This window comes from Hyphobacterium lacteum (genome assembly GCF_036330345.1).
In the GTDB taxonomy this organism is placed as follows: Bacteria; Pseudomonadota; Alphaproteobacteria; order Caulobacterales; family Maricaulaceae; genus Hyphobacterium; species Hyphobacterium lacteum.
Map to the genome: position 1 here is coordinate 1 of NZ_JAZDRP010000006.1, position 56,540 is coordinate 56,540.

The 56,540-nt window shown below is 62.4% G+C and carries 51 protein-coding genes (1 of these 51 running past the window's edge); 23 read left to right on the forward strand and 28 right to left on the reverse strand.

Translation table 11 applies throughout. The features are described from left to right. Positions 1-45: 45 nt before the first annotated feature. The 9 genes from katG to V0U79_RS10415 form a co-directional block, all read right to left on the reverse strand. Complete coding sequence (gene katG, locus V0U79_RS10375; protein WP_330199440.1) at positions 46-2,253, reverse strand: catalase/peroxidase HPI; 2,208 nt, start codon at positions 2,251-2,253, stop codon at positions 46-48. Between the two features lie 232 nt (positions 2,254-2,485). Next, positions 2,486-4,741, reverse strand: coding sequence for a DVUA0089 family protein (locus V0U79_RS10380; protein ID WP_330199441.1), 2,256 nt, complete (start codon positions 4,739-4,741; stop codon positions 2,486-2,488). 130 nt (positions 4,742-4,871) lie between these two features. Beyond that, positions 4,872-5,996 (reverse strand): acyl-CoA dehydrogenase family protein, encoded by a 1,125-nt coding sequence (locus V0U79_RS10385; protein WP_330199442.1) that lies wholly within the window; start codon positions 5,994-5,996, stop codon positions 4,872-4,874. A 9-nt stretch (positions 5,997-6,005) separates the two neighbouring features. Further along, the gene (locus V0U79_RS10390) at positions 6,006-7,214 is read right to left on the reverse strand and encodes an acyl-CoA dehydrogenase family protein (protein WP_330199443.1); all 1,209 of its coding nucleotides are present in this window, start codon (positions 7,212-7,214) and stop codon (positions 6,006-6,008) included. Positions 7,215-7,223: 9 nt separating this feature from the next. Then, positions 7,224-8,018 carry a TIGR03084 family metal-binding protein gene (locus tag V0U79_RS10395; protein WP_330199444.1) on the reverse strand — a complete coding sequence of 265 codons (795 nt, stop codon included), beginning with the start codon at positions 8,016-8,018 and terminating at the stop codon, positions 7,224-7,226. Beyond that, complete coding sequence (locus V0U79_RS10400; protein ID WP_330199445.1) at positions 8,005-9,999, reverse strand: acetyl/propionyl/methylcrotonyl-CoA carboxylase subunit alpha; 1,995 nt, start codon at positions 9,997-9,999, stop codon at positions 8,005-8,007. The genes V0U79_RS10395 and V0U79_RS10400 overlap by 14 nt, the downstream gene beginning before the upstream one ends. A 2-nt stretch (positions 10,000-10,001) precedes the next feature. Next, a complete protein-coding gene (locus V0U79_RS10405) occupies positions 10,002-10,817 on the reverse strand; it encodes an enoyl-CoA hydratase/isomerase family protein (RefSeq protein ID WP_330199446.1) in 816 nt (271 codons plus the stop codon). Between the two features lie 9 nt (positions 10,818-10,826). Further along, on the reverse strand, positions 10,827-12,449 hold the full coding sequence (locus V0U79_RS10410; protein ID WP_330199447.1) for an acyl-CoA carboxylase subunit beta: 1,623 nt from the start codon (positions 12,447-12,449) through the stop codon (positions 10,827-10,829). Further along, complete coding sequence (locus V0U79_RS10415) at positions 12,446-14,260, reverse strand: acyclic terpene utilization AtuA family protein (RefSeq protein ID WP_330199448.1); 1,815 nt, start codon at positions 14,258-14,260, stop codon at positions 12,446-12,448. The genes V0U79_RS10410 and V0U79_RS10415 overlap by 4 nt, the downstream gene beginning before the upstream one ends. A 68-nt stretch (positions 14,261-14,328) precedes the next feature. Here V0U79_RS10415 and V0U79_RS10420 point away from each other — a divergent pair, with 68 nt between their 5' ends. Together V0U79_RS10420 and V0U79_RS10425 are read left to right on the forward strand one after the other, a co-directional pair. Next, positions 14,329-15,471, forward strand: coding sequence for an acyl-CoA dehydrogenase family protein (locus V0U79_RS10420; RefSeq protein ID WP_330199449.1), 1,143 nt, complete (start codon positions 14,329-14,331; stop codon positions 15,469-15,471). 2 nt (positions 15,472-15,473) lie between these two features. After that, positions 15,474-16,133 (forward strand): TetR/AcrR family transcriptional regulator, encoded by a 660-nt coding sequence (locus V0U79_RS10425; RefSeq protein ID WP_330199450.1) that lies wholly within the window; start codon positions 15,474-15,476, stop codon positions 16,131-16,133. A gap of 5 nt (positions 16,134-16,138) precedes the next feature. Here V0U79_RS10425 and V0U79_RS10430 read toward each other — a convergent pair whose 3' ends face one another. Then, complete coding sequence (locus tag V0U79_RS10430) at positions 16,139-16,606, reverse strand: Lrp/AsnC family transcriptional regulator (RefSeq protein WP_330199451.1); 468 nt, start codon at positions 16,604-16,606, stop codon at positions 16,139-16,141. 114 nt (positions 16,607-16,720) lie between these two features. Here V0U79_RS10430 and V0U79_RS10435 point away from each other — a divergent pair, with 114 nt between their 5' ends. Beyond that, entirely contained in the window at positions 16,721-18,382 is a 1,662-nt protein-coding gene (locus tag V0U79_RS10435; protein ID WP_330199452.1) for an aminotransferase class V-fold PLP-dependent enzyme, read from the forward strand. Here V0U79_RS10435 and V0U79_RS10440 read toward each other — a convergent pair. After that, positions 18,379-19,248 (reverse strand): alpha/beta fold hydrolase, encoded by an 870-nt coding sequence (locus V0U79_RS10440; protein ID WP_330199453.1) that lies wholly within the window; start codon positions 19,246-19,248, stop codon positions 18,379-18,381. The genes V0U79_RS10435 and V0U79_RS10440 overlap by 4 nt on opposite strands. A 143-nt stretch (positions 19,249-19,391) precedes the next feature. Between V0U79_RS10440 and V0U79_RS10445 the strand changes: the two genes are divergently transcribed. Then, entirely contained in the window at positions 19,392-21,020 is a 1,629-nt protein-coding gene (locus V0U79_RS10445; RefSeq protein WP_330199454.1) for an amidohydrolase family protein, read from the forward strand. Between the two features lie 13 nt (positions 21,021-21,033). On the opposite strand, the gene V0U79_RS10450 is transcribed toward V0U79_RS10445, so the two are convergent. The 5 genes from V0U79_RS10450 to V0U79_RS10470 form a co-directional block, all read right to left on the reverse strand. Further along, the gene (locus tag V0U79_RS10450; protein ID WP_330199455.1) at positions 21,034-21,945 is read right to left on the reverse strand and encodes an isopenicillin N synthase family dioxygenase; all 912 of its coding nucleotides are present in this window, start codon (positions 21,943-21,945) and stop codon (positions 21,034-21,036) included. Further along, positions 21,938-22,804, reverse strand: a complete 867-nt coding sequence (locus V0U79_RS10455; RefSeq protein ID WP_330199456.1) for a ribokinase — start codon at positions 22,802-22,804, stop codon at positions 21,938-21,940. The genes V0U79_RS10450 and V0U79_RS10455 overlap by 8 nt, the downstream gene beginning before the upstream one ends. After that, the gene (locus tag V0U79_RS10460; protein WP_330199457.1) at positions 22,804-23,730 is read right to left on the reverse strand and encodes a nucleoside hydrolase; all 927 of its coding nucleotides are present in this window, start codon (positions 23,728-23,730) and stop codon (positions 22,804-22,806) included. Before V0U79_RS10460 ends, V0U79_RS10455 begins: the two co-directional genes overlap by 1 nt. Positions 23,731-23,737: 7 nt before the next feature. Next, positions 23,738-24,964 (reverse strand): NupC/NupG family nucleoside CNT transporter, encoded by a 1,227-nt coding sequence (locus V0U79_RS10465; protein ID WP_330199458.1) that lies wholly within the window; start codon positions 24,962-24,964, stop codon positions 23,738-23,740. 98 nt (positions 24,965-25,062) lie between these two features. Beyond that, entirely contained in the window at positions 25,063-25,674 is a 612-nt protein-coding gene (locus V0U79_RS10470; RefSeq protein ID WP_330199459.1) for a thymidine kinase, read from the reverse strand. A 107-nt stretch (positions 25,675-25,781) separates the two neighbouring features. Here V0U79_RS10470 and V0U79_RS10475 point away from each other — a divergent pair, with 107 nt between their 5' ends. After that, complete coding sequence (locus V0U79_RS10475; RefSeq protein WP_330199460.1) at positions 25,782-26,981, forward strand: BaiN/RdsA family NAD(P)/FAD-dependent oxidoreductase; 1,200 nt, start codon at positions 25,782-25,784, stop codon at positions 26,979-26,981. Between the two features lie 4 nt (positions 26,982-26,985). On the opposite strand, the gene V0U79_RS10480 is transcribed toward V0U79_RS10475, so the two are convergent. Next, positions 26,986-27,495, reverse strand: a complete 510-nt coding sequence (locus V0U79_RS10480) for a hypothetical protein (protein ID WP_330199461.1) — start codon at positions 27,493-27,495, stop codon at positions 26,986-26,988. Between the two features lie 68 nt (positions 27,496-27,563). After that, positions 27,564-27,959, reverse strand: coding sequence for a hypothetical protein (locus V0U79_RS10485; protein ID WP_330199462.1), 396 nt, complete (start codon positions 27,957-27,959; stop codon positions 27,564-27,566). Between the two features lie 455 nt (positions 27,960-28,414). Between V0U79_RS10485 and V0U79_RS10490 the strand changes: the two genes are divergently transcribed. Then, on the forward strand, positions 28,415-30,130 hold the full coding sequence (locus V0U79_RS10490; protein WP_330199463.1) for a formate--tetrahydrofolate ligase: 1,716 nt from the start codon (positions 28,415-28,417) through the stop codon (positions 30,128-30,130). Here the strand turns inward: V0U79_RS10490 and V0U79_RS10495 are convergent. The 5 genes from V0U79_RS10495 to V0U79_RS10515 are packed head-to-tail and all read right to left on the reverse strand — an operon-like array spanning position 30,127 to position 35,966. Continuing rightward, positions 30,127-30,342 (reverse strand): formate dehydrogenase subunit delta, encoded by a 216-nt coding sequence (locus tag V0U79_RS10495; RefSeq protein WP_330199464.1) that lies wholly within the window; start codon positions 30,340-30,342, stop codon positions 30,127-30,129. The two genes, V0U79_RS10490 and V0U79_RS10495, sit on opposite strands and share 4 nt — an antisense overlap. Then, positions 30,335-31,114: a formate dehydrogenase accessory sulfurtransferase FdhD gene (locus V0U79_RS10500; protein ID WP_330199465.1), complete on the reverse strand. Its 780-nt coding sequence runs from the start codon at positions 31,112-31,114 to the stop codon at positions 30,335-30,337. Before V0U79_RS10500 ends, V0U79_RS10495 begins: the two co-directional genes overlap by 8 nt. After that, positions 31,101-33,938 carry a formate dehydrogenase subunit alpha gene (fdhF, locus tag V0U79_RS10505; RefSeq protein WP_330199466.1) on the reverse strand — a complete coding sequence of 946 codons (2,838 nt, stop codon included), beginning with the start codon at positions 33,936-33,938 and terminating at the stop codon, positions 31,101-31,103. Before fdhF ends, V0U79_RS10500 begins: the two co-directional genes overlap by 14 nt. Further along, positions 33,935-35,491, reverse strand: a complete 1,557-nt coding sequence (locus V0U79_RS10510; RefSeq protein WP_330199467.1) for a formate dehydrogenase beta subunit — start codon at positions 35,489-35,491, stop codon at positions 33,935-33,937. The genes fdhF and V0U79_RS10510 overlap by 4 nt, the downstream gene beginning before the upstream one ends. Next, entirely contained in the window at positions 35,484-35,966 is a 483-nt protein-coding gene (locus tag V0U79_RS10515) for an NAD(P)H-dependent oxidoreductase subunit E (RefSeq protein WP_330199468.1), read from the reverse strand. The genes V0U79_RS10510 and V0U79_RS10515 overlap by 8 nt, the downstream gene beginning before the upstream one ends. A gap of 199 nt (positions 35,967-36,165) precedes the next feature. Between V0U79_RS10515 and V0U79_RS10520 the strand changes: the two genes are divergently transcribed. The 4 genes from V0U79_RS10520 (at position 36,166) to V0U79_RS10535 (ending at position 39,430) form a co-directional block, all read left to right on the forward strand. Then, positions 36,166-36,639, forward strand: a complete 474-nt coding sequence (locus tag V0U79_RS10520; RefSeq protein WP_330199469.1) for an MAPEG family protein — start codon at positions 36,166-36,168, stop codon at positions 36,637-36,639. A gap of 93 nt (positions 36,640-36,732) precedes the next feature. Then, entirely contained in the window at positions 36,733-38,772 is a 2,040-nt protein-coding gene (locus V0U79_RS10525) for an ATP-binding response regulator (RefSeq protein WP_330199470.1), read from the forward strand. Beyond that, entirely contained in the window at positions 38,769-39,155 is a 387-nt protein-coding gene (locus V0U79_RS10530) for a response regulator (RefSeq protein ID WP_330199471.1), read from the forward strand. The genes V0U79_RS10525 and V0U79_RS10530 overlap by 4 nt, the downstream gene beginning before the upstream one ends. Then, positions 39,152-39,430: an Hpt domain-containing protein gene (locus tag V0U79_RS10535; protein ID WP_330199472.1), complete on the forward strand. Its 279-nt coding sequence runs from the start codon at positions 39,152-39,154 to the stop codon at positions 39,428-39,430. The genes V0U79_RS10530 and V0U79_RS10535 overlap by 4 nt, the downstream gene beginning before the upstream one ends. 3 nt (positions 39,431-39,433) lie before the next feature. On the opposite strand, the gene V0U79_RS10540 is transcribed toward V0U79_RS10535, so the two are convergent. The 4 genes from V0U79_RS10540 to V0U79_RS10555 are packed head-to-tail and all read right to left on the reverse strand — an operon-like array spanning position 39,434 to position 43,378. Further along, positions 39,434-40,849 (reverse strand): glycosyltransferase family 2 protein, encoded by a 1,416-nt coding sequence (locus V0U79_RS10540; RefSeq protein ID WP_330199473.1) that lies wholly within the window; start codon positions 40,847-40,849, stop codon positions 39,434-39,436. Further along, positions 40,846-41,907, reverse strand: coding sequence for a HEAT repeat domain-containing protein (locus V0U79_RS10545; RefSeq protein WP_330199474.1), 1,062 nt, complete (start codon positions 41,905-41,907; stop codon positions 40,846-40,848). The genes V0U79_RS10540 and V0U79_RS10545 overlap by 4 nt, the downstream gene beginning before the upstream one ends. Further along, complete coding sequence (locus V0U79_RS10550) at positions 41,907-42,995, reverse strand: YaiO family outer membrane beta-barrel protein (protein ID WP_330199475.1); 1,089 nt, start codon at positions 42,993-42,995, stop codon at positions 41,907-41,909. The genes V0U79_RS10545 and V0U79_RS10550 overlap by 1 nt, the downstream gene beginning before the upstream one ends. Beyond that, a complete protein-coding gene (locus tag V0U79_RS10555; RefSeq protein ID WP_330199476.1) occupies positions 42,995-43,378 on the reverse strand; it encodes a response regulator transcription factor in 384 nt (127 codons plus the stop codon). The genes V0U79_RS10550 and V0U79_RS10555 overlap by 1 nt, the downstream gene beginning before the upstream one ends. Before the next feature lie 377 nt (positions 43,379-43,755). On the opposite strand from V0U79_RS10555, the gene V0U79_RS10560 reads away from it, so the two are divergent. The 13 genes from V0U79_RS10560 to hisIE all read left to right on the forward strand — a co-directional run bounded on the left by V0U79_RS10560 (position 43,756) and on the right by hisIE (position 56,128). Further along, positions 43,756-45,180 (forward strand): anthranilate synthase component I family protein, encoded by a 1,425-nt coding sequence (locus V0U79_RS10560; protein WP_330199477.1) that lies wholly within the window; start codon positions 43,756-43,758, stop codon positions 45,178-45,180. Positions 45,181-45,182: 2 nt separating this feature from the next. Continuing rightward, positions 45,183-46,802, forward strand: coding sequence for an anthranilate phosphoribosyltransferase (trpD, locus tag V0U79_RS13700; protein WP_373696468.1), 1,620 nt, complete (start codon positions 45,183-45,185; stop codon positions 46,800-46,802). Beyond that, on the forward strand, positions 46,799-47,632 hold the full coding sequence (locus V0U79_RS10575) for an indole-3-glycerol phosphate synthase TrpC (RefSeq protein ID WP_330199478.1): 834 nt from the start codon (positions 46,799-46,801) through the stop codon (positions 47,630-47,632). The genes trpD and V0U79_RS10575 overlap by 4 nt, the downstream gene beginning before the upstream one ends. Beyond that, positions 47,629-48,252 carry a phosphoribosylanthranilate isomerase gene (locus V0U79_RS10580; RefSeq protein WP_330199479.1) on the forward strand — a complete coding sequence of 208 codons (624 nt, stop codon included), beginning with the start codon at positions 47,629-47,631 and terminating at the stop codon, positions 48,250-48,252. The genes V0U79_RS10575 and V0U79_RS10580 overlap by 4 nt, the downstream gene beginning before the upstream one ends. Beyond that, on the forward strand, positions 48,245-49,471 hold the full coding sequence (gene trpB, locus V0U79_RS10585) for a tryptophan synthase subunit beta (protein ID WP_330199480.1): 1,227 nt from the start codon (positions 48,245-48,247) through the stop codon (positions 49,469-49,471). Before V0U79_RS10580 ends, trpB begins: the two co-directional genes overlap by 8 nt. After that, positions 49,468-50,268, forward strand: coding sequence for a tryptophan synthase subunit alpha (gene trpA, locus V0U79_RS10590; protein ID WP_330199481.1), 801 nt, complete (start codon positions 49,468-49,470; stop codon positions 50,266-50,268). Before trpB ends, trpA begins: the two co-directional genes overlap by 4 nt. Before the next feature lie 96 nt (positions 50,269-50,364). Beyond that, positions 50,365-50,685, forward strand: coding sequence for a YerC/YecD family TrpR-related protein (locus tag V0U79_RS10595; protein ID WP_330199482.1), 321 nt, complete (start codon positions 50,365-50,367; stop codon positions 50,683-50,685). After that, positions 50,682-51,566, forward strand: coding sequence for an ATP phosphoribosyltransferase (gene hisG / locus V0U79_RS10600; RefSeq protein ID WP_330199483.1), 885 nt, complete (start codon positions 50,682-50,684; stop codon positions 51,564-51,566). Before V0U79_RS10595 ends, hisG begins: the two co-directional genes overlap by 4 nt. 3 nt (positions 51,567-51,569) lie before the next feature. Next, on the forward strand, positions 51,570-53,447 hold the full coding sequence (gene hisD, locus V0U79_RS10605; protein WP_330199484.1) for a histidinol dehydrogenase: 1,878 nt from the start codon (positions 51,570-51,572) through the stop codon (positions 53,445-53,447). Continuing rightward, entirely contained in the window at positions 53,444-54,037 is a 594-nt protein-coding gene (gene hisH, locus V0U79_RS10610) for an imidazole glycerol phosphate synthase subunit HisH (RefSeq protein ID WP_330199485.1), read from the forward strand. The genes hisD and hisH overlap by 4 nt, the downstream gene beginning before the upstream one ends. After that, positions 54,034-54,768, forward strand: a complete 735-nt coding sequence (locus V0U79_RS10615) for a 1-(5-phosphoribosyl)-5-[(5-phosphoribosylamino)methylideneamino]imidazole-4-carboxamide isomerase (RefSeq protein WP_330199486.1) — start codon at positions 54,034-54,036, stop codon at positions 54,766-54,768. Before hisH ends, V0U79_RS10615 begins: the two co-directional genes overlap by 4 nt. Further along, entirely contained in the window at positions 54,750-55,517 is a 768-nt protein-coding gene (gene hisF / locus V0U79_RS10620) for an imidazole glycerol phosphate synthase subunit HisF (protein ID WP_330199487.1), read from the forward strand. Before V0U79_RS10615 ends, hisF begins: the two co-directional genes overlap by 19 nt. Continuing rightward, entirely contained in the window at positions 55,514-56,128 is a 615-nt protein-coding gene (gene hisIE / locus V0U79_RS10625) for a bifunctional phosphoribosyl-AMP cyclohydrolase/phosphoribosyl-ATP diphosphatase HisIE (RefSeq protein ID WP_330199488.1), read from the forward strand. Before hisF ends, hisIE begins: the two co-directional genes overlap by 4 nt. Here the strand turns inward: hisIE and eda are convergent. Continuing rightward, on the reverse strand, positions 56,125-56,540 hold the 3' portion of the coding sequence (gene eda / locus V0U79_RS10630) for a bifunctional 4-hydroxy-2-oxoglutarate aldolase/2-dehydro-3-deoxy-phosphogluconate aldolase (RefSeq protein ID WP_330199489.1). The gene runs 211 nt beyond the window's last position; 416 of the gene's 627 nt are visible here — the last part of the coding sequence; the start codon falls outside the window, past its right edge — the gene reads right to left on this strand; the stop codon is at positions 56,125-56,127. The genes hisIE and eda overlap by 4 nt on opposite strands.

Consider the following 56,540-nt stretch of genomic DNA (forward strand, 5'->3'; position numbering starts at 1 on the left):
ATGGGCCCGCCACTAGCGGTTTCCGGTCGGGAAAACCAGTCAGGATTATTTCAGGTCGAACCGATCCAGTTCCATCACCTTGGTCCAGGCGGCCACGAAATCCTTGACGAATTTCGTTTCAGCATCCGCAGCACCATAGACTTCCGAAATGGCCCGGAGCTGGGAATTGGACCCGAAGATCAGGTCCGCACGGGTTCCGCTCCAGACAACATCGCCGCTCTTGCGATCGATGGCCTGATAGAGCCCTTCAGCTTCATCTACCGGTTTCCATTCAGTCTTCATGTCGAGAATGTTGACGAAGAAGTCATTGGTCAGCTGACCCTTCTTCCGGGTCAGGACGCCATGATCGCTATCGCCGAAATTGGCACCGATCACACGCAAACCACCTACCAGAACCGACATTTCCGGCGCCGAAAGAGTCAGCAACTGGGATTTATCGACCAGCATTTCCTCGGCGGGGCGATCCATTCTGCCCTGATAATTGCGGAACCCGTCCGCCTTGGGTTCAAGATAGCCAATGGATTCGACGTCCGTCATCTCCCGCGTGGCATCAGTACGTCCCGGTGAGAACGGCACGTCCAAAGTGTGCCCCGCGGCCTTCGCAGCCGCTTCCACTCCGGCATTACCCGCCAGCACAATCAGGTCGGCCAGGGAGATTTGCTTGTTGCCCGGTGCAGATACATTGAAGTCGCTGCGGATGCCTTCGAGAACCGTCAGGACCTTGTCCAGTTCGGCAGGCTCGTTGGCCTCCCAGTTCTTCATCGGCTCAAGACGGATGCGGGCACCATTGGCACCGCCCCGCTTGTCGGAACCGCGGAAGGTCGACGCCGAGGCCCAGGCCGTTTTCACCAATTGCTGTATGGTCAGGCCAGAGGCCAGAACCTTTTCCTTGAGGGCCGCAATGTCGGCTTCATCGACCAGATCGTGATCAACCGGCGGGACCGGATCCTGCCAGATCAGGACTTCATCCGGCACTTCCTTGCCGAGATAACGCGAAACGGGGCCCATATCGCGGTGGGTCAACTTGAACCAGGCGCGCGCAAAGGCATCGGCAAACTCGTCCGGATTCTCGTGGAAGCGGCGCGAAATCTTCTCATAGGACGGATCCATGCGCATCGACATGTCAGCCGTTGTCATGATCGTCGGAACTCTTTTCGAGGCATCCGCCGCATCCGGTGCCTGATCCTCGGCTTTCGGATTCTTGGGCGTCCATTGCCATGCGCCCGCCGGGCTCTTCACAAGCTCCCATTCATAGCCGAACAACAGATCGAAATAGCCATTGTCCCACTGGACCGGATTGGCCGTCCATGCGCCCTCGATCCCCGAGGTTATCGTGTCGGCGCCCTTGCCCGACCCGTAGGAACTCATCCAACCAAAGCCCATCTGTTCGATCGGCGCAGCTTCGGGTTCCGGCCCAACAAGACCGGCATCACCGGCCCCGTGACATTTACCGAATGTATGACCGCCAGCGGTCAACGCGACCGTTTCCTCGTCATTCATGGCCATGCGGGCAAAGGTTTCCCGCACATCGCGTCCCGATGCGAGCGGGTCGGGATTGCCATCCGGACCCTCGGGATTGACGTAGATCAGTCCCATCTGCACAGCGGCCAGAGGGTTTTCGAGTTCCCGATCACCCGAATAGCGGCTGTCCTTGGTGTCGCTTGTTGCCAGCCATTCGGTCTCTGGACCCCAGTAAATATCACCTTCGGGCTCGTAGACATCTTCGCGGCCTCCGGCAAAACCGAATGTCTTGCCGCCCATGGACTCGATCGCGACATTACCGGCGAGGATCATCAGATCAGCCCAGGAAATCTTGTTTCCGTATTTCTGTTTGATCGGCCAGAGAAGCCGGCGCGCCTTGTCCAGATTACCATTGTCCGGCCAGGAATTCAGGGGCGCGAAGCGCTGGGTTCCCGACGTGGCGCCACCGCGGCCATCGCTGACGCGGTATGTTCCGGCAGAGTGCCAGGCCATGCGGATGAAGAAGGGACCGTAATGGCCGTAGTCAGCCGGCCACCAGTCCTGGCTGTCCGTCATCAGGGCTGTGAGATCGGCCTTGACCGCATCAAGGTCGAGACTCTTGAAGGCCTCGGCATAGTCGAAATCCGCGTCATTCGGATCGGACGCCGGCGCATTCTGGTGGAGAATCCTTAGATTGAGCTGTTCCGGCCACCAGTCGGAATTAGACAGGGCGCCGGCCGCCGTATGGCGATGCTGCGCTGATGTGAAAGGACATTTTCCTGCGCCGTCCATGATTGTCTCCCATAGGATTGCTTGTCATCGATCGGGCCAATGGCCCTGGATGGATGAACCCTATGGGAGCCCCAATCATAAATCCAATCGATTTTTTATCACCGGTCGATAGCCTTTATCGATAGCGATAGTAATCGTGACCCGCCAGTTCACTTGCCTGTCATGCTGAAAACGAAAACGCCCCCGCCGGAAACCGGCAGGGGCGCAGTCAGATCAGAAAGGGGGAAGAAGACTATTCCTCGTCTTCCTCCTCCTCGCTCAGCACTTCGAAATGCGTCGCATCGAACGTGTAGGCCGCAGACGCCATCCGGCCGCTCGAAGGCTGGATGTTGAGACGGAAGCCATCATCATCGCAATCGCCCGGAGCCGGGGGCATGGCGCTGTTGAACACCATCAGGCCGACATGGTCGAAACCGGTCGTATCCACTGTGCCGGATTGGCCCAGCGGAATGACCTGCACTTCGCCATTGCCGACACCCAGCGCGAACATCTCGATCTGGCCGGGGCTGTTAAGCGTCACCGTATAGGTGCCGTCGAGGTCGAAGTTGAAATAATTCGCCCCCAGCTGTTCCAGGCCGCCTTTGGACGCCCAGTCACCGGTCTCTGCCAGCGTGTCACGCAGCGCGACCGTGGTCCGGAAGAGCGGTGCCAGATCATAATCGCGTGCAAAGTTCTGGGCACGCCAGCGTTCGATAACCTCCGGGATGGTCGCGCCGTCTTCAGCCAGCGCGGCGGACACGGTTTCGAAACCGTCCAGCTCGACGGCATTCTCCCAGAATCGGCGGATCATGTCATTGCCATGCACGTCGGCGATCGACTGGAGCAGCGTCCACTGGGAATAATTGAAACCGCTCTCACTGGTCGTCCAGCAATTCTCCGGCGAACGGTAATCACGGCGCACATAATCGGTCGCGTCCTGGTCGCTACCGACCGTGGCCACTTCCATCCAGGATGCCGTCGACTCATACAGCCAGCCCAGACCTTCCTCGGCGTCATAGCCATACTGGACGATATGGTTGAACTCGTGCGTCGCCGTCGCCCGCATCAGGCTGTGGGCAGAGGCTTCCTTGCCCAGGCCGCGGAAATCATTCTCGATCAGGAAGATTGCGCGTGAGGCCGCCATCTCGCGGACGTCCGTCGTGTTCGGGTTATCGAACACCGACTCAACCGGGTAAGCCACGCCCAACGAACCGCCGGCATCGGCGATGAAAACATTATACATGCCCTCATCGTCACGGATCGGTTCGGCCCAGCCCATCTGGCGGATCTGGATGTCCAGAATTTCCTGCAGCGCGACACCAACGGATTCGGCATATTCGCGAGAGGAGGCATCATCGCCCTCGACCGTGTAATGGATCACGAAATCGTCGGTGGTAACGGTCTCGACCTCACCGCTCAGCGTGATCACGCGCTCGCGCAATTCCTGGAGAATGTCGACGACTTCAGCGTCGACCAGCGAGATGACCAGTTCGAAATCGCCGCTCGACGGCGATCCGGAATACCGTGTCATTTCCAGCGTGTACCGGCCGGTCTCTTCCACTGTGTAGGCAATGGCAGAGTTCAGCGAACCATCGCCGCGGTCATCATTCATGGCCACCGGGAAACCGTCCGGACCGTTCAGGCGGATAAAGGTATCGAGATCACCCGACAGCGCATCGGCATATGCATAGATCGTCTGACCGGCCTCCAGCGGAAGCGGATATTCGATCACCGGGCGCTCATTCGTGATCTGACCGGAAAACTCGGCAATGCGCTGGCCTTCGATTGACGTGAAATCGAACGGAACCTCTGCATTTGGGTCTGTCGCGATGGACACAACGAGATCGCCGGTTTCATCGCCACCATAAGTGCCGATCTCGACGGTGTAGCGTCCCGGCTCGGAGACCTGGAAAACCACATGCGAATTCAGCGTGCCGTCACCGCGATCATCGTTTTGCGAGAGGATCATGCCGGTCGGACCGGTCAGCGACATCGTCGTGTCGAGACCGCTGGTCAGCGCATAGGTCGATGCAACCAGAATATCCTCGGCCTGCAGATCGACCGGGAAGCTCAGCGTCGGATCCGGGTCACCGATCCGGGTGATCACTTCCGTCAGGACATTGGCGCTACTGGACAGGCCGAAATCGACCCCATCGCCGATTTCCAGCTCGAACGAACCGGTAGAGCCGCCATAGCCTGTGATCGAAGCCGTATAGGTACCGGTTTGCGACGCCTGGAAGACGACGCGCGATTGCAGCGAGCCCGGGCCCATATCATCGTTCTGGTCGATCAGCCGGCCATCAGGACCGGTCACAGCGAGAATGGTATCGAAATTCTCGTCAGAGGAGGTTGTCAGCGTCACAATGGAGCCGGCTTCCAGTTCAATCGGAAAATCAACCTGCGGCCGCTGGGCAGTCACTTCACCCGCCAGGCCTCCGTCAGCGCCTTCCTGAGCGCAAGCTACGGCAACCGAGCAGGCAGCTACCATCGTACCAATTACAAAACGCATCAAAGTCCCCTTGTCTGTCGTGGCCCTCGCACCGGGTCGAACGGCGATAGCCCTAGACAAGTTGCCGTTATTCAGCAAGCCAAAGGGCTGTGGCTGCGCCAATATGCACCAACCCGGGAACCGGGGCGGCTCATCCCAGTAACAGGTCTGCCAGCGCCTTTTTGTGGAAAGCGGAGTCTCCGGACATCGCTCCGTGCCAGATCGCACGCCGCCGGTACAACTGGGCGTCACAGTCATAGGTAAATCCGAAACCGCCATGGAACTGAATGGAACGATCCCCCGCATAGGAATAGGCTTCCAGCGCAGTCACCTTGGCCATGCGCGTGGCGATTTCGCCCTCCCCCTGCTGGTTGAAGCAGTGCGCCGCTGAGTAAACATGCGACCGCGCCTGCTCGTACATGACGTATGCATCAACCATCGGATGTTTCAGCGCCTGATAGGATCCGATCGGCTTGCCGAACTGGGTGCGGGTTCGCAAATAATCCAGCGTGTAGTCGATAACGCTCAGATTGCCGCCGGTCATGTCCGCTGCCGCGAGCAAGTTCGAGCACAGATGGATGTGCTTCAGCGCCGTGGCCGCAAGGTCCGGGTCGAGCAGCCGGTCTTCGCTAATGCGGATGCCGTCGAGTGTCAGCTCGAAGGTTCGCCGCGTTTCATCGATGATCGTTTCCGGGCGCAGGGCTTCCCTCCCCAGATCAGCCGCTTCCAGCAGCACCAGAGTGGGCTGCCCGTCCAGCTGAACCGAAACGATGACCGCTGAAGCACTCGCCGCATCGGCCACAAAACGTTTCCGGCCAGAAAGTTCCAGCGTATCGCCATCGCGCCCGGCGCGCGCCGAAATCGCCATCACATCCCAATCACCCTCGGCTTCCAGAAGGGCGAGCGTTGCCGCTTCGCCGCCTGCCAGACGCGGCAGCCATGCCTGTTTCTGGGCCTCGGTGCCACCTGCCAGCAGGGCCTGTGCTGCCAGCGTTGTTGCGGTGAACGGCGAGTTCAGAAGATAACGCCCCATGGCTTCAGCCACCGGAACCACCTCCGCCATGGACAGCCCGATCCCGCCATAGGCTTCAGGGATGGCAATGCCCAGCCAGCCCATTTCACCGATCTCCTTCCAGAGTTCCGGATCATGGCCCAGCTTATCTTCCAGCAGGCCCCGCACTCGCTCGATCGGGGATTTGTCGCGGCAGAAATTCATGGCGACCTCGAGGAGATCTGCCTGTTCCTCGGAAAAGCCCAGCTTGCCGATCTTGTCCATATCCGCCCCCTACCCCTTGGGCAGGCCAAGCACATGCTCGGCCACGATATTGCGCTGGATCTGCGACGTGCCACCGCCAATCGTCGCCGAGAAGGCATTCAGATAGGCGCGCGTCCACAAGCCCTCATCAACCGCATTGGGATCGCCGACATAATAGCCACCACCGGTCCCCGTCAGAGTCACGGCAAACTCGTTCAGGCGCCGCACGAACTCGGTAAACATCAGTTTGGATGCCAGTGGCACGCCGAACGGCTTTTCCTGGTTCAGTGGCTGGATCGGCACACGCTGACGGCAAAGGGCGTTCGACTGGATCTCGATGATGAACTCGACCAGCTTGTCACGCAGCACGGGATCCTCGATGGCCGGCTTGCCGCCACGCTTCACGCGGCGTGCCAGTTCAACCACATCGAAAGCGTTCTGTTCGGTAATGATATAGCCGCCGGCCTGGCCGCCCCGCACGCCCCGCTCATATTCCAGCAGCTGCATGGCAATCTTCCAGCCCTGTCCTTCCTCACCCATCAATCCGTCAGCCGGAATGCGGGCATCGGTGAAGAAGGTCTGGGTAAAGCCGAATTCGCCTGTCAGCTTGCGAATCGGCACCGTCTCCACACCCGGCACCCGCATCGGAGCGAGGAAAAAGGACAGGCCGTCATATTTGCGCGGGGCATCCGGATCAGTACGCGCCAGAAGGATCATGTATTTGGCGTAATTGCCCTGGGTGGTCCAGATTTTGGACCCGTTGATCACGTATTCATCGCCATCGCGGACTGCACGTGTCTGGGCATTACCCAGATCCGATCCATTCTCGGGTTCGGAGAAACCCTGACACCAGATATCTTCGCCAGAGAGAATGTTCTTCAGGTATTTCGCCTTCAACTCATGCGAGCCGATATCCAGCAGCATCGGGCCGGTCCAGTTCAGTCCGATTGCGTTCAGCATGATCGGCGCCTGGTGTTTTCGCATCGCCTTGGTGGCCGCATCCTGGAAGGCCTGCGCCAGGCCACCACCGCCATATTCACTGGGCCATGCCGCTCCCAGATAGCCCGCGGACCAGACCTTGTTCTGCCAGTCCCGCAGGAAATCAAACTGCTGGTCCGTCCCGACCTCCATGAAGGTCAGGGGCAAGCGGAAGCCGGGATCAGAGACCGTATTTTCTGCGAACCAGGCGTCCGCTTCGGCGGAAAACTCAGCCAGTTCTTTCTCGTTCACCTCGGACATGGGCCCTCCCTAGTTCTCATTCTCGCGGCGATGCCGGCTTCCCGGCGCGGGCGGTTCGACAGCCGGGCCCGCAAAGCACTGGGCTTTGGCCATCCAGTCTTCGGCGACGCCACCCTCGACGGTCAGCGATGTGTCGGCGATATTGCGTGTCTGTGTCACCACTTGGCAGAATTCTTCCGCCAGGCCGGCAATCCGGTCTGTTTTGCTCTCGCCAAAAGTCCAGACGTCGCCGGACGGTGAAGTCAGCTCCAGGCGGGGCATCTCGCCCGGCGGTTCGGTGCCACGCGCCATATAGGTCCAGCGATAGGTGTTCACGCCGAGCACAACGATGCCGCGAATACGGTCTGTATTCTGGCGTTCAACACCCAGCTCGTCATAAATCTCCTGCCCGTGCGCCCAGCTTTCCATCAGGCGGGACGTAATGGATGAGCGCGCGCTCATCGTCGGCCCCACCCATTTAAGCCGCTGTTTCGGATCGGCGGCCGCGAAAGTGTCCGCCGTCGCCTCAAAGCCCGACTGCCATTTCTCCACAAGGGCGGCACCCCGCAGATCATCCAGAAAAGCGGTTTCGAACTTGCGCAGGTTGGCATCCATTTCCAGCAGGGAGTGGAATTGCCGGTCGAGTTCAGCCTCGTCCTCGATCTGCAAGCGGGCCATATGGTTCCACACCGTCAGATGCTGGATCACATCATTGATGCTCCAGCCCTTGAACTGGGTCGGCGCCTGCAACCGGTCGTCTGTCAGCGGCGCGAGCAAAGCCTGCAGCGCGCGAGATTCCTCGCGAAAATCTTCAGCTTCCTGCATCGCCAGCCTCCGTCTCGATTGTCAGAATCAGATCGCCTGATGCCAGCTGGCCACCCGCTTCAGCATGCACCTTGCCCACAATCCCGGAAACCTCGGCGAGAAGCTGATGCTGCATCTTCATCGCTTCAAGGACAGCAACCCGGTCGCCCGCCTGTACACGGTCTCCGGATTTCACGAAGATATCCTGCAATGTCCCGTGCATGTTGGCGATGACGTCACCGGCACCACCAGCCGTCCCCGCAGATTTCAGGATGGCCGCCCGGTTCGCGAACTCGAAACTGCGAACTCCGCGCTTCACAAAGACCCTTTCCTCACCGGTCAGCGCGAACACCACTGAAGCCGGCAACCCGTCGACGCTGAGCGATACCTGCGGGCCTTGTTCTGCGATGACTTCAATCCGGAGAACCGTTTCGGCTATCTCCACACGATATGCCTCTCCGCCTTGCGGGAAAACTCGGACCATTCCGGTTTCGAAATCAGCCACGGAGGGCTGGGGATGAACGCTGGACCAGTCCAGCAACTCGTCAGGCACATCCAGCGCTGCGGTACGCGCCGTTTTGCGAGCCGCGCGATGCAACAGGACGGCGGCGATCGCGGCATCATCCGGGCGGGGAGGCCGCGTTGCATAACCGTCTTCGCCCCAGGTCTCGGCGATGAACGCCGTCGTCGCGTCGCCCGCAGCGAAAGCCGGTTGCGAGATCGCGTCTGCCAAAAAAGCCTGATTACTGGTGACGCCGAGCAAGGCCGCTTGATCCAGGGCACCCGCGAGACGCGTTAACGCGATCTCCCGAGTTTCGCCCCAGGCCATGATCTTGGCCAGCATGGCATCGTAGAAGGGCGAGACTTCACCACCTGTCTCGATGCCATCATCACAGCGCACACCCTCTCCCTTGGGCGGCGTCCACAGCGCGATCCTTCCCGTGGCCGGCTGGAAATCCTGCGCCGGATCCTCGGCATAGAGGCGCGCCTCGATGGCATGACCGTTCAGCTGAACATCTGACTGTGTCAGGCCGAGCGGCACACCCTCAGCAACCTCGATCTGCAGGCGAACGAGGTCCAGCCCCATCACCAATTCGGTCACCGGGTGTTCGACCTGCAGCCGCGTATTCATCTCGAGGAAGTAGAAGTTTCGATCGCTATCCAGAAGGAACTCAACGGTCCCGGCCCCGCGATAATCGACGGCCTTCCCCGCCTCGACCGCGGCCTGGCCCATCGCCTCGCGCAAGTCCGGCGTCATGACCGGGCAGGGTGCCTCCTCCAACACCTTCTGATGGCGGCGCTGGACCGAGCAGTCCCGCTCTCCGAGATGGATCGTATTGCCATGCGCGTCCGCAAATATCTGGATCTCGACATGTCGCGGTTTCAGGATTGCCTTTTCCAGTATCAGCTCGCCCGAACCAAAGGCATTTTCTGCTTCCGACCGCGCCAGCTTCAGCGCATCGGGCAAAACCATCGCTGATTCAACCAGTCGCATGCCGCGCCCGCCGCCACCGGCTGCCGCCTTTACCATGACCGGAAAGCCGATCTCGTCCGCCGCAGCGATAAACTTTGTCTCGTTCTGATCCTCGCCCTCATAGCCGGGCACGCAGGGCACGCCCGCCTCGATCATGGCGCGCTTGGCGCGTGCCTTGTCACCCATCACTTCGATCGCCTTCACCGGCGGACCAATAAAGACCAGCCCGGCCTTTTCCACAGCCTCGGCAAAGGCCGCGTTCTCCGACAGGAAGCCATAACCGGGGTGGATGGCATCCGCGCCGCACTGTCTGGCCGCTTCAAGCACAGCTTCGATATTCAGATAGCTCTCGCCGACGGGCGCCGGACCGATACGGATGGCGGCGTCCGCAAAACGCCGGTGCGGAGCGTCCGCGTCGGCATCCGAATAAACCGCCACGGTGCGAATACCCATGGCCCTGGCCGTGCGCATGACGCGCAGAGAGATCTCGCCGCGATTGGCAATCAGGAGGGTCTTGATACGGCTCATGATCAATCCTCCTCTGCCCAGGACGGCTTGCGTTTTTCGATGAAGGAAAGAACCCCTTCCTGGCCTTCCTCGCTGAGAAGGCGGCCGGCGAAATTCTCTGCGGCGGCGGCGATCTGCGCCGACCGGTCCAGCGTTGGCAGGTCGAGAATGAGTTGCTTGATATCAGCGACGGCACCCGGCGCGCAGCCCAACACCTGTTGCCGGATACCGGCCTCCAGTTCATCGAGCGCCGCGGCGCCATCCGCCACGAAATCCACGAGACCGAGGGTTTGAGCCGCCGCGCCCTTGAAGCACGCAGCGGTCAACATCAGGCGGCGGGCGGTCGCATAGCCGGCCTTCTGGATCACGAAAGGCGCGATCTGCGCCGGTGTCAGGCCAATGGCCGTTTCAGTGAAGGCAAACTTCGCACCGGCATCGGCGATCGCGACGTCAGCACAACAGGCCAGGCCCAGCCCACCGGCCATCGCAGCGCCCTCGACCACCGCGATCACGACCTGTGGCATGGAATTGACCGTATCGAAGATCGCCGCACCCGACTTTGACATGTCGACAATGGCGGCCCGGGCCGCATCACCTTCGGCGCCGAAGCCGGCACTGAAGGCCTTGAGATCACCGCCTGCGCAGAATACGCCGCCGCGCCCACGAAGCGTGATCCCCCTCACCCCCCGGTCCTCCCGCACAGCGTCCAGCACCGCGCGCAAATCGGCAGTGAGTTCCGCGCTGAGGGCATTGCGGCTTTCCGGCAGGTTGAACCAGATGGTCAGCCAGCCTTTCTCAAGCCCGGTTTCCAGCGCGGTGGTTTCGGGAAGTGCTGTCATCGTCACCGCCTACATCCGCGCAATGCCAAAGGAGTTGCGCCGCGCTTCGCGGTGACGCGCCTCCCAGACCGTGGCCAGCAGGAAACCCAGAGTTTTTCGCGTATCACGGGGATCGATCATCCCGTCATCAATCTCGTGACCGGATGTGTAAAAGGCACCTGACTGACCATCGAACAGCTCTTTCAGAAAAGCTTCCTGTTGCTTCAGGGCTTCGCGGTCCGGCTCGGTGCCGGCTGCCTTTGCCTGCCCCTCGGCAACGATCGACATAACGGTCGCCGCCTGCTCGCCGCCCATAACGCCGGTGGCCGCATTGGGCCAGGAGTAAAGAAAGTCGGGGCCAAACGCCTGCCCGCACATGCCGTAATTACCGGCCCCGAAGCTCGCCCCGATCATGAAGGTCAGCCGCGGCACCTCGATATTGGTCACCGCCTGGATCATCTTTGACCCGTGCTTGATCATACCGCCGCGCTCATAATCCGTACCGACCATGTAGCCCGTCGTATTCTGCAGGAAGACAACCGGCGTATCGGCCTGGTCCATCAGCTGAAGGAATTGTGCAACCTTGGTCGCGCCGGCCGGATCAATCGGCCCGTTATTGCCGATCAGTCCGCAGCGATAGCCCATCACATTGGCCTGCAGACAGACCGTTGAAGCGCCATAGCGCGGTTTGAAATCGGCAAAGTCCGACCCATCGACAATCCGGGCCACCACCTCGCGAACATCATAGGGAATGCGGTAATCCACAGGCACTACACCCGCAATTTCGTCGGGATCATAGAGCGGCGGCGACCCTTCCGGCCGCTCCGGCTTGGGGCAACGCGTATTCCATCCCAGCCGGTCCACGACCTCGCGCGCCATCAGCACCGCCTCACCATCGTTTTCGGCGAGGTATTCGACGAGCCCGGAGGTCTCCGCATGCATTTCCGCGCCGCCCAGCTCGGCTTCCGTTGCGATTTCGCCCGTGGCGGCTTTCAGGAGGGGCGGTCCGGCCAGAAACGCCTTGCCATTCTCCTTTACCGCCACGACGTAATCACTCATGCCGGGCATGTAGGCACCGCCGGCCGTTGATGAGCCGTGCAGAATGGTGATCACCGGAATGCCTGCCTTGGAGAGTTTTGCCTGGCCGGCAAAGACACCGCCGCCGCGCACAAAGCCTTCGACCGTGTAATTGATGAGATCGCCGCCCGCGCTTTCCACCAGGTGGACGAAGGGCAGCTTCTGTTCCAGCGCGATCTGTTCGGCACGGAGGATCTTGTAGCCGGCGGCCTTGAGAATCGCCCCGCCCTTGATGCCGCTATCGTCGACAATGATCATGCAGCGTACACCCCGGATAAAGCCGATGCCGGCGATCAGGGTGGAGCCGGGCAAGGACCGTTCCTCGGGCTGATTGTCCGCCAGATAGCCGGTGAGATTGCCCAGCGTCAGCCACGGCATGCCGGGATCAATCAGCCGGGCCAGCCGCTCGCGCGGCGTCAACTGGCCGCGCGCCTCGAAGCGCGGCTTGCGCTTCTCCGAAATCAGCGCCGCCCGCCCGTTAAGCTCATCCAGCTTCGCGATCAGCTCCAGCATGGCTTGACGGTTATGCTGGAAAGCGTCCGACGAGGTTGAAATCCGCGACTTGAAAACGGTCATGTCAGCGCCTCTGCGATTTCGCCCGACACAGGGATGGGGGTTTGCAACAGGATTTGCGCGTAGGCTTTGCCTTGCGGATCATTGCGCAGGCTGGCCACACCACCCCCGCCAAGAACATCGTGCAGGACGATATTCATCGCCCCGGTGCCGGGAAGAAAATAGCGATCCACCCCACCTTCCAGATAATGCGAGAACCGGGACCGGAGCGTCTGCTCGTCGAGGGCCGCCCAGATCCACGCCATATAGGCCGGATCACGCGGCAAAAGCCCGATATTGGCCTTGTCACCCTTGTCGCCCGACCGGCCCCAGGCGAGTTTGAACAGGGGAACGCTTGTCGTCGCTCGCCCCGAAGGCGCCTCCGGCTCGGAACGCAGCTCATCAGGAATTTCCACCGTCGAACCGCGGCCAGGATCAAGCTCGATGGCCTCGCCGTTCATAAGCACGACCGGTATGGCCTGCTCGCGCGGCAGCAGGAAGGAGAAAAGCCGGACCACCGGTGACGGCTTTGGCCGGCTGCCCGAGAAGCCCGACAGGCCCGGTGGAGCCGCCAGCGCCATCCCGATCGCCTCCCGCAGGATCAACCCGGCGGCCAGTGGGTCGGCATGCTTCACAGCGAGCTTGACCGCGACGTCTCTCGCTTTGCCCGCTTCCACACCAAAAGCGCTTCCATCCCCGACAATTTCGATCAGGGTCTCGGTATAATCCGGCGCTCCATAGGATTTCAGCTTGCGGCACGCGCGGGCGAGCGCAGCCTCTGCAAATGCCCGCGCCGCCTCAGTCGCGTCCTCGCCCACATAGAAGAAAGTGGTTCCGGCGCGCCAGCCATCCTGATAGGTGACACTGACTTTCAGTGTATCCGGTGCAGGGCGGCCTTTCGCACCGGTGACAGAAACACGGTCCGGCCCGGCCTGTTCGAGCATCACGTCAGTGAAGTCACAAACCACGTCCGGAAGGATATAGGCCGCCGGATCACCGATCTCGTAGAGCATCTGCTCGCCAACGGTCGCCACCGTCACCGAGCCACCCGTGCCATCCGGCTTGGTGATGACCGTCGACCCGTCCTCGCTGATCTCGGCAATCGGGTAGCCGATTTCGACGAGCTCTTCGGCAATCGATTTCCAGTCCGTGAAATTCCCGCCGGTTGCTTGCGGCCCGCATTCAATAATGTGCCCGGCAAGGCTGCCCGCTGCCAACCGGTCCCAATCATCCAGCGCCCAGTCAAAGGCGTGGAGGCACGCTCCGAGGGTTACGGCACTGTCGACCCCTCGACCGGTGATGGCGATATCCGCCCCACGTCGAAGCGCTTCGGCAACTGGCGCTGCACCGAGATAGGCATTAATGGAGGCAATGCTCGCCGGGTCCGGGAAATCTGCACCGGAGAACATTTCCTTATACCCGCCAGCCGCGAGCGCGTCGGCCCGGTCGATCAGATCATCACCCGTTACGACCGCCACCTTCAGATCCAGTCCGGCCGCTTTCACGGCGGCCTCGATCACTGTGGCACAAGCCCCAGGGTTCATGCCCCCGGCATTGGAGATCACCTTCACGCCCTGCCGGGCGATTTCTTCAAGGTTGGGCTTGAGCACGAAATCGACGAAATCCGCCGCATAGCCCTTGGACGCATCTTTGGCCCGCGCCCGGGCCATGATGGAAAGCGTGATCTCGGCCAGGTAATCGAAGACGATATAGTCCAGCCCGCCGGCCTTCAGGAATTGCGGCAGCGCCATATCGGATTCTCCCCAAAAACCGCTGGCACCCCCGATCCTGATTGTTTTCCTGCCAGGCAATCCTGCCTCCCGCCCGATTGACAAATAAATGAGACCATCTCAGTTTATGTCCGTCAACCGGTTTCTGATCTAGGCAACAGGGAGAAAGGCGCATGGAAAACCCTTTCGATACCGAAGAGCGGCGCGCCTTTCGCGAGACGGTCCGCCGCTTCGTTGCGGACGAAATCACCCCCTATGCTGATGCTTGGGACGAAGCTGGCGAGATACCCTGGGAATTGCATCAGAAGGTCGGCGCTCTGGGCGTTTTCGGCTTTGGTATGGACGAACGCTGGGGCGGGCTGGGCTTTTCTGATTGCTTCATGCAGGCCGCCTGGGCGGAGGAGCTGGCACAATGTGGGGTTGGCGGCGTTGCAGCCGCCCTGGGCGGACGCTCCATCTCACAACACCCGATCCAGGATCTGGCCAATGATGATATCCGCGACCGGGTGCTTCCTGAGATCATCTCAGGAAGGAAGGCGTCCAGTCTGGCTATCACAGAACCCGCTGGCGGATCTGACGTTGGCGGGATGAAAACCACCGCCCGCCGCGAGGGCGGCCAATACGTCATCAATGGTCAGAAGACCTTCATCACCGGCGGGATGAAAAGCGACTACTTCGTGGTTGGCGCCCGAACGGCGGAAGGCAAGCTGGACGGGATCTCGCTCTTCTTTGTTGAGGCAGATGCGCCGGGCTTTTCCCGAACCGCCATTGACCGGAAAATGGGCTGGTGGTGCTCTGATCAGGCAACGCTGTATTTCGAGGACTGCCGGATTCCCGCGGACAATCTTCTCGGCAAGGAGGGTCAGGGCTTCCTGGCCATCGTCAACAATTTCAACGGCGAACGCATCGGCCTGATCGCCAGCATGCTGGGCGCCATGAAGCTGTGTCTGAAGGAATCCATCTCATGGGCGATGGAAAGGGAGACCTTTGGCAAACCGCTGATCCGCCATCAGGTGATCCGGCACAAGATCGCCGACATGTCCGCGAAGATCGATATGGTCGAGGCCTATCTCAACCAGATCTGCTGGCTGGTGAACGAAGGCCGCACGCCTGTGGCGGAGATTTCAAAAGCCAAATTCTCTGCCTCGAAGGCATTGGAATTCTGTGCCTCCGAGACGATGCAGATTCTGGGAGGCGCGGGTTATTTGCGCGGCCATCCGGTCGAGCGGGTTTATCGTGAGGTGAAGGTCCAGGCGATTGGCGGTGGCTCGGAAGAGATCATGCGCGATCTGGCTGTCCGTCAGATGGGGCTTTGATCATGCCGGACACGGCTCGCACTGACCGCAGCGAAGACCGCCGCCGCGCCATTCTGAAAGCGGCGCGCGAGGTTTTCATCGAAGCGGGTTTCGACGGCGCGAGGGTCGCTGAAATCGGGCGCCGCGCCGGCATCGCCGAAGGCACCGTCTATATTTACTACAAGACCAAGTCCGCCCTGATGGAAGCGCTGCTCGCCGGTTTCTGGCAGGATCTGACGCGCAATGCCCGCGAGACGGTCGCGCGCCATTCCGATCCGCTCGAACAATTGCACGCCCTCGCCGACTATCATCTGACGAGCGTCATTCGCGACCTTGCCTTCCTCGATCTCGCCGCCAAGCTGCGAAAAGCCTACAGCGTCGATCCCGAAACACGCGATTTCCTGCGCGCCTATGTGGCTGTCTTCGATGAAATCTACGCTGCGGGGGTTGCCGCTGGCCTCTTCCGCGCCGGCCAACCGGCCTGGATCGCGCGGGACATGTTCTATGGCACGCTGGAATATTCAGCCCGCACCATTGCCTTGCGCGGCGATACGCGGCCGACCGGTGTGGTCGACAATCTGATACAGGCCTTCAAGAGCACCTATGGCGCCAAACCGGCACTGGATGAGACCCTCGTCAGCCGGTTGGAAGCAGCGATCAGCCAGCTGGAAAAACGCGCCTGAAACCGTCAGACCGCATCGATCGGGAGCTGGGTCGTATTCTTGATCGCTTCCATGGCGAAATAGGCTGACATTTCCGACAGCGGGGCAATCGAGATGATGCGCTTGTAGACATCATCATAATCGGTGATCTGCGGCAGTACGACCTTGAGAAGATAGTCGATATCCCCGCCCATCCGGTAGAATTCAACCACTTCCGGAATCCGGGCCACGCCCTTTGAAAACCGTTCCAGCCATTCATCATCATGGTGCCGGGTCTTGATCGATACGAACAGCGTGGTCTTGAGGCCCAGCTTTTCGGCATCCAGAACAGCGACATGCTTTTTGATATAGCCCTGCTCTTCCAGCATTTTCAGACGCCGGGCCGTGGGCGTCGCGCTCAACCCGATCAGGTCCGCATATTCCTGCACCGTCTTGCGGGAATCAGCCTGCAAAGCCTTCAGAAGCTTTCGATTATAGCTGTCTAACACCAACATTCCTCCATTTATTGGTGCTGTATACTACAACACCTCTCTCAGAAAGGGCGAATTGGCAGAAATCGATCCCGAATGCGTGCGAAGTTGGACAGAACCGGTTTTCAAGAGGCCAGAATGACCGCTCCGCTGCAAGATGATGCTATCAAGGCCGCCCGAGACGCCCAGATCGGGCGTGATGCGACCCTCCGCACCCCGTTCGGACTTCGTCCGCTCATCTATGCCGATTATGCCGCCTCCGGCAGGGCTGACACACGGGTCGAGGCCGCCGTTGAAGGCGTGCTGGCAGCGTATGCCAACCCCCACACCGATGACAGCGCGACCGGCCGGACATCAACGGACTGGCTGCATCGTGCTGACCACATGATCCGCGAGGCGCTGAATGTCCGGCCCGAGGACGGCGTTGTCGCCTGTGGTTCGGGCGCGACTGGAGCGATTGCAAAGCTTCAGGAAATCCTCGGCGTTGCGGAATCCCCGGCCAGCCGAGCCGAGCGCATGGACAATATGCGTCAATTGCTCGGCTCGGAAGTTGCCGACAAGCTGGAGGCCCAGCTGCGGGCTCTCGCACCCGTGGTGTTTGTCGGACCGTATGAGCACCACTCCAATGACCTCACCTGGCGCGAAAGCCGGGCGGAGATTGTCCGCATCGGGCTGGACGAAACCGGTGGCATTGATTTCGGCGAGCTCGAAACAGCATTGAAGGATCCGCGCCATGCCGGCCGGAGAAAGATCGGCGCGTTTTCGGCGGCCTCGAACGTCACCGGCATCAAAACCGATGTGCCGCGCCTCGCTCGCCTGCTCCACGAAAATGACGCCATTCTCTGCCTCGATTGCGCGGCAAGCGCCCCCTATCTGAAAATCGACCTCAATCCGGAGGACCCTGCAGCGGGACCGGATGCCGTCAGCCTGTCGCCGCACAAATTTGTCGGCGGACCGGGGTCCTGCGGCCTTCTCGTCTTCCGCGCCTCGATCTATCGCGGGGATCTTCCGCCGACGGTCTCGGGCGGCGGCACAGTCTCCTATGTGATGCCGCAGAGCCACGACTTCATTCCCGACATTTCCGTCCGCGAACGCGCCGGAACGCCGGGCATGCCGCAAATGCTGCGCGCCGCGCTGGCCCTGAAATATCTGGGTTCGGTCGGTTATGACACGGTCGAAGCCCGCGAACATGCCGCCATGGAGAAGGCCTTTGCCGCCTGGGCGGAGGACAGCCGGATTGAAATCCTTGGCTCGCGGGATCCGGAACGGCGGATTGGCATTGCCGCCTTCAATATCCGGACAGCCAACGGTGATATCCTTCATCCGCGTTATGTCTCGAACCTGTTGAGCGACCTCTTCGGCATTCAGTCCCGGGCCGGATGTTCCTGCGCCGGTCCATATGGCCACACACTGCTCGATCTCGACCTCTCGGCATCCGCCGATATCCGCGAAGCCGTCCTGTCAGGCTATGCCGGAGTCCGGCCGGGCTGGTGCCGTGTCAGCCTGCACTGGCTGATGGACGAGGAAGAGATCGATTATCTGATAGAGGCGGTCCGATTTGTCGCCAGGCATGGCGAGGACTTTCTGCGCTGCTATGAGTTCTGCGCCTATTCAGGCCAGTGGAAGCACAAGGACAGCAATGCGGATTTCGGCATAGTGGCTCAGTCACGCGGCCGCCGTCTGATGGCAAAAGCAATGGATGAGGCGCGTGTTCTTGCAGAATCGCTGGACTGTTGCGAAGGCTGTGGCTGCCTGCCCGAAGATGTCGAACCCCTCCGGAATTTTGCCGTGCCTGCCTAGGCGAGAAACGCCTTTATCTTCCCGATGGCGGCAGGTTCGGTCAGGAATGGCGCATGGCCGACATTCGGGATGCTTACAAAGTCCAGATCCGGCTTGCGGGCTTGCATTTTCTCAACGGTCGACATCATAAGAAGGTCAGTGATTGCCCCCCGCACGATCAGCGTCGGGATATCCTTGAGCCCATCAAATAGCGGCCAGAGATCAACATCCGCATCCCCGCCCTCGGCAACGGATTTGGCGATTGCCGGATCATAGGCAAGCGCCACTCGGCCATCACCCAGCGGGCGGCAGGTCTTGTGCGCGAAATCCAGCCAGAATTCATTCCCGGTTTCCTTCGGAAACGCGGCGCCATTGATGGCGCGAATAGCGTCCGCGGCCGCCTGCCAGCTCGCAAATTCGCCGCTGGACTTTCCGGCATAGGAACGAATGCGCGCAATTCCGACAGGATCCAGTTCGGGACCGATATCGTTGAGGACGGCTTTCTCGAGCCGCTGCGGCGCCAGCGTGGACGCGACCATCGTCATCAATCCACCCATGGATGTGCCGATCCAGACCGCTTTCGGAATCTCCAGATAATCCAGCAGCGCGAACATGTCCTGCGTATAGACCGCCGGATTATATCGCTCGTGCTGAGGATCGTAATCCGATTCGCCGCGTCCCCTCTGGGTCGCCGAGATGACCGGGCGGCCCAGACCCGCGATCTGCGGCGCGAAATCCTCGAAATCTTTCAGATTGCGTGTCAGTCCATGCAGGCAGAGGACCGGCGTGCCCGTGACGTCACCCACCGGATCGTACTGCCGGTAATGGAGTTTCAATTCATCCGCCGTGGTGAAATGGTGGTCGGAAAATCTGATATCCGTCTTCATCATTCGGCATCCCGCCACGCTGTCGCTAATTGACCTGGGCACAAAGCCAGTTCGCCAGAGAAATACAATCACTGACAGCACACCGCTTCATTTGCAAAACGCTTCGATCTGCTGTCAGACTTCCGTCAGCGAGGGGAGCAAGCATGACCAGAATCCTGAAGATGGCAGCAGCCATCCTGACCAGCCTGACTCTGACAACGGCATCGCTGGCCCAATCGACACAGATTCAAGCCGGCGAAGAGGGCATTACGCGACTGCAGCGCGTCGGTATTGCGCCGCCGGCTCCGGCACCGGACCGGCAAAACGGCGAAGGGCCATTTGACCGGCTGGTCATCCGCGGCGCCATCATGATCGACGGAACCGGCTCCCCGCCCGTCGGCCCGGTCGACATTGTGGTTGAGGGCAATCGCATCACCCGGATCGCGACGGTCGGCGCGCCGGACCTGCCCATTGATCCGCGAGTCCGGCCGGCGCCCGGTGACTATGAAATCGACGCAACCGGCATGTATATCCTGCCCGGCTTCATCGACGCGCATACCCATATCGGCTCGCCCGGGCAGGCTGCTGCCGGCGCCCCGCTGGATCCGCAATATGTTTTCAATCTCTGGCTCGCGCACGGCGTAACCACGGTCCGCGAAGTCGGCTCGCTCTGGGGGCTGGGCTGGACGATGGAGCATCGTGACCGCGCCGCCCGCGGTGAAATCACCGCCCCGCGCATCTATGCCTATGCGTATTTCGATGGCTCCATCAGCACGCCCGAACAGGCCCGGAGCTGGGTGCGTGATGTTGCACGCCGCGGGGCAGACGGCATCAAGTTTCGCGGTGCCGCTCCGGACGTCGCACAGGCCGCCATGGAAGAAGCCGCCGCACGCGGATTGGAAACGGCCTATCACCACGACCAGCGAACCGTCGTACGCAATAATGTGCTCGACTCCGCGCGCTGGGGGCTGACGTCGATGGAACACTGGTATGGCCTGCCCGAAGCCATGTTCGACGGTCAGGTCATCCAGGACTATTCACTTGACTATAATTACATGAACGAGCAGGACCGCTTCGGTGAAGCCGGCCGGTTATGGCGTCAGGCCGCGCCACGCGGCTCGGACGAATGGAATCTGCTGATCGAGGAACTGGTCGGGCTGGATTTCACCCTGGTGCCGACCATGACGATCTATGAAGCCAATCGCGATGTCATGCGGGCACGCGAAGCCGAGTGGCATGACATATACACCCATCCCGATCTCTGGGCCTTCCTGCAGCCTGATCCACGCATGCACGGATCATATTTCTTCGACTGGACAACACAGCACGAAATCGACTGGCGTGAGAATTACCGGATCTGGATGTCGTTCCTTGATGACTATAAAAATGCCGGTGGCCGTATCGCCGTCGGATCAGATAGCGGCTTCATCTATAATCTCTACGGGTTCGGATATATCCGCGAGCTCGAGCTTCTCCAGGAAGCCGGTTTCCACCCACTGGAAGTGATCCAGGCGGCCACGTTCAACGGGGCCGAGCTGCTGGGTGCCGAGGACGAGATCGGTACAATCGAGGTCGGCAAGCGCGCTGACTTTGTCATCGTTGCGGAAAATCCGTTGCGCAATCTGCGCGTCCTGTACGGGACAGGCCATCCGCGCTTCAACTGGGAAACCGAAGAAAACGAGCGCGTCGGTGGTGTCGTCTACACGATCCGCGACGGGATTATCTGGGATGCGCGCGAACTGTTGGCCGAAGTCCGTGAAATGGTCGAGGCCGCTCGCGAAAACGAAGACTAGACCCGGCGCGCCCTTATTTTTTCAGACCGATCTCGACCAGGCGCTGGTTGAGGAAGTCCCCTGTCGTGAGCGGCTCCGGACTGTCGCCAGAACCGCCACATGACGTCAGGCATTCCAGCATCACATCCTCTCTTGGCTGCACGAAAAAGGGCATGGAATAGCGGCTGACATTCGGCCCCGCCGGATTGACCACGCGATGGGTCGTGGCCGACAAGCGGCCATTGGTGATCCGCGCCATCATATCGCCGGTATCGACAACCAGATGCGCCGGCTGGTTATTGACCGGCAACCACTTTCCTTCCCGCGTGAAAATCTCCAGTCCCGCGCCCTGAGCGGCCACCAGAAGAGTGATCAGATTGATATCCTCGTGAGCCGCGGCGCGGACGCTCTTGGGATCTGCATTTTCCGGCACGGGAGGATAGTGGATCAGGCGCAAGAGCGATGTGCCGTCCGGTACGCGGTCTTCGAAATATTCCGGCTCGATTTCCAGCCCGATGGCTATTGCGGACAAGAGCTGGCGGCCTGTCGACTCGAGCGCCTCGAAGAGCGCCCCGAAAACCTCCCGAAAGTCCACGGGTCGGTCCGGCCAGACATTCTGATCTGCCCCCGCATGGGCTTCATAGCCAATCTGCCAGAACTCCTTCAGGTCGGGGACTGTCATATCCTTGGCGTGTTCGCGGCCGAATGGCGTGTAGCCGCGCAATCCGCCAGCATAGGTCCGCTTCTCGGCTTCCGGCAGGTTGAAGAAGGCCTCCGCCATTTCATAGCTTCGCGCGATCAGCGCTGCGTCGACCGCATGCCCTTCGAGGGTTATGAAGCCGCATTGCTCTAACGCCCCGACCAGCCGTGTTGCAAAATCGCGGCGCGCCTTTTCATCACCCGATGTGAAGTCGGCCAGATCGAGATGGGGAATCGTCTCAGCCATGAGGCGCTCCGCTGGGCATACGGTCTACATCCGTGCGCCGGGGAAAAGATGTCTGGGCGCCGCGCGTCAGCGTGCTCAGCGCGCCGGCCCGGCAGGCAAAGTCCAGCGCCTTGCCAGGTTCGGCTCCCTCGACCAGCGCCACCGTCAGGGCCGCAACGAACGTATCGCCGGCACCGGTCGCATCCACGGCTTCGACATGAGGTGGCACCGCCCGGGCGATTTCCTGTCCATCTGAAAGGAGTACCGCCCCCCTGGCCCCCAGCGTCAGCGCCGTCATGCCGCCAGACCGGTGCAGCCGGTCCAGACCATAGATTGCCCCTTCGGTTTCATTGACTGCAATGACGTCGATCCGGCCAAGCAGGCTATCCGGTACGTCGATGGCCGGGGCCAGATTGACACAGGATAGCCCCGGGCACCTTTCCAGCGCCGCATCCAGGACCGGAAGCGGCGTTTCCAGCTGACCGATGAGCGCCCCTTCAATCCGGTCCGGAAGATCGTCAACGGAAAGACAGGCATTGGCACCGGACGCCACCACGATCTGATTGTCCCCGCCCGGTTCAACCGCTATCAGCGCGACACCGGTCGGTGCATCTTCGGTGGCACGGCACATCGACAGATCCACGCCGTCCGCCTTCAAGAGCGCCAGCGCCTGGTCGGCTTCTTCATCCTTGCCGACACAAGCAATCAGCGAGACGTCCGCGCCCAGCCGCCGCGCGGCAAGTGCCTGATTGGCGCCCTTGCCTCCGGGGTATTTGGCAAAACCGTTTCCCAGTACGGTCTCGCCGGCCACCGGCAAGTGCCCGCAACGCACGACGAGATCGAGATTGACCGAACCGGCCACACAGATCTTCGCGCTCATCACAATCTCTCCATGCGCTCGATCAGCAGATCGAACAGCGTCCCGGCCCGCAGCCCTGTGACCCAGCGAAAGTCCGAGCCCGGCGACGGTTTCACGACCGTTTGCCCCCGGGTTTCACCGGTATAAGTTTGCACTGTCACGGCAACCTCCTGCGCCTCGAACAAGTCGGGGGCAATAAGATATCCGATCGTACAAGGGTCGTGCAGAGCGGAGCCCTCATCACCATAGATCTCGCCATAAATCTTGTTGACGTGACCAATCATCGCTGTCGCGGCTTTCAGGATTCGATGCGATGACGCGCCTAATCGTTCCATGCGCGCCGGCGTGCAGCGAAACTGCAGGGTCGCATCAAGACCGATCAGCGTGACCGGACGTCCACAAGCCAGAACAATGCGCGCAGCATCGGGGTCGGCGTAAATATTGAACTCGGCATGCGGCGTAATATTGCCGCCAGCCGCGCTGGCTCCGCCCATGATCACCAGCTCCTTAACGGCCGTGGCGATGGCCGGATTGCGCTGAAGGGCCGTCGCAAAATTCGTCATCGGCCCGGTAATGACCATGGTAATCGAAGCCGGTGCGGCAGCTTCTAGCGTCCCGATCAGGTAGTCCACTGCACCAAGGTTCTGAGCCGGAACCGTTGGCTCCGCGAGCACCGCATCGCCCAGCCCGGTTTCACCATGGATGTGATCGGCAAATTCCGGCTCTACGATCAGTGGCCGATCGCACCCCTCATAGACAGGTATCTCGGACCGCCCGGCCAGCGCCAGCAAGCTGCGGGCATTGTGGGTGCAGGTCGTCACGGGAACATTGCCCGCGACAACACAGACAGCCATCAGATCGATGTCTTCGGGAGAACCAAGCGCCGTGAACAATGCGATGCTGTCATCCACGCCCGGGTCACAATCGATGATGACACGCCGGCTCATTTCATGGTCACCCAGCAAACAGCATGCCCGCGATCGCGGCACTCATCAAATTGGACAGGGAGCCTGCCAAAACGGCCCGCAAGCCAAAATGAGCGATCTGCCCCATGCGGTCAGGCAGCAGGCTGCCAAGACCGCCCAGCAGAATGCCGATCGAGCTGAGATTGGCAAAGCCGCACAGGGCGATCGTCAGGATGGCCTGGCTGCGGGGCGAGAATTCCTCAAGGCTGCCGGACAGCGTCAGATAAGCAACGAACTCGTTGATCACCAGCTTCTCGCCAACGATGGCTCCGGCCGCCTGGGCTTCAGTCACAGGAATGCTCAGGGCCATCATCAGCGGAGAGAAAATCATACCGAGCAGGCTCTGGATCGTGACACCGTCCACGCCGAACCATCCTGTCACCAGACCGATCAGGCCATTCACCAGGGCAATCAGTGAGACAAAGGCAATCAGCATGGCGCCGATGTTCAGGGCCAGCTGCAGGCCATCCTTGGCGCCAACGGCCGCCGCCATGACGACATTGGCGTGCCGCTCACGCGCCGCAGCAGGCTTGATCAGATCCTGCTTTTCGGCGCCATCACGGTCTTCCGGCATGATGATACTGGCCATCAGCAAACCGCCGGGGGCGGCCATGAAACTCGCTGCCAGCAGGTACTCGATACTGATCCCGATCTGGGCGTAGGCGGCCAGCACCGTCCCCGCTACGGAAGCCAGACCCGACGTCATAATGGCAAACAATTGCGCCTTGCTGATCCCCGTCAGATAGGGACGAACCACCAGAGGCGCTTCGGTCTGGCCAACAAAGATATTGGCCGCGGCATTCAGAGAGACGACACGCCCGCAGGCCAATGCCTTGTGAAGGACATAGCCGACAATACGCACGACCCATTGCATGATCCCGATGTGGTAGAGCACCGACATCAACGCCGAGAAGAAGATAACGACAGGCAATACGTTCAGCGCAAAGCTGAAGCCGATCGACTCCGAAACCAGAGGCCCGAACACCATCTGGATACCGGCCGCCGAGAAGGCCAGCAATTGCGTAATCCCGGCGGAAAGAGCTGAGAGAGCCGCGCGTCCTGCCGGCAGGAAAAGCACGAGGACGCCGATTGCCACCTGGAGAAGAAAAGCGCTGATGACAACGCGCAGACGGATGTGGCGGCGATTGGATGAGAAGGCCACCGCAATCGCCAGAAGCAGAAGCGCACCAAAGACCGCAATCAGGTTTTCACTCATGTCCGGAAACGCCTCCCCTCGCCCACGCCGATGAAAGGCGTTTCAGCAGAAAGGTTTATTGCCACGCAGAGCGCGCAAAGGCGATACCCTGTTGTGGCTCAGGCTGCGGGAGCGGCCGCATCTGCCGGCTTTTCAAGGCTTTCAAGCCAGTGCTTGCGGCACAGCGATACATAATCCGACTTGGCCACACCCACCTGCGCGCCTTCGGTCACAGCGTCGCCCGACGCGTCCCGGCGCAGATTCATGGTCGCTTTCCGTCCGCAATGACAGATCGTCCGCGCTTCACGCAAATCATCCGCGATGGCCAGAAGCTCGGCCGCGCCTTCAAACAGCTTTCCCTGGAAGTCGGTGCGCAGCCCGTAGCACAATACCGGCAGACCCAGCTCATCACCCACGCGCGCCAGCTGCCAGACCTGTTCACGGGTCAGGAATTGGGCCTCATCGATGAAAATTGCATCCAGTGCGCCAGCCGTCTTCTGCTCGGCAATCATGGCAAACATGTTGGTGCCGGCGCGGTAGATATGGGCCGGGGCGCGAAGTCCGATCCGCGATTCAATCTCACCCATTTCATCCTCGGGCGAAGCCGCGTGATGCCCCGACGTCCACAGCATCACGGCCATGCCGCGTTCACCGTAATTGTGCGCGGCCTGAAGCAGAATGGCCGACTTGCCGGCATTCATGGCGCTGAAGGTGAAATAGAGCTTGCTCATGGCTATCCGCTAGCGCGATTCCCTGCGCTGTCGAACGCGGTGCGCGCATTGCGGCGGCGGCCCTGCAGTCTTGACGGCAAGCGGGAGACACCTGACAGGATGCGATCATGACGACAGGCCATGAAAACGAGCATTTCGACGCGCTGGTAGTCGGCGCCGGTGCAGCCGGCCTGTTCTATGGCGCCCGCGCGGGCGAAAAAGGCTTGCGGGTTCTGGTCATCGACCATGCGAAGAAGCCTGCCGAGAAGGTGCGCATTTCCGGCGGCGGCAGGTGCAATTTTACCAATATTCACACCACGCCCGCCAATTTCCTGTCGGACAATCCGCACTTCGCCAAGTCGGCGCTGGCGCGGTACACGCCTCAGGATTTCATCGGCCGGCTGGAGCGCCACAATATTGGCTGGCATGAAAAGACGCTGGGCCAGCTTTTCTGTGATGAGCGCTCCGGCGCCATCATCGACATGCTGCTGGCCGAGTTGCGGGCGGCCGGCGGCACGCTGCGCCTCGAGACGACGGTCAGCAACATTGCCCTTACCGACAGCGGTTTCCAGATCATGACGAGTTCAGGTCCGGTCAGTGCCACCCGTCTGGTGATCGCCAGCGGCGGGCTTTCGATTCCCAAAATGGGCGCGACCGGTTTTGCCTATGATGTGGCCCGCCAGTTCGGTCATGCGGTGATCGAGCCGCGCCCGGCCCTGGTGCCCTTCGTTTTCGAGGGCCGGGCCAAGACCGACTTCGCGGAGATTTCCGGCGTCGCCTGCCCGGTTCGGGCCAGCAATGAGCGGGCCGCCTTTGACGAGGCCATGCTGTTTACCCATCGCGGGCTTTCCGGCCCCGCCATTTTGCAGATTTCGTCATACTGGGCCGAGCGCGAGACCATTACGATCGACCTTCTCGGCGGTCTCGATGCACCGGCCGCGCTGAAGGCTTTCAAGGCCGGCCATCCGAAAAAATCCCTCGTCAGCGCGCTGGAAACCCTGCTGCCGTCGCGGCTGGTGGCGATGCTGGCGGCGCGCGGCGACATACCGGACTGTCCCCGCCTGGCCGATCTGTCCCACGCTGCGATCGACGCGCTGGTCGACGGCCTGTCGCACTGGACGCTGAAGCCCGCCGGAACCGAGGGCTGGCGCACCGCCGAGGTCACAGCCGGCGGGGTCGATACGGCGGGATTATCCTCACAGACAATGCAGAGCAAAAGCGTGCCCGGCCTTTTCTTCATTGGCGAATGCGTCGATGTGACGGGCTGGCTGGGCGGGTATAACTTCCAGTGGGCCTGGGCCAGCGCTCACGCCGCCGCACAGGCCTGAGCACTCAGATCCGGCGCCGCGGCAGGCTCCGGTCATTGGCCACATCATCGCCGCCGCGCGTATTGCGGATATGGCTTTCGATCTTGCCGGCAATCCCTTCGGCGGTCTCGCTGCGCATGTCTCCGATGAGGGTATTGGAAAAACCGGAATCCTCCAGCAGGCCCGACGCCGCGGACCGGCGATAGCGCAGGATCGGACTGATCAGCGCCTCCTCGCCATAACCGGCGAGCACCGAAGACGCCGCCACCACCAGCACATCCTCGCGATGGCCCTGCTTCAGATAGGCATCCAGCACCCGGCTGATGGCCAGCGAATTCACCGAAGTAATGGAGCTGACGAATATCAGGCGCGCCGATTCAAATCCCAGCGGCAGGCGGCAATGCTCGGCCGCGGTCAGCAGGCGGACCTGCGGGTCGCGGAAGGGACGCGGCGGGGTGACCAGCTCGCGCGCGATCATGAACGCATCCTGGGCGTCTTCAGGAGCGTGCAGAATGATGATCGTCCGGTCGGTCAAATCGCCTTGCGTCCCTGTCTCCGCCCGTTTGTTCCTGCCCGCTCACCGGATTGGAGAGCCGGCCCTGCCTATTTCCGCCAATTCCTCTGGCGGCGCATCAGCGAGAGAATGCTCTCGCCATTATTCGGTGTCAGTTTCGCCAGTTCCAGCGCCAGCTTTTCCAGATCCCTCCGGCCCAGCCCGTTGGCATGGTAGAGGATTTCCGCCCAGGCAATTTCCAGCTCCGGAAACTCGCCCGGCGCAGACACCTGGAAGGCCGAAACCGGCACGGCGAGGATGGAAGCAATCTCTTCCAGCTCGCTGAAGCGCGGCTCGTCACCGCCATAGATTTCCTTGATCCGGGCCTCCCCGAACGCATGGATCAGGGCCAGCTCGGCCTCTGGTCCGCGATGGTGCACGACCAGCTTGATCATGCTGGCAATACGCTCCCCCGGCAGCTCGCGAAAACGATCCAACGCAGACATTCTAGAACTCCTCGGCCGTTTCCCACCCTGGCCAGTCCCTGATCTAAGCATCAGGCTTGCTGGAATAAAAGGGGTTTCTTCGATTCGAGGTTGCGCTTTCCGGCGACTCATGTTTGCGCCGCGTGGATAAGACTCCGGTTTTCCGGGTTTCGTCTCCTACTACTCCTACGACTATTGCGGTCGCTGCCGACGCGCTCACCTGCCGGATTGGCCTGTCTGTATTGGGGAATGCCGGCATGAACGGGGCTCCGGTGCGACTCCAATCCGTCTCCGGTTTTTATCGGAGTCTCCTACAATTTTTCCGACGGGCGCCGGCAGGCAGGAGGCAGGCAGAGAGATGGATCAGGCGCAAAGTCTAAGCGGGAAACACCGGGCGGGGATTGGCCACCGGCACACAAAACGGCTTGTCTGCAATTTGATCCTGTAGCACCAGTGGCGGAAGGGGAGACAAGCACGTGACAAAAACAACGCCTTTGCAGCCGGATCTGCCGCCACCGGGCGCACCGGATATCGAGATTGCCCGCGCCGCGAAAATGCGGCCCATACTGGGTCTGGCCGAGGAAAAACTGGGCATACCGCCCGAAGCGCTGGTGCCCTATGGCCATTACAAGGCCAAGGTCTCGCACGATTATATTGCCAGCCTGAAGGACAAGCCGCTGGGCAAGCTGGTGCTGGTGACGGCGGTCACGCCCACGCCGGCCGGCGAAGGCAAGACCACCACCAGTGTCGGCCTCAATGACGGGCTGAACCATATCGGGGCAAAATCCGTGGTCTGCCTGCGCGAACCCTCGCTTGGCCCCTGTTTCGGAATGAAGGGTGGCGCGGCCGGCGGTGGCCGGGCGCAAGTGGTGCCGATGGAGGATATCAACCTTCATTTCAACGGCGATTTCCACGCGATCACCGCCGCCCACAATCTGCTTTCGGCCATGGTGGACAACCATATCCACTGGGGCCATGAGCCGAAAATCGATCCGCGCCAGATCGTCTGGAAACGCGTGCTGGACATGAATGACCGGGCGCTGCGCGATATCGTCATCGGGCTGGGCGGGCCGGTCCATGGCGTACCGCGCCAGGACGGGTTCGACATCACCGTGGCATCGGAAGTCATGGCGATCTTCTGCCTCGCCAATGATCTGAAGGATTTGCAGGAACGGCTGGGCCGGATGATTGTCGGCTATACCTATGACAAGCAGCCGGTCACCGCCCGCGACGTCGGTGCCGACGGCGCCATGGCGGTTCTGTTGAAGGATGCGCTGCAGCCCAATCTGGTGCAATCCATCGAACACGCCCCGGCCTTCATCCATGGCGGGCCGTTCGGCAATATCGCCCATGGCTGCAATTCGGTGATGGCAACGCGCTCGGCCCTGGCGCTGAGCGATATCGTTGTTACCGAAGCCGGTTTCGGAGCCGATCTGGGGGCCGAGAAATTCTTCGACATCAAGTGCCGCCAGTCCGGATTGCGGCCCGATGCGGTAGTGCTGGTCTGCACCATCCGCGCCCTGAAAATGCAGGGCGGCGTGGCACGGGCCGATCTCGATGCCGAAAATGTCCAGGCGGTGAAGGATGGCGCGGTAAACCTGAAGCGCCACATCGCCAATCTGGAACAATTCGGTCTGAAGCCGATCGTCGCCATCAATCATTTCGTCAAGGACAGCGAGGCCGAAATCGAGGCCGTGCGGGCCATCTGCAAGGCCAGGGGCGTGAAGGTCGAGCTGTCGCGTCACTGGGAGATGGGTGGCGAAGGCGCCGCCGATCTGGCCCGCGCCGTGGTCGATGAGCTGGAGACCGGCTCGCCGAAGGTCGAACTGCTCTATCCCGATGATATCAGCCTCGCTGACAAGATCCTGACGGTCGCGCAGAAGGTCTACCGCGCGCACGACATCCATCTCAGCGCCAAGGCCAGGCGTTCGCTCGAACAATTCGAGGAGATGGGTTACGGGCACTTGCCGGTCTGCATCGCCAAGACCCAGTACAGCTTCTCGGCCGATGCCAAGCAGATGGGGGCGCCGACGGGCCATTTCCTGCCGGTGCGGGAGGCCCGGCTGTCAGCCGGTGCCGGTTTCATCGTGGCGATCTGCGGGGACATCATGACCATGCCGGGCCTGCCCCGGAAGCCGGCAGCGCTCGACATTCATCTCGACGAAAACGGACTGATCCAGAACCTGTCCTAGGTGGACGCGCCCAGGCTCAGCGCGGCATCGCGGACCACCGGGTCCAGACGGTCAGGGTCCCGCTGGACAAGATCCGCCAGGGCGGCACGCATGCGCTGTTCCCAGAAGCTGCGGATATGACCGGCCACGCCGGCGACCGCCTCGTCCCGGCCATAAGGCTGGAAAAAGGCGGCGATCTGATTGGTCATCCTGACGATGTCCTCGTCACGCATTGTCATCTCCCCTGGCGAACCATACCACGCCGCCGCCATCGCCCCGGCAGGCCAGCGGCAGGCCGGCCGCCCCGGCCAGGTCAATCGCCATGCCGGTGGGCGCCGACAAGGTCGCCAGAACGCCCGCGCTTGTCATCGAAGCCTTGGCCACCAGTTCGAAACTGCAGCGGCTGGTCATCACAATGAAGCCGTCCTCTCCCAGCCGGTTGGACCGGAGCAGGGCTCCGGCCAGCTTGTCGAGCGCATTATGGCGTCCGACATCCTCGCGCACCAACACGATCTCTCCTGCCGGCGAGCACCAGGCCGCCGCATGCACAGTGCGCGTGGCGGCGTTCAGAGCCTGATGCGGTGGCAGCGCCTCGAACGCCGTTTCGATCGCCTGACCGGTGATGCGCGCCCGCCCGTCCAGGCCCGGCGGCCGGCGCAGGGCCTCAGCCAGGGTCTCGACCCCGCACAGCCCGCATCCCGTCACGCCGTCCAGATTCCGCTTGCGTAATCCGCCGGATGGCAACTTATCCGGATCAAGACCGATATCCGCGCTCCAGCCTTCCGGCCAGCGCCGGAGCGAAACCGCCGGCAAATCCGCTCCCGGCGTGATCAGGCCTTCCGTGTAGGCGAGACCGAGGGCGAGATCCTCCAGCTCCAGCGGACTGGCCATCATCACCGTCCAGGGCTGCCCCCGGAAACCGATCTCCACAGCGGCTTCCTCGGCAATGCCCCAGCCGGCCGGTCCGGCCCGCCATCCTGCCTGCTGATCCCTATTCGGCGGCATCGATGCGCACGGATTTCTGCTGCCGCTCGCGGCGCTTGCGGCTCCAGGCAGACGGCATGTTGGAGGGGGCCACCTCGACCGCCGTGACCTTGTATTCGGGGCAGTTCGTGGCCCAGTCGGAATTCTCGGTCGTCACCACATTGGCGCCGGTTTCGGGGTGGTGGAATGTTGTGTAGACGACACCGGGCGGCACCCGGTCGCTGATCCGCGCATGCAGGGTCGTCGAGCCCTTGCGGCTGGACAGGGCCACCAGATCGCCATCACGGACGCCGCGCATCTCGGCATCGGAGGCATGGATTTCCAGCACGTCCTCATCATGCCAGCGCGAATTCTGCGTGCGCCGCGTCTGCGCTCCGACATTGTATTGCGACAGGATCCGCCCCGTCGTCAGCAAGAGCGGGAAGGACCGGCTGGAACGCTCCTCGGTGGGCACATAGGCCGTCAGCATGAATTGCCCCTCCCCGCGGACAAATGCGTCCCTGTGCATGACCGGCGTGCCATCCGGGGCCGCTTCATTGCAAGGCCATTGCAGCGAGCCCTCACGGTCGAGGCGGTCAAAGCTGACGCCGGCAAAACTCGGCGTCGTTGCAGCAATCTCGTCCATGATCGCCGCCGCATCCGGATAGGACATGTCATAGCCCATCGCCGTTGCGAGCCGGCAAACCGTCTCCCATTCCGACAGGCCCTGAAGCGGCGGTTTTACCGGGCGGACGCGGTTGATACGCCGTTCGGCATTGGTGAAGGTGCCATCCTTTTCCAGGAAGGATGTGCCCGGCAGGAAGACATGGGCGAAGGCGGCGGTCTCGTTCAGGAAAAGGTCCTGCACGACGACGCAATCCATGGCCTGCAAGGCCGCATCGACATTCTCGGTGTCGGGATCGGACTGCGCCAGATCCTCGCCCTGGATGAACATCCCCCTGAACGTCCCATCCAGCGCCGCCGAGAACATGTTGGGTATCCGCAGGCCCGGCTCTTTTTCCAGGGTCACGCCCCAGAGCTTCTCGAAGCTGGCGCGCGTCTCGGTATCCGAGATATGCCGGTAACCCGGCAGCTCGTGCGGGAACGACCCCATATCGCACGAGCCCTGCACATTATTCTGGCCGCGCAGCGGGTTCACGCCCACGCCTTCACGCCCGATATTGCCAGTCGCCATGGCCAGATTGGCCAGCCCCATCACCATGGACGAGCCCTGCGAATGCTCGGTCACGCCCAGCCCGTAATAGATCGCGCCATTCCCCCCGGTGGCATACAGCCGGGCGGCTTCGCGGACGGTTTGGGCCGGTACGCCACTATCGGCTTCGAGCGCCTCGGGTGAATTGGCGGGATCTGCAATAAACGCCTTCCACCGCTCGAAAGACACCGTATCGCAGCGGTCCGCGACAAACGCCTCGTCCACAAGCCCTTCGGTGACGATGACATGCGCCATGGCATTGACCACGGCGACATTGGTGCCCGGGCGCAATTGCAGATGATGGGCCGCCTCGATATGCGGCGAGCGGACCAGGTCGATCCGCCGCGGATCGATGACAATCAGCTTTGCGCCCTCGCGCAGCCGCCGTTTCATCCGCGAGGCGAAGACCGGATGCGCGTCCGTCGGGTTGGCGCCGCACACCAGGATCACGTCAGCACTGCCGACCGATTTGAAATCCTGGGTGCCTGCCGAGGTTCCGAATGTCTGCTTCAGGCCATAGCCCGTCGGCGAGTGACAGACCCGCGCGCAGGTATCGACATTATTGTTGGCAAAGGCCGCCCGCACCATTTTCTGGACAACGAAGACCTCTTCATTGGTACAGCGCGAGGAGGTCACACCGCCAATGGCGCCCTTGCCATACTGCTCCTGTATGATCTTGAACCTGTCGGCGGCAAAGCCGATGGCCTCATCCCAGCTGACCTCCCGCCAGGGCTGGTCGGTGCTCTCGCGGATCATCGGAGACAGGATGCGGTCGCGGTGGGTGGCATAGCCCCAGGCAAAGCGGCCCTTCACGCAGGAATGGCCTTCATTGGCACCGCCATTCTTGTGGGGCGTCATGCGGACGACTTCGCCGCCCTTCATCTCGGCTTCAAAGGAACAGCCCACACCGCAATAGGCGCAGGTCGTGATCACCGAATGATCGGGCTGGCCGTGATCGATAATCGTTTTCTCGGTCAACGTGGCGGTGGGGCAGGCCTGCACACAGGCCCCGCAGGACACGCATTCGGACTCGAAAAAGCCCTCATCCGCCCCGGCCGCGATAACGCTGGCAAATCCCCGTCCATCAACCGTCAGCGCCAGCGTGCCCTGCACCTCGTCACAAGCGCGGACACAGCGCGAACAGACAATGCATTTCGATCCATCGAAGGTGAAATAGGGGTTGGTCTCGTCCTTGCCGCGGGACAAATGGTTTTCGCCTTCATAGCCATAGCGCACCTCGCGCAGACCGACCTGGCCGGCCCGGTCCTGGAGCTCGCAATCGCCATTGGCCGCACAGGTCAGGCAATCCAGCGGGTGATCGGAGATATACAGCTCCATCACACCGCGGCGCAGCTTCTCCAGGCGTGGCGACTGCGTGGTGACGGCCATGCCGTCTTCCACCGGCGTGGTACACGAGGCCGGCGTGCCCTTGCGGCCCTCGATTTCCACCAGGCAGAGCCGGCAGGAGCCGAACGCCTTGAGGGAATCCGTCGCGCACAGCTTGGGAATTTCGGTGCCGGCGATCGCGGCCGCGCGCATCACCGAGCTGCCGGCCTCCACCTCCACCGGCTGGCCATCAATGGTCAGCGTGACTGTCTCACCGCTGGCCGCGGGTGCGGGCGTGCCAAGGTCGGACCTGCCGGATACGGTCATTCCGCTGCCTCCTTGCTGGCCTGGCCGGGGAAATCCTCGGGAAAATGTTCAATCGCGCTCATCACCGGCATGGGTGTCAGCCCGCCCATCGCGCACAGCGAGCCATCCCGCATCAGCTCGGCCAGATCCCCGATGATCTCCAGATTGGCCTCGACATTCTCGCCGCGGCGGATTTTCGCCATCGTCTCCGCCCCCCGCACCGCGCCGATCCGGCACGGCGTGCATTTGCCGCAGGATTCCTCGGCGCAGAATTCAAAAGCGAACTCCGCCATTTTCGCCATGTCGACCTGATCGTCGAAAACCGTCAGACCGCCATGGCCCAGCATGGCGCCGATATCGGCGAGGGCCTCATAACTCATCGGCGTATCGAACTGGTGCGCAGGAATATAGGCGCCCAGCGGCCCGCCCGCCTGGACGGCCCGGACCGGACGTCCGCTCAGCGTGCCGCCGCCGAAATCCTCGATCAATTCCCGCAAGGTGACGCCGAAGGCGAGTTCCACCAGCCCGCCCTGCCGGATATTTCCCGCCAGCTGGAATGGCTGCGTGCCGGCCGACCGGCCCAGCCCGATTGCCTTGTATCCGTCGGCTCCGGGCTCGCCGGACAGGATCATCGGCACACTGGCCAGTGTCAGCACATTATTGACCACGGTGGGCTCGCCGAACAGGCCAGACAGGGCGGGGATGGGCGGTTTCGCGCGGACCTCGCCGCGCTTGCCTTCCAGCGAGTTCAGCATCGAGCTTTCCTCGCCGCAAATATAGGCCCCGGCCCCGCGCCGCAAAATGATATCGAAATCCCGTCCGGACCCGAGAATATCCGTCCCGAGGAAGCCCCCGGCGCGCGCGATTGCGATCGCCTCGCGCATCACCGAAATGGCATCGGGATATTCCGACCGGATATAGATGAAGCCCTGCGTCGAGCCGGTCGCAAAACCGGCCAGGATCATGCCCTCGATCACGGTGAAGGGGTCGCCTTCCATGATCATCCGGTCGGCGAAGGCCCCGCTATCGCCTTCATCGGCATTGCAGCAGACATATTTCTGCGCGCCATCGGCCTCGAGCACCGTGGTCCACTTGATACCAGCCGGAAAACCCGCCCCGCCCCGTCCGCGCAATCCGGACCGGGTGACCTCCTCGCAAATCGCCTCGGGCGTCATTTTCGCCGCCCGCTCCAGGCCCGCCCAGCCGCCATGCGCGGCATAATCTTCAGGATCCAGCGGATCGATGACACCGCAGCGCCGGAAGGTGACGCGCTGCTGGCGCTTGAGAAACCCGATCTCCCCGACGGGGCCAAGGCAAAGCGCATGCCCGCCGCCCTCGTCCAGAATGCCCGCAGCATCTTCGGGCGATACCGGCCCGTAGCCGATCCGCTGACCGCCCGTTGCAATCTCCACCAGCGGTTCCAGCCAGAACAGGCCGCGCGACCCGTTGCGCCGGATCGTCACTTCAAGACCGCGCGCCTCGGCTTCACGGGCAAACGCTTCCGCCACGGCGTCAGCGCCCACAGACCGCGCCGCCGCATCGCGGGGCACCCAGATAATGATCCGGTCAGTCATGCTCACCGCCTTCCAGCGCCGCCATGATCGCATCAACACTCGCCCGGCCGATCAGACGCTCATCCACCATGGCGGCAGGCGCCAGCGCGCAATTGCCGAGGCAATAAACCGGCTCCAGCCAGATTTCGCCCGGCATACCTGTCCCGCCGAGCTTCACCTCAAGCGCCGCTTCTGCCGCAGCTTTCAGGGCATCACTGCCCACAGCCTGACAGGCTTCTGCCTGGCACAGCTTCACACAGCGCCGCCCTTTCGGTTCGGCCGACAGGTCGGAATAGAATGACCGCGCGCCATGAACTTCGGCGCGCGACAGGTTCAGACGTCCGGCGATCTGCGCGGCGTGCGCATCCGAGACACAGCCGAACTCGGCCTGAACATCGATCAGGATCTCGACCAGCGCATCGGGCCGGGCATTATAACGGCTACAGATCTGGCCGATACGCGTTGCGCCGCCGGTGTCTGTCTCGCCGTATGCCATGAAATCCTCCTTGCGCCACAAAACCTAAAGGAGCCCTGCGGGAAAGGGAATGCGCAAGAGTGCAGCGCGTTGATTGCCCTGCCCGGCAAACTCGCAGCGGACACGCCAACGCCTTGCGTGACCACAGAATAGCGCTGTCCCGATTGCCAAGCGCCGCGCACCGGATCACACTCGCCCGCGCGAGCAGGGGAGGCTGGCCATGTCGACATTCACAATCGGGAACCCGGTCTTCGTGACCTATATGATCGCCGCGGCCCTCATGGTGCTGAAGATCATGGGTCAGGGCTGGATGACGGTTTACCGCATGCTGAAAAGCGATTCCGGCCTCGCCAGTCCGGAGGATTTGCAGCCCGGCCTGATCAACAGGAATCCCCGGCCCGAACAGCTGGAGCTGAACGATTATGTCGACCGCTCGCGGCGCATGCACCGCAATGATCTGGAAAACATCCCGGCCTTTCTGGCGATCGGCCTGGTGTTTGTGGCCATCAGCCCGCCGCTGATCGCCGCCCAGATCCTGATGTATGGCTTTGTCATCGCCCGGCTGATCCACGCCGTGGTTTACGCGACCGGCCAGCCGCACGAAGTGCGCGCCACTTTCTACACGATCGGCTCGGTGATCGTGATCGTCATGGCGGTCTGGGTGCTGGTGGCCGGGATCGGCCTGGCGATCTAGGCAGCGGGAAGAACGCGCAACTCCCGGCTTCACGGCGCGGCCGCAAGCTTCTACGGTGAGGACTGTGTTCAAGCGCGTGGGGTGGCCGGGCAGATGCGGGAGAAGGGTTCTGGTTTTCAGCTCAGCCTGACGGCAACGGTCTGGCTGATCGCCGCCATTCTGGCCATCACCGCCGTCATTGCCAGCTATCTGCTCTATGCCGACCTTCGCCAGCAACGCATCCTGCTGGATGAAGTGCGTTCGATCGAACGGCTCCGCACGGCCCTGTCAGAACTGAATGGCGATCTTCAATTGCTGGAAGAAGTAATCGCGGAGGGGCCCGGCGCGGCCGAATCCATTGCCGGCACCCGGCAGGAAATCGCCGACATTGAAGCGCTCTGGCAGCAATCCGGACAGCCCGCAGACCAGATCGCTCCGCTGATCGCTCTGGCGGAAACCCGGATCGAAGAGGCGCTGGCCGGCAATGAAGACAAGACACCTCACATCGCCTTCCAGACCGAGGCCTTGCGGATTTCCAGCGTTCTCACCGCGCTGTCTGATCCCCGGCAGTCCGAAGAACGCAATGCCATGGCCCGCTGGCGCTTCATTGCCGGCAGCCTGGTCATCTTCATGGCGCTGGCGCTTGGCCTGGCCATTCTTGCACTGCGGCGGGCGCTGAGATCGCACAAGCAGATGCTTGAGCAGGCCGAGGAGCAGACCCAGCGCCTGACCGCCATGTTTAATGGCTCCGGCGATGGCATGCTGTCGCTGGATATTGATGGGCGCATCCTCGACATGAACCGCTCGGCCAAGACCATGCTGGGCGCCGGACCCAAAGTTTACAAGGGCAAGCCCCTCAATGAGATCGTCAAGCTGGACGCGTTCTCCGGCCCCTCATTCCGCGACATGGCGGCGCGGCTGCGGGCACGGGACGAGGCGGTCTATGAAACCGAAGCCAACCGGCGAAATGGCACCACTTTCCGGGCCGGGCTGACGCTGGGCGTCTATTATATCGGCGGCCAGCTGCACTATATCGCCACGCTGCGCGACATCACGCGGCGTAAAATGCTGGAGGAAGCCAAGAACGCCTTCGTCTCGACGGTCAGCCATGAATTGAGGACACCACTGACCGCCATCGCCGGCTCGCTCGACCTGCTCCGCGTGCAAACCGAGAAGGAAAAGAGCTCCGACCAGACCAAGCGCCTGCTCCAGATCGCGCAGTCGAATTCCCGGCGGCTGATCAACCTGATCAATGACATCCTCGATATCGAGAAGCTGGAATCGGGCCGCGCGGCCATGGACCTGGAGGATGTCTCCCTGCGCGAACTGGCGCGGGAGGCGATCGAGGCCAACACCTCCCTCGGTGCCTCGCGAAACGTCTCCCTGAAGCTGGAAGCGGGCAGTGACGTCATGGTCCGGGCCGACAAGGACCGGCTCATGCAGATCGCGACAAACTTCATTTCCAATGCCATCAAGTTCTCGCCCGACAAGGGCTGCGTGACACTGCTGGTCCGGCGCATTGGCACGATGGGCGAGCTCGCGGTGAGCGATGAAGGCCCCGGGGTTCCGGCCGAATTCCGGCCGCACCTGTTCGAGAAATTCTCCCAGGCCGACGATGCGCGGATCAAGGGGCAGGGCTCGACTGGCCTGGGCCTCGCGATCTCACGCGAGATCGCCGAACAGCTGGATGGCGAGGTCCGCTACCTTCCGGCGGAAGGCGGCGGCGCCATGTTCGCAGTCCGCCTGCCCTCGACCCGCATCACCCAGGCCGCGCCGGAAAAGGCGAGCAACAAGCCGCGGATTCTCCACTTTGATCCGGACCGCGATACGCTGCGCGTGGTCGCCGACGCCTTCGGCACGTCCGCGCAATTGCTCTCCGTCAGTTCGCTGGCCGAACTGTCGGAGGCGGCCGAAGAGTTCGCGCCGGACCTGGTCATTGTCGACCCGTCCCTGCGTGCCAAACTGGTCCGGAGCGAGCTGGAGCGGATCATGGACAATAACGGAAGTTTGCCGCTGATTGCCTTCACCAGCCTGGACCGGGAAGCCCTGCCCGACATTCCCTTCGATGCCCATCTGGTGAAATCCCGTACGCCCGTTACCGGTCTGGTGACACTCACCCACCAATTCCTGAACCCCGAAATGGCCGAAACATGAGCCTGTCCCTCGCCTATATCGATGACGAGCCCGACCTGCGCGAACTGGTGGCGATGACCTTCGATCTCGATGGCCGCATCAGTCTTGCCTGTTTTGCCTCGGGCAAGGAGGCCGTTGAAGCCTTTGAAAATGGCGGCCTGACAGTCGACGCCATCCTGCTGGATGTGATGATGCCCGGAATGGATGGCGTCGAGACCGCCGCCCGGTTGGCAGAGCTTGATGCCACCCGGAATGTGCCGGTGATCTTCTTCACCGCCCATGTCCGCGAGGAGGAACATGAGCGGCTGCGCAAGGCCGGAGCAGCCGGCATTCTGGCGAAGCCCTTCGACGTCATGACCCTGGCCGACCAGGTCATGGCCATTCTGGATCAGGGATCGGAATGAACGAGTATTACAACCAGCGCTATGAGGGCCTGCGCGAACAATTCCGCGCCCGGTGCCGGTCGGATGCAGACCAGCTGGAAGCCTGCCTGGTGGAAGGCGGCGATCTCGAGACCGCGGAAATGCTGTTGCACCGTCTGGCCGGTGCGGGCGCGACCTTCGGCTATCCGGAGGTATCAGCCATGGCGAAAGGCCTGGAGAACCGGTTGATGGATGGCGGGCAGATAGCGGCGGCGGAACGTGCAGGCCTGCTGGCGCTTCTGCGCGGCCTTACCTGACACCTAGGAAGAAAAGCCCTTGCGGGTCATCTGGCCCCAGCTTTTCTGCCCGGTCGCAAACTGGAACCAGCCGCGGATGCGCCAGAAATTGCCGAGCTGCCGGTAGCCGAAATTCTCCAACACCGCGATCAGGGCCAGAAGTGTCAGATGCGAGGCGCGCGGAAACCGCTGCAGCTGGATCTCAGAAAGCACCAGTGACAACACGCTGATTGTCACGCCGAACATGAAGCTGACCGCCAGAAAGGCGAGCAGGTATTCAATGGACAGCAGGCCCAGCGCCCACAGAACCGGAAGCAGGACATAGCCGAGCAGCTCGATTAGCGGCCCCAGAACATCGACCAGAAAAATATGCGGGAAACCCAGCCAGCCAACTCGGCCATAGCGCGGATTGAACGTCATGCCGGCATGATGAAAGAACGTCTCCAGAGAGCCGCGTTGCCACCGCGCTCGCTGACGCCCGAGAATGCGGAGGTTTTCCGGCGCCTCTGTCCAGCACACCGGCTCGGGTACATAGGCGATACGATAAGCGCGCTTCTTTTTTCGCATCAACCTGTGCATGCGGACGACCAGCTCCATGTCCTCGCCGACTGTCCGGGTTGAATACCCCCCGGCTTCAATCACGACAGAGCGCCGGAACAGGCCGAAAGCACCGGAGATGATGGTCAGGGCGCCCATTTCGCTCCAGGCGAGCCGGGCCATCAGGAAAGCCCGCAGATACTCCACCGTCTGGAACAGGGCGAGGAGATTGCGCGGCAGGCCGATCCGGGTAACACGCCCGCCTTCCACACGGCACCCATTGGCCAGCCGTACCGTGCCGCCGACAGCGATAACCCGCTCCGGATCCTCGACAAATGGCCGCACAGCCCGAAGCAGGGCGTCGGATTCAAGGATGGAATCGGCGTCCATCGAGCAGATGATCGGGGCGCGCGCCAGATTGATACCGGCATTGAGCGCGTCCGCCTTGCCGCCATTTTCCTTGTCGATGACGATCAGCTTGGGAAAGTCGGGCGATGCGTAAATGCCCCGGATGGGCTGGTGTTGCAGTGTCTGGTCATGAGCCCGCGTCACCGGCTTGAGCCCGAACGCATCAATCAGCCGGGCCAGGGTGGCATCGCTGGAGCCGTCATTGACCACAATCACCTCGAAGAGAGGATATTGGAGCGCCAGCAGGGACCGGACGCTCGCCTCGATCGACATTTCCTCATTGAAGGCAGGCGAGATCAGCGCGATCGGTGGTGAAAACTCGCTGTATCGCCGCCACAGCAGAGCCGTCCGCCTGACCGGGGGTTCGGCACTCAGCGACCAGCCGGCGATGATCAGCTGCAACATGTAAACCGCATTCTGCGCCAGGCCGACGGCAATCACGCTGAGCGCCAGAATGGCCGCCAAAAGATGCCAGAGACCACTATCGGCTATCATGAGAACGCCCCCAGCTCTGCCAGAAGCATCTGGGCGGTGCGGCCCGATCGTGCCGTGGGCTGGGTCCTCGCCTTGTTCCTGAGCGCCTCCATCCCCTCGTCGCCCATGGCTGCCAGCGCCCGCGCGGCATTGATCCGTACATCCCAGTCCGGATCGTCCAGCAGGCCTGTCAGCTGGGCTTGCACGGTATTGATCGTTGCCTGTCCGGCCGCTCTTGCCGCCACCGCCCGCACATCGGCCGACTCAGCCGCCAGGCCCGCCGTGATTGCGGGTTCGGCAGCCGGATGCCCCAGCGTTCCAAGGGCTATAAGCGCAGCGATACGGAGGGTCGTGTCGGCTGATCCCGCCAGCTCCATGATTAAAGGCAGGCTCGCATAATTCCCGGACTCCCCGATCGAGCGGAGCCCCTGCGCATAGGCGATCGCCGGAAGGCCCGGTGTCTTGAGAATACGCTCGACCGCCGCTGGCGAGTGCCGCGCCAGATTATCGAGCACGGCCTCGAACTCGCCGGGCAACTGGTTGCCGATCAGCCGCAATGCGCCGGTCACCGCATCGAGATCGATCGCATCGCCCCGCAACTGAAGCGCACGCACGGCGGCAATCCGGTCTTCCACATCCCGGCTTCTATTGGCGATCCGCGCCAGCCGCCGCGTCGCCTCCGGTCCGCCCACATAACCAAGTGCGTCAATGGCCGCCAGCCGGGCCGCCGCATTGGATGACCGGCTGAGCCGGATCAGATGGCGAGCCAGGCCGAGCTCGTCGAGAACCCGGACGGCCGCTTCCAGCGCTTCACCTCGGATCAGGGTGGAAAATTCCAGAACCGCCTGAGCCGCAATCCGTGTATGGCGTATCAGCTTCGTCAGCTTGCCAAGGTCGGCGGATTGCCCCTCCATGACGTCATAGAGCGCCATGACGATCGCCTGGCGGACGGCATCACGCTGCCGGTCATTATAGCTGCCGAGCATGCGGGAAACGATCAGCCCGGCCATCACGATCAATGACGCGGCGGCAAGACCCAGCGATACGATCCAGAGTGTTTCGAGGGGACCGGCAATCATCAAAACCGCCAGCTGACACCCGCGACAAATGCCGAGCGGTCATAGGCGCGCCGGTCTTCGTGCAGCAGGGTCAGACTGATGGCGCGCCGGTCATCGAGTTCATGGCGGACAGCCGCCGAGAAAGCCCTGACATCGAGGGTAACCCCTTCGGAGGTTTCCGGTGCGTCCGTATAGGAAAAGCTCATCCGCGTCGGTGCCGCGGCCTGCCATTCACTCACCAGGGCAAAGCCCGAGCGCGTCTCGCCGGCTTCATCGCTCAACCCGATAAGCCGCGCGCCCAACCGCAGTCGTTCACTGGCAAATGTCCTGTAGATTCCCAGCGTCACCGACTGCACATCACCGCTGAGATACTGGCCGGCGAACAGATCGGCAGAACCGCTCCAACCGCCATCGCCCAGCGGGCCGGAAACGCCTGCGCGCAAGGCAATCTCGGGCCGGAACACCGCATCAGGCGCACCACCCAGCGCAACATATCCGGCGGATCTGTCGCCCAGCGCCCGGTCCAGCCGCACGGCAAAATACTGATCATCAAGACCGAACCGCTCGGCACTGTCCATCTGCAGGGTGAGCGACGTTGACGCATCAAGGCGGCGTCCCAGCGCCAGGCCAAACTCGCTCCAGTTCTCCAGCCCGTTGGTCAGTGATGCGCGGCCGGCAAAAAGATCCAGCCGCCAGCGCGGAAGGTCACTCGCGACCTCGGCCGCCTCAATCCGCGCCATTAGTGCGTCTGCTTCCGCAGATGGCCCGGCGCGCATCGCATGCCGGCGGGCATTGGCATAGTCATTCCGGAAATAGGCGATCCGCGCCCGGCCAAGCCAGGCATCGGGATAATCGGGGGCCAACTCCAGCGTGCGGACAAACGCCTCATCCGCACCCTGGAAATCGCCAAGAGCACTTCTTGCCAATCCGAGCTGCAGCCAGGCATCGGCATGATCCGGATGCGCCTGCACGAGGGAGACCAGCTGTGTTTCGGCGGCAGCAAAATCACCCGCCAGACGCGCCTCGACGGCCTGCTGATAAGCCTCCCCTCCGCCCGCACCCTGGCTCGCCAGCATCCATAAAACGGCGGCAAACACATCACTGGCCATCAGGTGTCCTCCGCCGCCGGCAAGCTGCGGGTGATACGGCGCAGCAGCTCTTCCGGCAGGAAGGGTTTGACGAGATAGTCCGCCGCGCCCTTGTCGAGTGCCGTCACGATGTCGGACTGGCCGCTCAGAGCGGTCAGCATGATCACCGGTATATCGCGGATCTCATCGTCCGACTTGATCCGGCTGAGTACGGCGAAGCCATCGAGGGCTGGCATCATGGCGTCCAGCACTACCAGATCCGGCATTTCGGCCCGGATGCGCTCAAGGGCGGAGACGCCGTCGGATGCTGAAATAACATTGTATCCCTTGGCCGACAGGCGATGCTCTAGCAGGCCGACGAGAAGTTCGTCATCATCTGCCACGAGAATGGTTGCTGCCGCCATGATCACCCCGGTTTCCGTGCCGGAAAAGCTAGAACGAAGCGGTCCGGATTTCCAAATATTTCCGGCACAGGACTGCGGATTCCATACAAAGGAAAAGCTGTCTGCACACATGGCTGTCCGGTTTTTGCACTCGGTGTGAAATTTGCCGCTTGCCATTCCCGGAAGCTGCCTCTATCGAAAAAGGCATGAAATCGAACGCCCAGATCCGCAACGCTTGCGCCCACTCGTGGTGGCGCTGGTCTGTCATGGATGATGGGTAGGCACGCGTATAACCAGATAACACCTTTGCAGGCCCGTCTTCTCCGCTGAAGATGGGCTTTTTTAATGCCTTCTGTTCGGCGGTCTGAAGACGGATCAGCCGGAAACAGGAGGCCGGATTGAACCATTTTCAGACGCATATTTCAGACCGCCCGGGCGGGCTGGACGCTCCGTTCGACATCGCAGCGGACCTGGAAACGCCCGTGTCTGCCTGGCGGAAACTCACGGCCTTCGATCCCGTCTTCCTGCTCGAAAGCGTGGCCGGTGGCGACAATCCGGGGCGCTATTCCTTCCTCGGCCTGGGGGCTGCCCTGCGTGTGCGTCTCGATGGAGACGGATTCCATATCGGCGAAAGCTGCCATCCCCGTCCCGCCAGCAAGGCAGATCTGCTCGCGCGTCTGCGTCAGGCGCTGGGTGAGGCCCCGCAGCTGACCCCGGCAATCGGCGATTTGCCCTTTGGCGGCGGCCTTGTGGGAGCCACCGGCTATGATGTCGTCCGGCATTTCGAACGCCTGCCCGGCGGCAAGGTCCCGGATGGCACGACGGAGCTGAGCTATGTCGCGCCACAATCCCTGCTCGTCTTTGATCACCTCACCCGCCGGGCCAGCCTGCTGCATGCCGGCAATGACAGGGAACGCCTCCGCCTGCGGGAACAGATCGTTTCAGCCCTGAACGGACCGCAACCCGGCGCAAGACCCGGCCGGGCCAGCATGGTCGGCGAGTGGAGCATGACACGCGAGGACTTCACCGCGAAAGTCGAACACGCCAGGGAATACATCGCAGCCGGCGACATCTATCAGCTAGTCCTCTCGATGAAATATTCGAGCGAACACTCCCTCGACCCGTTCGAGGTCTATCGGGCCCTGCGGCTGATCAATCCCTCCTCGCACATGTTCTATATCGACACCGGAGAGGAAAAGATTGTCGGCTCCTCCCCGGAAGCACTGGTGACATTGCGCAATGGACGTGCCGCACTCCGGCCGATTGCCGGCACCCGCCCGCGCGGCCAGTCACCTGCAGAAGATGACGCTTTGGCAGGAGAGCTCCGCGCCGACCCCAAGGAAATGGCGGAGCATACCATGCTGGTGGATCTGGCCCGGAATGATCTTGGCCGCGTGGCCGAGCCCGGCTCGATTGAAGTCGGTCCCGACATGATCATCGAGCGCTACAGCCACGTCATGCATCTGGTCAGCGGTGTGGAAGGCCGGCTGGAAGCTCCCAATGACATGTTCGATCTTTTTGCCGCCGCCTTTCCGGCCGGCACGCTGGTCGGGGCCCCCAAGATCAGGGCCATGGAACTGATCGATGCGCTCGAGCCGGAACACCGCGGCTGGTATGGCGGCGCTGTCGGCTATTTCGGTCATGACGGCCGGATGGACCAGGCCATCGCCATACGCACCATCGTCTTCAAGGACTGGAAATACACCATCCAGGCGGGCGCCGGAATCGTTGCCGATAGCAGCCCGGAAGGCGAGTACGCCGAAATCCAGTCCAAGCTCCAGGTGCTCAAGCAAGCCCTTAATCTCGCACAGGCGGGTCTTTGATCATGCGCGTTCTTCTCATCGACAATTATGACAGCTTCACCTTCAACCTCGTCCAGGCCTGCCGCGAGCTTGGCGCTGATGTCGCCGTGCATCGCAATGATGCGCTTACCCTGGACCAGATTCGCGAGTTGGCCCCCACGCACATCATCATCTCGCCGGGACCGGGCACGCCGGAAAATGCCGGCCTGTCGATCGACATCGTCCGGGAGCTGGGCAGCGAGATACCGGTTCTGGGCGTCTGCCTCGGGCATCAGGCCATCATTGCAGCCTTTGGCGGCCGCATCGAACGCGCCCGACGGCTGATGCACGGCAAGGCCTCGCCGATCCGCCATGATAGCAAAGGTGTCTTCACTGACATGCCGGAGCCGATGACCGTCGGCCGCTATCATTCGCTCGCCGGTACGGACGAGACCCTGCCGGACGTGCTGACCGTGACGGCGCGGACAGCGGAGGGCGAAATCATGGGGGTGCGCCATAACAGCCTGCCCATCGAGGGGGTGCAGTTTCATCCCGAAAGCGTGCTGACACCCGATGGCAAGGCCCTGCTGGCCAACTTCCTCGGCATCGGACAGGTCAGGAATATGGGGCTGCGTGCGCCGAAAATTATCCAGGCCTCGCTGAAAATGCTGCTGGGCGGCAACAGCCTGACCGAACATGAGGCCCATGAAACGCTGTTGGCCATGGCCGAGGAACAGACCCCGGCTGCGCTGGGCGGAGCCGTGCTCTCCGCCCTCCGTCTGAAAGGCGAAACCGCCGAGGAGATCCGCGGCTTTGCCAATGCCATGCGCGCGCTCGCCATCTCGCCGGACATTCCCGGCCATGAGATCGCCGTCGATATCGTCGGTACCGGCGGTGACGGATCCGGCAGCCTGAATCTGTCGACGGGCGCGGCCCTTCTGACCGCAGCCTGCGGAGTGCCGGTGATCAAGCATGGCAACCGCTCCATTTCCAGCCGCAGCGGGAGCGCCGACGTGCTGGAAACACTGGGCCTGCCCATGCCGCTGTCACCTGATCGCGCGCGGGATTGCCTTGCCGAAACCGGTTTCACCTTCCTCTTCGCGCCGGGATATCACCCCGCCATGAAGGCGATCGGACCGGTACGCAAGACGCTCGGAACCGCCACCGTCTTCAACGTTCTGGGCCCGCTGACCAATCCGGCGCGCCCGCCCTACATGGTCGTCGGAGCTTTCAGCAAGCAGATGGCCGAATTGATGGCCGGTGCGCTCTCGGGCATGGACATCAAGCGCGCCTTCGTCATCCACGGCCATCCGGGATGGGATGAGGCGACCCCGGCCGGTCCCTATGATCTCTTTGATGTGACGCCCGGCTCGGTCGTCTATGAGCGGCGCGACAGCCTTGATCTCGGCCTGCCGCGATGTGCGCCGGAAGATCTGGCCGGAGGCGATTGCGTCCACAATGCGCTGGCCCTGCGCCGAGCGCTGACCGGGCAGGAGGCCGGACCACATGCCGATGCTCTGGTACTGGGCGCTGCGCTGGCGCTGGAAGTCACCGGTATTGCCGGTGATTGCGCCGAGGGTATGGCCATCGCACGCGCCGCCATCGCGGACGGGCGCGCCGGAAAGCTTCTCGAGCGCCTCGAACAGGTCGGGGCACCGGCATGAGCGGCGATTTTCTCTCCGGCATGGCCAAGGCCAGCCGCCTGAGGGCCGATGCCCTGCTGGCAGAGGCGGCGCTTCCGGCCCTGCGCCGACGGGCGCTGGAAACCGCGCCACCCATTGCGCCAGCCCTTTCGCTTGAAGGCTTTGATCTCATCGCCGAGATCAAGCCGCGTTCACCCTCCCAGGGGGTGCTTCAGGTCCAACCGGATCCGGCGGCACGCGCCCGCCTCTATGCGAAGGCCGGGGCGACCATCATTTCGGTCCTGACCGAACCCAGCCGTTTTGATGGCTCGCTTGAAATGCTGCAGTCAGCCGCCATTGCGGCGCGCCATCACGCCGTTCCGGTCATGCGGAAGGATTTCCTGGTCGACCCCGTCCAGGTGCTGGAAGCGCGCGCGGCTGGCGCATCGGGCATTCTCCTGATCACCCGCCTCCTGTCGGAGGGACAATTGGCCGACATGATCGGATGCGCGAGCGAGATGGGGCTGTTTGTCCTGCTCGAAGCTTTTGATCAGTCGGATCTGGCCCGCAGCCTCGCACTGGCGTCATCGCTGCCCGAACCGGCCCTCGTCGGGATCAATTCACGCGACCTCAAGACACTTGATATCGAGACCGGACGGTTCGCGAAGCTCATCGGTCAATTCACGCCGCCAGCCATTCCGGTCGCTGAAAGCGGCCTGTCGACACCGGAAGATGCCGCCAGCGCCGCCGCGCTCGGCTATCGGCTGGCCCTGGTCGGCTCGTCCCTGATGCGGACCTCATCACCGGGCGATCTCATCACCGCCATGTTGAGGGCCGGCCGCACCGCCGCTACGCAGGAGGTGCCGGCATGAGCCTGTGGATCAAGATCTGCGGCCTGTCCGATCAGGAGATGATTGACGCCTCTATCGAGGCGGGGGCGGATGCCATCGGATTTGTGCTGGATCGCTCGCCCCGGGAAGTGAGCCTGGAACAGGCCTGCGCGCTGAAGGAATTCACCGCCGGACGCTGTGAGATCGTTGCCGTGATGCGGCAGGCATCCCCCGACAAAATCCGGTCCATTTGTGCCGACTTGCAACCCGACTGGATCCAGGCCAATGCGCCCGTCAATATGGATTCCGCCAGCCTGCAGGGGGCTCGCCGGCTTCCGGTCGTGCGGGGGCAGCTGCCAGCCGGCATCAATATTCCGGACGGCCGCTGCCTGTATGAAGGCGCGGAGAGCGGTATCGGCCAGCTGGCCGACTGGTCCGCCGCCCGAAAGCTGGCGCGCTCGGCAAACCTCGTGCTGGCGGGTGGGCTCACACCGCAGAATGTCAGCGATGCCGTCCGGTCCGTCCGGCCCTTCGGGGTCGATGTCAGCAGCGGCGTCGAGACATCACCCGGGCGCAAGGATCCCGGGAAAATCCATCAATTCATATCCGCAGCCCGGCAGGCTCATGCCGCGCTGAACGCAAGAGAGACCGTCAATGAATGATCTGAGTTTCAAGCCCGAGCCGCTTCGCGACGCCCTGATGGCCGGCGCCTTCCCCGATGCAAAGGGCCGTTATGGGCCCTTCGGCGGGCGATATGTGCCGGAAACCCTGACACCGGCCATTGCCCGGCTGGAGGAGGGTTTCAACGCGCTCCGGCAGGCGCCGGATTTTGTCGCCGAAGTGAAGGAAGAACTGGACAGCTGGGCCGGCCGGCCCACCGCTCTGACGCATGCAAGACGCCTCGGCGAAGCCTGGGGAGCGGATGTCTGGCTGAAGCGCGAGGACCTGACCCATACCGGCGCCCACAAGATCAACAATGCCGTGGGCCAGGTGAAGCTGGCCCAACGCATGGGGATCCGGCGGATCATCGCCGAGACCGGTGCCGGCCAGCATGGCGTGGCAACCGCCGCCGCCTGCGCGCGGGCCGGCTTGCCCTGCACCGTCTATATGGGAGCCGTCGACGTGGAACGGCAGGCGCCGAATGTCGATCGCATCCGGCGGCTCGGAGCCGAGCTGATCCCCGTCACCAGCGGCGACAAGACACTGCGGGCCGCCGTGAACGAAGCCATGCGGGCCTGGGCGGCGGATCCGATGGAAACGCATTATGTGATTGGTTCGGCCGTCGGACCGCATCCCTTCCCCTACATCGTCCGGCATTTCCAGTCGGTGATCGGCAAGGAGGCCCGCCAGCAGATCCTGGAGACCGAAGGCCGGCTGCCTGATGCGGTGATCGCCTGCGTGGGTGGTGGATCCAATGCGATCGGTCTGTTCCACCCCTTCATCAGGGATGCAGAGACGGCCCTGCTGGGGATCGAGGCGGGCGGACGCAGCGAGACCGAAAACTCGGCACCGCTGAGCAAGGGAACGCCCGGCGTCCTGCACGGAGCCTTTTCCATGCTCATACAGGACGAGAACGGCCAGGTCGCGGACACCCACTCCATTGCCGCTGGGCTGGACTATCCAGGCGTCGGACCGGAACACGCCCTGCTGCAGCTGAGCGGCCGGGCGCGGTATGAAACCGTGCGCGATGAAGAAGCGCTCGACGCGCTGAATGAATGCTGTGCACTGGAAGGTATCCTGCCCGCGATCGAGAGTTCGCATGCCCTGGCCGGTGCCCGGCGATATGCACAGGCACACCCCGGCAGCACATTGCTCGTCGGCCTGTCGGGCCGCGGCGACAAGGACCTTCCCACGCTTCTCAAACTGGCGGAAAAATCATGATCACGAAGACTTCTGGCGGACACCGCCTTGCCACCGCCATCCGCGCGGCCAATGAACAGGGCCATGCCGCGCTGATCGCCTTTCTGACCGGTGGTTATCCGGACCGAGAGCGCTTTATTGCGAACCTTGCGGCAATCACGCAGGAGGCCGACATTGTCGAGATCGGCGTGCCCTTCAGCGACCCGGTGGCGGATGGGCCGACCATCCAGAATTCCAGCCGCACAGCGCTGGCCGGCGGCGTCTCGCTGAGCTGGATCCTGCAGCAGACGGCCGCCCGCGACTGGGACGCACCGCTGGTCATCATGAGCTATCTCAATCCGATCCTTGCCATGGGCTTTGCCAGCTTTGCCGAGCGTGCTGCGGCCAGTCATATCGATGGCGTCATCATTCCCGACCTGCCACTCGAGGAATGCGCGCCCTTGCAGGAAGCGCTCGCCGCCCGTGACATTGCCCTGATCCAGCTGGTCACGCCGGTAACGCCTGACAGCCGGCTGGCGCCGGTCTGCGAACAGAGCGACGGATTCGTCTATGCCGTCACCTCCACCGGTGTCACGGGCGGCAATGCCGGGGCATCGCTGGCACAGATCGGCCAGGGGCTTGACCGGATACGCGCCGTCACCCGGCTGCCGGTCTGTACCGGGTTCGGCCTTCGTTCGGCGGACGATGTCGCGGCACTTTCCCGGCATGCCGACGGTGTCATTGTCGGATCGGCGCTGATCGAGGCCATCGGAGACGGACGGGATGCCGCCGGTTTCCTGCGCGATCTGCGGCCGCGCAACAGCAAAATTCCGGCTTGATTCCATAAGGATGTAGCCCAATTGCAGCGGATCTGGCATTGGCTGGTTGTTTTAGCGTGTTAAAACGGTATATCCGGCGGTCTGAAGGAGACACCCATGCCGCCGACAACAACAAGGTCCACGGAATCGATCGCCAGAGACGAACTGCTCAGCGCGATCGTCGAGATCCGCACCAAGGATGAAGCCGCGCGCTTCATGGGGGATTTGTGCACGCCCGGGGAAATGAAGGCCTTCACCGAGCGCTGGCGGGTCGCGCGCCTGCTGGATGCCGGCGGCAAGACCTACCGGCAGATCGCCGAGGAAACCGGTGCCTCGACGGCCACCGTCACCCGGGTCGCCCGGTTCCTGATGCAGGAAGACAATGAGGGCTACCGCCTGATCCTCGACCGTCTGGCAAGAACAGGAAAACAGTCATGAGTGAGCGTATGCGCCTGGCCATCCAGTCGAAAGGCCGGCTGGCGGATGGCAGTCTTGAATTGCTGGGCAAGGCCGGCGTCCGGTTCAACAATAGCAGGGATGCGCTCTGGCGCCCTGCGGCGAATTTCGATCTCGACCTGATGCTGGTCCGGGATGATGACATTCCCGGCCTGGTCCTGGGTGGCGCCGCCGATTACGGTATTGTCGGCGAAAACGTGCTGGCCGAATTGCAGGCGGGCGATCCGCGTTTCAGCGAGCTTGAAATCGTCTTGCCGCTGGAATTCGCCTCTTGCCGGCTTGACGTCGCAACTCCCGTCGCCAGGGGCTGGTCATCGCTGACCGACCTCGACGGCCAGCGGATTGCCACCAGCTACCCCGCCCTGACCCGGGCCGCATTCAAAGACGCCGGCATCGACGTCGAAATCATCAGCATGAATGGCTCGGTCGAAGTCGCCCCGCGTCTCGGCATCGCCGATGCCATTTGCGACCTGGTCTCCTCCGGAGCGACCCTGAAAGCCAACAATCTGGCCAGCATTGCCACCCTGCTGGAAAGCCAGGCCGTGTTGATCCGGCCAAAGTCCGGGCGTACGTCGGCCACAGACCGGATTGCCGAAACCCTGATGGACCGCTTGCGCGGTGTCCTCGCATCCGCCCAGACAAAATACATCATGCTGAATGCGCCCACCGACCGGTTGGCAGACATCCAGGCCCTGCTGCCCGGGTCAGATGCCCCCACCGTCGCCCGGATTGCGGGACGGGATGATGTTGTCGCCGTTCAGGCCGTTTGCCGTGAGCGGGTCTTCTGGGAAACGCTGGAACGGCTGAAACAGGCTGGTGCGCGGGCTATTCTGGTTCTTCCAATCGAAAAGATGATGGCCTGAACCATGCGCTGGATAGAGGCATCAAAAAGCGCCGCCGTCGGCGCCGCTGCAGACAATCTGTCTGCAATCGAGGCGGAAGCTGCGGCGATTGTCGGCAGGATACGGCAGGAAGGGTCCTCGGCCGTACAGGACTATGCGCGGCGCTTTGACGGTTATGAGGCCGACGGGTTTGCGGTCGAAAAGTCCATTATTTCCGGCGCGGCAGGGGCGCTGGAGGAAGCCGACCGGCAGGCGATCATGGCGATGATCCGGTCGGTCGCAACCTTCCATGCCGAACAGGGCTATCGCGGTTATCAGAAGGAAACCTGGCCGGGCATTATGTGCGAGCGGCGCGCCGACGCATTGTCCTGCGCCGGGCTTTATGTTCCGGGCGGATCCGCACCGCTGATTTCCTCGCTGGTGATGATGGCCATTCCCGCCCGGTTGGCAGGTGTAGGGCGCGCCTATGTCGTTACGCCTCCGGACGAAAACGGACAGCTCAACGCGGTTCTCGCGGCCACGCTCGACTTGCTCGGTGTCCATGAGGTCTATCTTCTCGGCGGTGCCCAGGCGGTTGGCGCCATGGCCTGCGGTGTGGCGGGCTTGCCGCGGGCGGACAAGATCTTCGGACCCGGCAATGCCTGGGTGGCGGCAGCCAAGCAATGCGTCGCGCAATGGCCCGGCGGACCGGCGATTGATCTGCCGGCCGGCCCCAGCGAGGTCATGGTGATCGCGGACGACACCGCTGATCCCGCTTTCGTGGCCGCTGACCTTCTGGCGCAAGCAGAACACGACCCGCTGGCGCGGATCACCCTGCTGGCCCTCGACGGGTTCGATCAAACCGCCTGCGAAGCGGAACTCAGCCGCCAGCTGGCGAACCTGCCACGCCGTCAGATTGCCGCTGAAGCCATGAGCCAGGCGCTGGGGATCAGCTGCGCCGACAGGGACGAGGCCATTGGTGTCGCCAATCGCCTGGCGCCGGAACACCTGATCATCCAGACCCGCCTTCCGCGTGACATCGCCGTTCAGGTCAGGACCGCCGGAGGGATTTTCATCGGACCCTGGACACCCGAAACACTGGGTGATTACGCCGCCGGGCCCAACCACATCCTGCCGACCGGCGGAGCCGGCCGGGCCTGGTCCGGTGTGACAGTGGAATCCTTCCAACGCACGACCACGCTGATCGAAGCGACGGCGCCGGGCCTGGCGCGATCGGCTTCCACTTTCATGCGGCTGGCGGAAATGGAAGGACTGGAGGCCCACGCCGCCTCGCTGAAAATCCGGCTGGCAGCACTGGAAAAAGAGGGCCTGTCATCCACCGGCCCGGCGCGCCGCAGCGCCATTGTCCGCCGCGTCACAAAGGAAACCGATATCACGATCGAGGTCGATCTCGACCGCAGCGGCCCTTGCGCAATTTCCACCGGCGTCGGGTTTTATGACCACATGCTGGAACAGGTGGCGCGTCATGGCGGGTTTGCTCTTAATGTGATGTGCCGAGGCGATCTCGATATTGATCCCCACCACACGATCGAGGACGTCGCACTGGCGCTGGGTGAGGCCCTCTCCAGAGCACTTGGCGATCGCAAGGGCATTGCGCGCTTTGGCTTCGAACTGCCCATGGACGAGGCCCGGGCGGGTGTCTGGATCGATCTTTCCGGACGGCCTTTTGCGGTCTTTGAGGGCGCCATCCCCGGTGACAGCGTCGGCGAGTTTCCCGTCGCCATGACCGAACATGTCTTCCGTTCCCTGTCCGAACAGCTGAAGGCGGCCATCCAGGTCAAGGTCGAGGGCGAGAATGCCCACCACATGATCGAGGCCTGCTTCAAGGCGCTGGGCCGGGCCCTGCGTCAGGCTATCCGCATCGAGGATGATTCCATTGCCTCGACAAAGGGCGTGCTATGAGGCTGGCCATCATCAATACCGGCAGCGCCAACCGCTTCTCGGTCGAAACCGCGCTGAAGCGGATCGGCGCGGACTGCTGTGATGCTAAAACACCGGAGGATGCAGACGGCGCAGATGCGCTGGTTCTGCCCGGCGTCGGATCAGCCGCACCGGCGATGAAAGTCCTGGAAGCCAGCGGCTGGCGATCCCGGCTTCAATCCGAAACCCGTCCCGTTTTCGGTATCTGCCTCGGCATGCAGCTCCTGTTCGAGCGCAGCGCGGAGGGCGATGTCGAAACACTCGGTGTCATCAGGGGCGAGGTTCGCCGCTTGCCGGAAAGCGGCCTGTCCTGGCCACACATGGGCTGGAATGCCTTGCAGATCACCCGTCCAGATCCGCTGCTCGAGCGCCTTTCCGGCGGCGATTACATGTATTTTGCCAATGGCTATTACGTGCCGGAATGCGAGGCCACACTCGCGACTGTCAGCTATGGCGAGACCATCAGCGCCATCGTCCGCCAGGGCAATTTCATGGGCTGCCAGTTTCACCCCGAACGCTCGGCGAAAGCCGGACAGCAAGTCCTGCGCAATTTCTGTGAGCTGGCCTCATGATTCTCTATCCCGCCATTGATTTGCTGGACGGCGATGTGGTGCGTCTCTCGAGGGGAGATTTTGCGACCGCGAAAACCTACAGCATGGACCCCGCCGCCATGGCCACCACCTTTGCCGGTGGCGGCGCAAGCTGGCTCCATGTCGTCGACCTCTCCGGTGCCCGCGATGGCACGCCGCGCCAATCAGGCCTGATCGGTCAACTTTCCCTCTCTGGCCTGCGCATTCAGGCCGGTGGCGGCATCCGCACCGGTGAGGACATTTCCCGTTTGCTGGATGCGGGTGTGGAACGCGCCATTATCGGCAGCCGGGCCATCGAGCAGCCGGAACTTGTCGCCCGCTGGCTGGCAGAATTCGGGCCGGACCGCCTTGTCGCAGCACTGGATCTGCGTCTGATTGACGGCAAGCCGGACCTCGTCACGGACGGCTGGACCAAAAGCTCCGGCAAGGGCCTCGAGGACGTTCTGTCCGTCCTGGTACCGGCGGGTCTACGTCATGCGCTGGTCACCGATGTCGGCCGTGACGGACTGCTATCGGGTCCCAACACGGCGCTCTATGCGCAATTGAAAGCCGGCTTTCCGGACATTGACTGGCAGGCCTCCGGCGGTGTCAGCCAGCTTTCCGATCTGGCCGCCCTGAAGGCTACCGGGATAGCTGGCGCGATCACCGGACGCGCCCTTTACGAGAACAGGTTTTCACTGACCGAGGCCTTGGCATGCTTGCAAGACGCATAATCCCCTGCCTCGACGTCCGCGATGGCCGCGTCGTGAAAGGCGTGCGCTTCCGCGATCACGAGGATGTCGGCGATATTGTCGAACTGGCCGGAAGCTATGCGGCGCAGGGCGCGGACGAGCTTGTCTTCTATGACATCTCGGCCAGCCCGGCAGGGCGAACGGTCGAACCTGAATGGATCAGCGCCGTGGCAAGCGTCATTGATATTCCGTTCTGCGTCGCTGGCGGCATCCGGTCCGTCGACGATGCCAGAGCCCGCCTGTTTGCTGGCGCGGACAAGATCTCGATCAACACGCCGGCTCTGGAAAACCCCGAACTGGTCGACCGGCTCGCAGCCGAGTTCGGCAGTCAGTGTGTGGTGGTCGGGATCGATAGCCGGCGCAGGCAAGAGGGCTGGGAGGTCTTTTCGCACACCGGCGATCCCTCGAAGACCCGGCAGGCAGGCCGCCAGACGCTGGACTGGATCGGCGAGGTCTGCGCGCGGGGCGCGGGCGAGATCGTCCTCAATTGCATGGATGAGGACGGGGTCCGCCAGGGCTATGATTGCGGGCAGCTGAAGGCGGCGCGAGAGATCTGTCCGGTGCCGCTGATCGCCTCGGGCGGGGCCGGCAAGGCGGACGATTTCCTGACCGTCTTCCGTGACGCCCGCGTCGATGGCGCGCTCGCGGCCAGCGTGTTTCACAGGAACATCCTGCAAATCCCCGAATTGAAAGCCTTCCTGGCCGAAAAAGGCGTGGAGATACGGACATGACAAGAGACGAGATCGACCAGCTGGACTTTTCCAAGGGCAGCGGCCTTGTGCCGGCCATTATCCAGGACGCTCAAAGCCGGAGCGTGCTGATGCTCGGCTACATGAATCGCGAGGCCGCAGAACAGACACTTGAAACCGGCCGTGTCACCTTCTTCAGCCGCTCCCGGCAAAGCCTCTGGGTGAAAGGCGAGACCAGCGGGAATGTCCTGCACCTGGTCTCGATGACCGCCGATTGCGACCGGGACTGCCTGCGGGTTGAGGCCCGGCCCGAAGGCCCGGTCTGTCACACCGGCTCCCCGACCTGTTTCGGCAATAATGACCCGGGCATCATACGCACGCTCGAAGCGCTGTACGACACGCGGGAAGACGCCGGAACCAGCTATGTCGCGCGGCTGAAAGCGGCCGGCACAAGGAAAATCGCCCAGAAGATCGGGGAAGAGGGTGTGGAAGTGGCACTGGCCCTGACCGGCGAGGACAATGAAGCCGTCTGCAGCGAAGCCGCCGACCTCGTCTTTCACCTGGTCATGGGCCTGAAGGCCCGGGGCCTGACCTTCGATGACGTGCTGACCGAACTGGCGGAACGCCGGCGGACATCCGTGGAGACGCGCTAGCCCGATTTCAGGCTCTCGGCCAAGCGGGCATTGGCGGTGATATCGTCCCACGCACCGGCCGAGACAAGCTTGCCCGGCGCAATCCAGGATCCGCCGACACAACCAACATTGGGCAGGGCCAGATAATCGCGCGCCTTCTCAGCCGAAATCCCGCCGGTCGGGCAAAAGTGGATATCCGGCAGCGGCCCGTGCAAGGCTTTCAGGTAGTCGATCCCACCGGCTGGTTCGGCCGGAAAGAATTTCAGACCGGAAAAACCGAGTGCCGCCGCCGCCATGGCCTCGCTGGCTGTTGCCACGCCGGGCAAACATGGGATCCCGGCATCCAGAAGCGCCGGCACCAGTTCCGGAGTCAGACCCGGCGAGACCAGAAAATCGGCCCCGGCCCTGACCGCGGCACCGACATCATCGGCTG

What these genes read in the sequence shown, in the direction of transcription:
- V0U79_RS10475 (WP_330199460.1), top strand. Translation starts at nt 25,782, where the DNA reads ATGACGACAGGCCATGAAAACGAGCATTTCGACGCGCTGGTAGTCGGC.
- V0U79_RS10400 (WP_330199445.1), bottom strand. Translation starts at nt 9,999, where the DNA reads ATGAGCCGTATCAAGACCCTCCTGATTGCCAATCGCGGCGAGATCTCT.
- V0U79_RS10455 (WP_330199456.1), bottom strand. Translation starts at nt 22,804, where the DNA reads ATGAGCGCGAAGATCTGTGTGGCCGGTTCGGTCAATCTCGATCTCGTC.
- V0U79_RS10385 (WP_330199442.1), bottom strand. Translation starts at nt 5,996, where the DNA reads ATGGACAAGATCGGCAAGCTGGGCTTTTCCGAGGAACAGGCAGATCTC.
- V0U79_RS10495 (WP_330199464.1), bottom strand. Translation starts at nt 30,342, where the DNA reads ATGCGTGACGAGGACATCGTCAGGATGACCAATCAGATCGCCGCCTTT.
- V0U79_RS10425 (WP_330199450.1), top strand. Translation starts at nt 15,474, where the DNA reads ATGCCGGACACGGCTCGCACTGACCGCAGCGAAGACCGCCGCCGCGCC.
- V0U79_RS10460 (WP_330199457.1), bottom strand. Translation starts at nt 23,730, where the DNA reads ATGAGCCGGCGTGTCATCATCGATTGTGACCCGGGCGTGGATGACAGC.
- trpD (WP_373696468.1), top strand. Translation starts at nt 45,183, where the DNA reads ATGCGCGTTCTTCTCATCGACAATTATGACAGCTTCACCTTCAACCTC.
- V0U79_RS10595 (WP_330199482.1), top strand. Translation starts at nt 50,365, where the DNA reads ATGCCGCCGACAACAACAAGGTCCACGGAATCGATCGCCAGAGACGAA.
- V0U79_RS10430 (WP_330199451.1), bottom strand. Translation starts at nt 16,606, where the DNA reads ATGTTGGTGTTAGACAGCTATAATCGAAAGCTTCTGAAGGCTTTGCAG.
- V0U79_RS10435 (WP_330199452.1), top strand. Translation starts at nt 16,721, where the DNA reads ATGACCGCTCCGCTGCAAGATGATGCTATCAAGGCCGCCCGAGACGCC.
- hisH (WP_330199485.1), top strand. Translation starts at nt 53,444, where the DNA reads ATGAGGCTGGCCATCATCAATACCGGCAGCGCCAACCGCTTCTCGGTC.
- V0U79_RS10500 (WP_330199465.1), bottom strand. Translation starts at nt 31,114, where the DNA reads ATGCCGCCGAATAGGGATCAGCAGGCAGGATGGCGGGCCGGACCGGCC.
- V0U79_RS10575 (WP_330199478.1), top strand. Translation starts at nt 46,799, where the DNA reads ATGAGCGGCGATTTTCTCTCCGGCATGGCCAAGGCCAGCCGCCTGAGG.
- V0U79_RS10525 (WP_330199470.1), top strand. Translation starts at nt 36,733, where the DNA reads ATGCGGGAGAAGGGTTCTGGTTTTCAGCTCAGCCTGACGGCAACGGTC.
- V0U79_RS10395 (WP_330199444.1), bottom strand. Translation starts at nt 8,018, where the DNA reads ATGCAGGAAGCTGAAGATTTTCGCGAGGAATCTCGCGCGCTGCAGGCT.
- V0U79_RS10535 (WP_330199472.1), top strand. Translation starts at nt 39,152, where the DNA reads ATGAACGAGTATTACAACCAGCGCTATGAGGGCCTGCGCGAACAATTC.
- V0U79_RS10485 (WP_330199462.1), bottom strand. Translation starts at nt 27,959, where the DNA reads ATGTCTGCGTTGGATCGTTTTCGCGAGCTGCCGGGGGAGCGTATTGCC.
- V0U79_RS10545 (WP_330199474.1), bottom strand. Translation starts at nt 41,907, where the DNA reads ATGATTGCCGGTCCCCTCGAAACACTCTGGATCGTATCGCTGGGTCTT.
- V0U79_RS10420 (WP_330199449.1), top strand. Translation starts at nt 14,329, where the DNA reads ATGGAAAACCCTTTCGATACCGAAGAGCGGCGCGCCTTTCGCGAGACG.
- V0U79_RS10445 (WP_330199454.1), top strand. Translation starts at nt 19,392, where the DNA reads ATGACCAGAATCCTGAAGATGGCAGCAGCCATCCTGACCAGCCTGACT.
- V0U79_RS10510 (WP_330199467.1), bottom strand. Translation starts at nt 35,491, where the DNA reads ATGACTGACCGGATCATTATCTGGGTGCCCCGCGATGCGGCGGCGCGG.
- V0U79_RS10410 (WP_330199447.1), bottom strand. Translation starts at nt 12,449, where the DNA reads ATGACCGTTTTCAAGTCGCGGATTTCAACCTCGTCGGACGCTTTCCAG.
- V0U79_RS10405 (WP_330199446.1), bottom strand. Translation starts at nt 10,817, where the DNA reads ATGACAGCACTTCCCGAAACCACCGCGCTGGAAACCGGGCTTGAGAAA.
- hisIE (WP_330199488.1), top strand. Translation starts at nt 55,514, where the DNA reads ATGACAAGAGACGAGATCGACCAGCTGGACTTTTCCAAGGGCAGCGGC.
- hisD (WP_330199484.1), top strand. Translation starts at nt 51,570, where the DNA reads ATGCGCTGGATAGAGGCATCAAAAAGCGCCGCCGTCGGCGCCGCTGCA.
- V0U79_RS10530 (WP_330199471.1), top strand. Translation starts at nt 38,769, where the DNA reads ATGAGCCTGTCCCTCGCCTATATCGATGACGAGCCCGACCTGCGCGAA.
- V0U79_RS10515 (WP_330199468.1), bottom strand. Translation starts at nt 35,966, where the DNA reads ATGGCATACGGCGAGACAGACACCGGCGGCGCAACGCGTATCGGCCAG.
- V0U79_RS10540 (WP_330199473.1), bottom strand. Translation starts at nt 40,849, where the DNA reads ATGATAGCCGATAGTGGTCTCTGGCATCTTTTGGCGGCCATTCTGGCG.
- V0U79_RS10580 (WP_330199479.1), top strand. Translation starts at nt 47,629, where the DNA reads ATGAGCCTGTGGATCAAGATCTGCGGCCTGTCCGATCAGGAGATGATT.
- trpA (WP_330199481.1), top strand. Translation starts at nt 49,468, where the DNA reads ATGATCACGAAGACTTCTGGCGGACACCGCCTTGCCACCGCCATCCGC.
- V0U79_RS10520 (WP_330199469.1), top strand. Translation starts at nt 36,166, where the DNA reads ATGTCGACATTCACAATCGGGAACCCGGTCTTCGTGACCTATATGATC.
- trpB (WP_330199480.1), top strand. Translation starts at nt 48,245, where the DNA reads ATGAATGATCTGAGTTTCAAGCCCGAGCCGCTTCGCGACGCCCTGATG.
- hisG (WP_330199483.1), top strand. Translation starts at nt 50,682, where the DNA reads ATGAGTGAGCGTATGCGCCTGGCCATCCAGTCGAAAGGCCGGCTGGCG.
- fdhF (WP_330199466.1), bottom strand. Translation starts at nt 33,938, where the DNA reads ATGACCGTATCCGGCAGGTCCGACCTTGGCACGCCCGCACCCGCGGCC.
- V0U79_RS10615 (WP_330199486.1), top strand. Translation starts at nt 54,034, where the DNA reads ATGATTCTCTATCCCGCCATTGATTTGCTGGACGGCGATGTGGTGCGT.
- V0U79_RS10390 (WP_330199443.1), bottom strand. Translation starts at nt 7,214, where the DNA reads ATGTCCGAGGTGAACGAGAAAGAACTGGCTGAGTTTTCCGCCGAAGCG.
- V0U79_RS10450 (WP_330199455.1), bottom strand. Translation starts at nt 21,945, where the DNA reads ATGGCTGAGACGATTCCCCATCTCGATCTGGCCGACTTCACATCGGGT.
- V0U79_RS10380 (WP_330199441.1), bottom strand. Translation starts at nt 4,741, where the DNA reads ATGCGTTTTGTAATTGGTACGATGGTAGCTGCCTGCTCGGTTGCCGTA.
- V0U79_RS10465 (WP_330199458.1), bottom strand. Translation starts at nt 24,964, where the DNA reads ATGAGTGAAAACCTGATTGCGGTCTTTGGTGCGCTTCTGCTTCTGGCG.
- V0U79_RS10555 (WP_330199476.1), bottom strand. Translation starts at nt 43,378, where the DNA reads ATGGCGGCAGCAACCATTCTCGTGGCAGATGATGACGAACTTCTCGTC.
- V0U79_RS10440 (WP_330199453.1), bottom strand. Translation starts at nt 19,248, where the DNA reads ATGAAGACGGATATCAGATTTTCCGACCACCATTTCACCACGGCGGAT.
- hisF (WP_330199487.1), top strand. Translation starts at nt 54,750, where the DNA reads ATGCTTGCAAGACGCATAATCCCCTGCCTCGACGTCCGCGATGGCCGC.
- V0U79_RS10550 (WP_330199475.1), bottom strand. Translation starts at nt 42,995, where the DNA reads ATGGCCAGTGATGTGTTTGCCGCCGTTTTATGGATGCTGGCGAGCCAG.
- V0U79_RS10470 (WP_330199459.1), bottom strand. Translation starts at nt 25,674, where the DNA reads ATGAGCAAGCTCTATTTCACCTTCAGCGCCATGAATGCCGGCAAGTCG.
- katG (WP_330199440.1), bottom strand. Translation starts at nt 2,253, where the DNA reads ATGGACGGCGCAGGAAAATGTCCTTTCACATCAGCGCAGCATCGCCAT.